At 62.5% G+C, this 57,671-nt stretch carries 45 protein-coding genes and 2 pseudogenes; 32 read left to right on the plus strand and 15 right to left on the minus strand.

What is annotated here, in order from left to right; all coding sequences use genetic code 11:
- Positions 1 to 342: 342 nt before the first annotated feature.
- Entirely contained in the window at positions 343 to 1,146 is an 804-nt protein-coding gene (locus CVV68_RS03570; RefSeq protein ID WP_110499848.1) for an IclR family transcriptional regulator, read from the plus strand.
- A 398-nt stretch (positions 1,147 to 1,544) separates the two neighbouring features.
- On the opposite strand, the gene CVV68_RS03575 is transcribed toward CVV68_RS03570, so the two are convergent.
- Together CVV68_RS03575 and CVV68_RS03580 are read right to left on the minus strand one after the other, a co-directional pair.
- Entirely contained in the window at positions 1,545 to 2,357 is an 813-nt protein-coding gene (locus tag CVV68_RS03575) for an IclR family transcriptional regulator (protein ID WP_110499652.1), read from the minus strand.
- Between the two features lie 20 nt (positions 2,358 to 2,377).
- Complete coding sequence (locus CVV68_RS03580) at positions 2,378 to 2,644, minus strand: hypothetical protein (protein WP_110499653.1); 267 nt, start codon at positions 2,642 to 2,644, stop codon at positions 2,378 to 2,380.
- A 555-nt stretch (positions 2,645 to 3,199) separates the two neighbouring features.
- On the opposite strand from CVV68_RS03580, the gene CVV68_RS03585 reads away from it, so the two are divergent.
- Both CVV68_RS03585 and CVV68_RS03590 read left to right on the plus strand, forming a co-directional pair.
- A complete protein-coding gene (locus CVV68_RS03585; RefSeq protein WP_110499654.1) occupies positions 3,200 to 7,066 on the plus strand; it encodes a hydantoinase B/oxoprolinase family protein in 3,867 nt (1,288 codons plus the stop codon).
- Between the two features lie 128 nt (positions 7,067 to 7,194).
- Positions 7,195 to 8,562, plus strand: a complete 1,368-nt coding sequence (locus CVV68_RS03590; protein ID WP_110499655.1) for an MFS transporter — start codon at positions 7,195 to 7,197, stop codon at positions 8,560 to 8,562.
- Positions 8,563 to 10,201: 1,639 nt separating this feature from the next.
- Here the strand turns inward: CVV68_RS03590 and CVV68_RS03595 are convergent.
- The 6 genes from CVV68_RS03595 to CVV68_RS03620 form a co-directional block, all read right to left on the minus strand.
- The gene (locus tag CVV68_RS03595) at positions 10,202 to 13,069 is read right to left on the minus strand and encodes an FAD-binding and (Fe-S)-binding domain-containing protein (protein ID WP_110499656.1); all 2,868 of its coding nucleotides are present in this window, start codon (positions 13,067 to 13,069) and stop codon (positions 10,202 to 10,204) included.
- A 42-nt stretch (positions 13,070 to 13,111) separates the two neighbouring features.
- A complete protein-coding gene (locus tag CVV68_RS03600) occupies positions 13,112 to 14,251 on the minus strand; it encodes a Glu/Leu/Phe/Val family dehydrogenase (protein ID WP_245933315.1) in 1,140 nt (379 codons plus the stop codon).
- Positions 14,252 to 14,356: 105 nt separating this feature from the next.
- Positions 14,357 to 15,886, minus strand: coding sequence for an L-piperidine-6-carboxylate dehydrogenase (gene amaB, locus CVV68_RS03605; RefSeq protein WP_110499657.1), 1,530 nt, complete (start codon positions 15,884 to 15,886; stop codon positions 14,357 to 14,359).
- Between the two features lie 50 nt (positions 15,887 to 15,936).
- Positions 15,937 to 17,337, minus strand: coding sequence for a 2-oxoadipate dioxygenase/decarboxylase (gene hglS, locus CVV68_RS03610; RefSeq protein ID WP_110499658.1), 1,401 nt, complete (start codon positions 17,335 to 17,337; stop codon positions 15,937 to 15,939).
- Positions 17,338 to 17,399: 62 nt separating this feature from the next.
- Complete coding sequence (locus CVV68_RS03615; RefSeq protein WP_110499659.1) at positions 17,400 to 18,590, minus strand: NAD(P)/FAD-dependent oxidoreductase; 1,191 nt, start codon at positions 18,588 to 18,590, stop codon at positions 17,400 to 17,402.
- Between the two features lie 351 nt (positions 18,591 to 18,941).
- A complete protein-coding gene (locus CVV68_RS03620; RefSeq protein WP_110499660.1) occupies positions 18,942 to 19,607 on the minus strand; it encodes a GntR family transcriptional regulator in 666 nt (221 codons plus the stop codon).
- A gap of 250 nt (positions 19,608 to 19,857) precedes the next feature.
- Between CVV68_RS03620 and CVV68_RS03625 the strand changes: the two genes are divergently transcribed.
- From CVV68_RS03625 to CVV68_RS24120, 9 genes and pseudogenes are all read left to right on the plus strand, one after another.
- Entirely contained in the window at positions 19,858 to 20,703 is an 846-nt protein-coding gene (locus CVV68_RS03625) for a substrate-binding periplasmic protein (RefSeq protein WP_110499661.1), read from the plus strand.
- Between the two features lie 52 nt (positions 20,704 to 20,755).
- The gene (locus tag CVV68_RS03630) at positions 20,756 to 21,727 is read left to right on the plus strand and encodes an ornithine cyclodeaminase family protein (RefSeq protein ID WP_110499662.1); all 972 of its coding nucleotides are present in this window, start codon (positions 20,756 to 20,758) and stop codon (positions 21,725 to 21,727) included.
- Positions 21,728 to 21,825: 98 nt separating this feature from the next.
- Complete coding sequence (locus tag CVV68_RS03635) at positions 21,826 to 22,599, plus strand: amino acid ABC transporter ATP-binding protein (protein WP_110499850.1); 774 nt, start codon at positions 21,826 to 21,828, stop codon at positions 22,597 to 22,599.
- Positions 22,600 to 22,602: 3 nt separating this feature from the next.
- Positions 22,603 to 23,241, plus strand: a complete 639-nt coding sequence (locus CVV68_RS03640; RefSeq protein WP_110499663.1) for an amino acid ABC transporter permease — start codon at positions 22,603 to 22,605, stop codon at positions 23,239 to 23,241.
- Complete coding sequence (locus CVV68_RS03645; RefSeq protein ID WP_110499664.1) at positions 23,238 to 23,894, plus strand: amino acid ABC transporter permease; 657 nt, start codon at positions 23,238 to 23,240, stop codon at positions 23,892 to 23,894. Before CVV68_RS03640 ends, CVV68_RS03645 begins: the two co-directional genes overlap by 4 nt.
- 14 nt (positions 23,895 to 23,908) lie before the next feature.
- A complete protein-coding gene (locus CVV68_RS03650; protein WP_110499665.1) occupies positions 23,909 to 25,156 on the plus strand; it encodes an NAD(P)/FAD-dependent oxidoreductase in 1,248 nt (415 codons plus the stop codon).
- 52 nt (positions 25,157 to 25,208) lie between these two features.
- The gene (locus tag CVV68_RS03655; protein ID WP_170133073.1) at positions 25,209 to 25,832 is read left to right on the plus strand and encodes a short chain dehydrogenase; all 624 of its coding nucleotides are present in this window, start codon (positions 25,209 to 25,211) and stop codon (positions 25,830 to 25,832) included.
- A gap of 1,168 nt (positions 25,833 to 27,000) precedes the next feature.
- Positions 27,001 to 28,596, plus strand: coding sequence for a fatty acyl-CoA synthetase (locus CVV68_RS03665; RefSeq protein WP_110499668.1), 1,596 nt, complete (start codon positions 27,001 to 27,003; stop codon positions 28,594 to 28,596).
- A 104-nt stretch (positions 28,597 to 28,700) separates the two neighbouring features.
- Positions 28,701 to 29,813: pseudogene (locus CVV68_RS24120) on the plus strand (glycoside hydrolase family 27 protein).
- A gap of 176 nt (positions 29,814 to 29,989) precedes the next feature.
- On the opposite strand, the gene CVV68_RS03680 reads toward CVV68_RS24120, so the two are convergent.
- A complete protein-coding gene (locus tag CVV68_RS03680) occupies positions 29,990 to 30,874 on the minus strand; it encodes a LysR family transcriptional regulator (protein ID WP_110499671.1) in 885 nt (294 codons plus the stop codon).
- A 127-nt stretch (positions 30,875 to 31,001) separates the two neighbouring features.
- Here CVV68_RS03680 and CVV68_RS03685 point away from each other — a divergent pair, with 127 nt between their 5' ends.
- The 7 genes and pseudogenes from CVV68_RS03685 to CVV68_RS03715 all read left to right on the plus strand — a co-directional run.
- A complete protein-coding gene (locus CVV68_RS03685; protein ID WP_211320709.1) occupies positions 31,002 to 32,453 on the plus strand; it encodes an aldehyde dehydrogenase family protein in 1,452 nt (483 codons plus the stop codon).
- Between the two features lie 2 nt (positions 32,454 to 32,455).
- Positions 32,456 to 34,174 (plus strand): hypothetical protein, encoded by a 1,719-nt coding sequence (locus CVV68_RS03690; RefSeq protein ID WP_211320710.1) that lies wholly within the window; start codon positions 32,456 to 32,458, stop codon positions 34,172 to 34,174.
- Entirely contained in the window at positions 34,171 to 35,178 is a 1,008-nt protein-coding gene (locus tag CVV68_RS03695; protein ID WP_110499674.1) for a dipeptidase, read from the plus strand. The genes CVV68_RS03690 and CVV68_RS03695 overlap by 4 nt, the downstream gene beginning before the upstream one ends.
- Positions 35,171 to 35,899, plus strand: coding sequence for a hypothetical protein (locus CVV68_RS03700; RefSeq protein ID WP_110499675.1), 729 nt, complete (start codon positions 35,171 to 35,173; stop codon positions 35,897 to 35,899). The genes CVV68_RS03695 and CVV68_RS03700 overlap by 8 nt, the downstream gene beginning before the upstream one ends.
- Complete coding sequence (locus CVV68_RS03705) at positions 35,896 to 36,276, plus strand: RidA family protein (protein WP_245933316.1); 381 nt, start codon at positions 35,896 to 35,898, stop codon at positions 36,274 to 36,276. The genes CVV68_RS03700 and CVV68_RS03705 overlap by 4 nt, the downstream gene beginning before the upstream one ends.
- Positions 36,277 to 36,343: 67 nt before the next feature.
- A complete protein-coding gene (locus CVV68_RS03710; protein ID WP_110499676.1) occupies positions 36,344 to 37,741 on the plus strand; it encodes an MFS transporter in 1,398 nt (465 codons plus the stop codon).
- Between the two features lie 108 nt (positions 37,742 to 37,849).
- A pseudogene (locus CVV68_RS03715) lies at positions 37,850 to 38,226 on the plus strand (thiamine pyrophosphate-binding protein); the annotation flags it as partial.
- On the opposite strand, the gene CVV68_RS23360 reads toward CVV68_RS03715, so the two are convergent.
- The 3 genes from CVV68_RS23360 to CVV68_RS03735 form a co-directional block, all read right to left on the minus strand.
- Positions 38,203 to 38,505: a hypothetical protein gene (locus CVV68_RS23360; protein ID WP_170133075.1), complete on the minus strand. Its 303-nt coding sequence runs from the start codon at positions 38,503 to 38,505 to the stop codon at positions 38,203 to 38,205. The pseudogene CVV68_RS03715 and the gene CVV68_RS23360 sit on opposite strands and share 24 nt — an antisense overlap.
- Before the next feature lie 266 nt (positions 38,506 to 38,771).
- Positions 38,772 to 39,212, minus strand: coding sequence for an SRPBCC family protein (locus CVV68_RS03725; RefSeq protein ID WP_110499678.1), 441 nt, complete (start codon positions 39,210 to 39,212; stop codon positions 38,772 to 38,774).
- A gap of 1,091 nt (positions 39,213 to 40,303) precedes the next feature.
- Positions 40,304 to 40,963, minus strand: coding sequence for an HAD-IA family hydrolase (locus CVV68_RS03735; RefSeq protein WP_110499680.1), 660 nt, complete (start codon positions 40,961 to 40,963; stop codon positions 40,304 to 40,306).
- Between the two features lie 641 nt (positions 40,964 to 41,604).
- Between CVV68_RS03735 and CVV68_RS03740 the strand changes: the two genes are divergently transcribed.
- Positions 41,605 to 41,964 carry a hypothetical protein gene (locus CVV68_RS03740; RefSeq protein WP_110499681.1) on the plus strand — a complete coding sequence of 120 codons (360 nt, stop codon included), beginning with the start codon at positions 41,605 to 41,607 and terminating at the stop codon, positions 41,962 to 41,964.
- 224 nt (positions 41,965 to 42,188) lie between these two features.
- Here the strand turns inward: CVV68_RS03740 and CVV68_RS03745 are convergent, their stop codons facing one another.
- The gene (locus tag CVV68_RS03745; RefSeq protein ID WP_281268268.1) at positions 42,189 to 43,052 is read right to left on the minus strand and encodes an aldo/keto reductase family oxidoreductase; all 864 of its coding nucleotides are present in this window, start codon (positions 43,050 to 43,052) and stop codon (positions 42,189 to 42,191) included.
- Between the two features lie 139 nt (positions 43,053 to 43,191).
- Here CVV68_RS03745 and CVV68_RS03750 point away from each other — a divergent pair, with 139 nt between their 5' ends.
- The 10 genes from CVV68_RS03750 (at position 43,192) to CVV68_RS03795 (ending at position 52,550) form a co-directional block, all read left to right on the plus strand.
- Entirely contained in the window at positions 43,192 to 43,617 is a 426-nt protein-coding gene (locus tag CVV68_RS03750) for a winged helix-turn-helix transcriptional regulator (RefSeq protein WP_110499682.1), read from the plus strand.
- Positions 43,618 to 43,785: 168 nt separating this feature from the next.
- Positions 43,786 to 44,562: a type 1 glutamine amidotransferase domain-containing protein gene (locus CVV68_RS03755; RefSeq protein WP_110499683.1), complete on the plus strand. Its 777-nt coding sequence runs from the start codon at positions 43,786 to 43,788 to the stop codon at positions 44,560 to 44,562.
- Positions 44,563 to 44,820: 258 nt separating this feature from the next.
- Positions 44,821 to 45,129 carry a PAS domain S-box protein gene (locus CVV68_RS24865; RefSeq protein WP_170133076.1) on the plus strand — a complete coding sequence of 103 codons (309 nt, stop codon included), beginning with the start codon at positions 44,821 to 44,823 and terminating at the stop codon, positions 45,127 to 45,129.
- On the plus strand, positions 45,087 to 45,503 hold the full coding sequence (locus CVV68_RS03765; protein ID WP_170133077.1) for a PAS domain-containing protein: 417 nt from the start codon (positions 45,087 to 45,089) through the stop codon (positions 45,501 to 45,503). The genes CVV68_RS24865 and CVV68_RS03765 overlap by 43 nt, the downstream gene beginning before the upstream one ends.
- A 430-nt stretch (positions 45,504 to 45,933) precedes the next feature.
- On the plus strand, positions 45,934 to 46,662 hold the full coding sequence (locus CVV68_RS03775; protein WP_211320712.1) for a sensor histidine kinase: 729 nt from the start codon (positions 45,934 to 45,936) through the stop codon (positions 46,660 to 46,662).
- Complete coding sequence (locus CVV68_RS03780) at positions 46,659 to 47,759, plus strand: response regulator (protein ID WP_245933317.1); 1,101 nt, start codon at positions 46,659 to 46,661, stop codon at positions 47,757 to 47,759. Before CVV68_RS03775 ends, CVV68_RS03780 begins: the two co-directional genes overlap by 4 nt.
- A 114-nt stretch (positions 47,760 to 47,873) precedes the next feature.
- On the plus strand, positions 47,874 to 48,341 hold the full coding sequence (locus CVV68_RS24125; protein WP_245933318.1) for an NAD(P)/FAD-dependent oxidoreductase: 468 nt from the start codon (positions 47,874 to 47,876) through the stop codon (positions 48,339 to 48,341).
- 301 nt (positions 48,342 to 48,642) lie between these two features.
- A complete protein-coding gene (locus tag CVV68_RS03785) occupies positions 48,643 to 49,863 on the plus strand; it encodes an amidohydrolase (protein ID WP_110499687.1) in 1,221 nt (406 codons plus the stop codon).
- A 314-nt stretch (positions 49,864 to 50,177) separates the two neighbouring features.
- On the plus strand, positions 50,178 to 50,891 hold the full coding sequence (locus tag CVV68_RS03790) for an SRPBCC family protein (protein WP_110499688.1): 714 nt from the start codon (positions 50,178 to 50,180) through the stop codon (positions 50,889 to 50,891).
- 168 nt (positions 50,892 to 51,059) lie between these two features.
- Positions 51,060 to 52,550 (plus strand): S10 family peptidase, encoded by a 1,491-nt coding sequence (locus tag CVV68_RS03795; protein WP_110499689.1) that lies wholly within the window; start codon positions 51,060 to 51,062, stop codon positions 52,548 to 52,550.
- A 111-nt stretch (positions 52,551 to 52,661) separates the two neighbouring features.
- On the opposite strand, the gene CVV68_RS03800 is transcribed toward CVV68_RS03795, so the two are convergent.
- A complete protein-coding gene (locus CVV68_RS03800) occupies positions 52,662 to 53,966 on the minus strand; it encodes a CAP domain-containing protein (RefSeq protein WP_110499690.1) in 1,305 nt (434 codons plus the stop codon).
- 255 nt (positions 53,967 to 54,221) lie between these two features.
- Between CVV68_RS03800 and CVV68_RS03805 the strand changes: the two genes are divergently transcribed.
- Together CVV68_RS03805 and CVV68_RS03810 are read left to right on the plus strand one after the other, a co-directional pair.
- On the plus strand, positions 54,222 to 55,613 hold the full coding sequence (locus tag CVV68_RS03805) for an MFS transporter (RefSeq protein WP_110499691.1): 1,392 nt from the start codon (positions 54,222 to 54,224) through the stop codon (positions 55,611 to 55,613).
- 3 nt (positions 55,614 to 55,616) lie between these two features.
- The gene (locus CVV68_RS03810) at positions 55,617 to 56,465 is read left to right on the plus strand and encodes a 3-hydroxybutyrate dehydrogenase (RefSeq protein WP_110499692.1); all 849 of its coding nucleotides are present in this window, start codon (positions 55,617 to 55,619) and stop codon (positions 56,463 to 56,465) included.
- A gap of 154 nt (positions 56,466 to 56,619) precedes the next feature.
- Here CVV68_RS03810 and CVV68_RS03815 read toward each other — a convergent pair whose 3' ends face one another.
- Positions 56,620 to 57,528 (minus strand): LysR family transcriptional regulator, encoded by a 909-nt coding sequence (locus tag CVV68_RS03815; protein WP_110499693.1) that lies wholly within the window; start codon positions 57,526 to 57,528, stop codon positions 56,620 to 56,622.
- Positions 57,529 to 57,671: the final 143 nt, after the last annotated feature.

The raw sequence follows: 57,671 nt of genomic DNA on the forward strand, positions 1-57,671 counted from the left end.
AAAATGAGCGAGTCACACCTGGCCGGAGTAGCACCAGTCTGCCAGCCAGCCCCGGGCCAGCCAATATCCATTAGAGAAAATGACATCTACTCTGAATCGCAGCGCTATTTGGCGTCATTCTGAGATATTCGGCCTCAGGCAAGAGCGAACATGTCGTCTTCCAGAGTTGACTGCGCACGCCGCCGTGGCAGGGGGCCGAATGCGGATGGACTCCGCCAGGGAAGGTTGCGCCGAGGAGATGGCAGGGCAGTGCTGCCATTGCGCAGCATCTTCCGTGTCTTCGCCCGGACTGCGGCATATGATGACCAAAGAGTGGCGGGATTGGTTAGGCAGCGCGAAAGGATGCAGATGGCGGGCAGGCCGAGGCAGGACAATGGGCAGGTCCAGGGAGCTGCGGCCTCGCTGCTCAACGGTCTTGCGGTATTGGAAGCCTTTTCTGTTCAAAAGCCGGTTCTTGGTGTGACTGAGGTTGCTCAGCTGGTGGGCCTCCACAAGAGCACTGTGTCACGCATTCTTGGCGGTCTGGCGGAAGCTGGATATGTCCAGAGGGATGAGGAGACGGGCCGCTATCGGCTCGGACTGGGCCTCATTGCGCTGTCCGGCCCTTTACTGGCAGACCTGGATGTCCGCCGTGCTGCAGTTCCGTATTTGGAGCAGTTGACCGAAAGCACACAAGAGACCAGCGCAATCTCGGTCTGGAATGGTCATGAGGCCATAGTCGTGGAGCAGGTTGCCAGCCCGTATCAGGTCAAACACACGGCCACCATCGGAACCCGGTACAACAAATTCGAGAGTTCCTCGGTGCGGGTCTTCCTGGCGGAGCTCGCGCCGGCCCTGGCGACCGGACTGATCGAATCCGGGCGGATACTACGCACGGCCGGAGACGGGTTGCCGTTGGACCACACGGCCCACCTGCAGGAAATCGAACGTCTGGCATACGCCATCAATGACGGTTCGACTGCCGAGGAGGAGTTTGGGGTCTCCGCTCCGGTCCGGGATTACCGAGGCAAGGTGGTTGGGTGCATTACTGCATCCGCCCCGCGTTCCCGCGTGCTCAAGCAGGCCTCAAGGGAGACTCTGGTTCAAGCCGTACAACAAGCTGCGTCGGAAATATCCATTCGCTTGGGCTGGTCGGCCGCGACCTGAGTCATGGGAAGGAATCAACCCTGACAGTCCCCGGCTCGGCGGCCAATCCGACAGGGTAAAGCGTACGGAACTTCGCTGCCCGGCCGGTTTACCCAACGCTTTGCAGGCGAATAGTCGACCTTTTTGCCAGCCGAGCACTGCTGGAACTATCAGGTTCCAGGAACTGCGCAGTTCCGGAGAAGGGCGGCCTGCCGGAGCTAGCACCTCCGCGTCTTCGGTCCCGGTGAGGCATTGGCCATGACGATCGGGCTGGTGTCGGTCCTGCGCTGGCGGACCGCCGAGGAAAGCGGCTCACAGACCAGCCGGATGCTGCCCGGGCTTCTGTCGCGGCCTTCGCCTCGCCTTGGCTGCTGGAGGTAATGGTGGGTGTTGCTTCCCTGGGGGAGCCATAGTGGCAGTCAGTGCACTGGCGTTGCTTCCCCCGGCCGGCTGCCCAGCCGTACCGAGACGCGTTCGGCGGCCTGTAGCACGGCGTCGCGCAGGATGGACTGACTCTGTTGGTGCTGCACTCGGGAGCGGGGCGCGCTGGCTGTGATGCAGCCGACGACTGCGCCCCGATAGTCCCGAACGGGTGCGGAGACACCGTATTCCTCGTAAGTGGTCTCGCCATCATTGACGGCGAAGCCGTGGTCCCGTACGCCGGCCAGCTGTCGGTGGGCAGGGTCCTCGAGTCCTCGGTAGCCTTCTTGCAGCACAATCCGGCCGGCCAGAAGGCGGTCGGTCTCCTCGGGTGGCAGTTCGGCTAGGAACACGCGGACTGAGGAGCTTGCGAACTTGTTGTACCGGGTGCCGATCGCGGCGCTGTGCTTGACCTGGTGTGGGCTGGCTACCTGTTCCACGACGATCGCGTTGGTGCCGTTCCAGACGGCGATAGCGGCCGTCTCAGCGGTGGCTTCGGTGAGTTCTTCGAGGTGGGGTAGGGCGGCACGGCGGACGCCGAGTTCGGCGAGCAATGGTCCGGCCAGGCCGATCATCCCGAGTCCGAGTCGGTATCGTCCGGTGTCGTCGTCGCGCTGGACGTATCCGGCTTCGTCCAGACCGGTGAGCATCCGGGAGACGGTGCTCTTGTGCAGGCCGACGAGCTCGGAGATCTCCGTGACGCCCAGAAGGGATCGCTTGGCGACGGAGAAGGCTTCGAGGACCGTTAGACCGTTGAGCAGCGATGCTGCCGCCCCTTGCGGTTTGTCGGTGGTGGTTTGTGGGTCCAGCATCAGTTCTCCCTCTCCAGGCGCTAGCGCAGTCGCCCGTAACAATCATCGTACGGTGTGCCCATTCGACCTCTGGCCGGAGGCTGGACCGCCACCCGCTGCGGGCACGCCACGGAGCGGCCCAAGAGATCCAGAACCGCGCCGTGGTGTGAGGATCCGATCACGCCACGGGGACAGCCGACGCGACGCTTGAATCCGCGCTTGTGGTACTCCTTCGTGTCGGCCGCGAAGACCTTCTCCAGCAGGCTCTCGAGTTCGGCCTCAAGCTGTTCGTGGTTCTTCTCCGACATGATCGTGTCTCCTTTCTACCAATAGGGGCAACGTCTATGGGATGGATCAAGCAACGGGGACCGGGGATTCCCCGTCCACTAGATTGTTGCAATGCCATCACAGTCATTGGTGTTTGCGCAATGTGCAACCCCCTCTTGGCGATTTAGCAGAATTTCCTCCCCGCCCATGCGTGGGCCGCGGGTGCCCTGGAGGAGGTCTTTCGAAGGCCAGGAACTCCCCAACAGCGCCTGCAGGGGGTTGAGCGGCGAGGGTCCTTGTCTTAACCAATGAAATGTCCGACAACAGATCGGGGCTGCGCCCTTGCGTACCCGCCGCATTCGGTCTGGATGCAGAAGGGGCACTTCAAAAAAAGACCCGTCAGGTATTGCATGTTGCTCCCATGGGAACTAGATTGCTTAGTAAGCAACCGTGTGAGCCAAGACACATCGGATTGCGGGACCGGACCCCCGGCCCAGCGGACTCGAGTTCCAATCCCCGGTCAGAGCTGACCGGCCGAGCGGCCCCGTCCTTCCCTTCAACACAGTCCTGAACCCAACTTCCGAAAGGACCCCATTATGAAGCGCATCGGAGTAGACGTCGGCGGCACCTTCACCGACTTGTATTTTTCGGACGACGACCATCGCATCGCCGTTGTGGAAAAGGTTCCCTCCACCCCGCACGACCCGTCCGAAGGGGTTATCCACGGCATCAAGAAGCTCTGTGAGAAGGCCGGGGTCTCGCTCGCTGAGGTCGACCAGCTGGTGCACGGGACCACGGTCGCCACGAATACCGCGCTGACGCACACCGGTGCGGAGGTCGGGATGATCACCACCGAGGGTTTCCGCGACATCCTGCACATCGCCCGTCACAAGAAGCCGCACAACTTCTCCCTCCAGCAGGACCTGCCCTGGCAGACCAAGCCCCTGATCAAGCGCCGCCACCGGCTCACCGTCAAGGAGCGCATCACGGCACCGAACGGCGACGTCCTGGTTCCCCTGGACGAGGACGAGGTCCGTGAGCGCGTTCGCGAGCTGAAGGCGGCCGGCGTCGAGGCCATCGCCGTATGTCTGCTGCATTCCTACCTGAACCCCGCCCACGAGCAGCGGATCGGGGAGATCGTCAACGAGGAATTCCCCGAGGCTTACCTGTCCCTCTCCAGCGATATTGTGCCCCTGTACCGGGAGTATGAGCGGTTCTCCACCACCGCGCTGAATGCCTATGTTGGGCCCCGGGTCTCGCGTTACCTCCACCGCTTGCAGGAGCAGGCCGAAGGCCTGGGTTACAAGCGGGAGATCCTGCTGATGCAGTCCTCCGGCGGCATGGTCCCGATCAAGGAGGCCGCCAAACGGCCCGTCACACTGATGATGTCCGGACCGGTCGGTGGCCTGATCGGCGGCATGTGGGCCGGTCGTCAGTCCGGCTTCGAGAACGTTGTCACCTTGGACATCGGCGGTACGTCTGCGGACATCGGTGTGGCTTACCAGGGTGAACTGCGCATGCGTCACCTGCTGGACACCAAAATCGGCGACCACCAGGCCATGGTCCCCATGGTGGACATCGACACCATCGGTGCCGGTGGCGGCTCCATCGCCTACGTCGACGCCGGCGGGGTCTTCCGCGTCGGTCCCCAGTCGGCCGGCGCCGTCCCGGGCCCGGTCTGCTACGGCCGCGGCGGTACGGAGCCGACGTCGACCGACGCCCAGATGCTGCTGGGCCGCATGCGCCCTGACCGCGTCCTGGCAGGCTCAGGTATGGATCTGGATCTCGAGGGTGCCCGAAAGGCGATGGGAGGTCTCGCAGAAAAGCTGAACATGTCGGTGGACCAGGCCGCACTCGGCGCCCTGCAGATCCAGAAGTTCGGCATGACCCAGGCGATCGAGCAGAACTCCGTACGTCGCGGCTACGACCCGCGCGACTTCACCCTCGTCGCCGCCGGCGGCGCCGGCGCACTGTTCGCCTGCGAGATCGCCGCGGAACTGGAGGTTCCGAAGGTCCTGATCCCGGCCCACCCCGGCATCATGGCCGCGACCGGTCTGCTGGCCACTGACGAGAAGTACGAGTTCGTCGCCACCAACCGGTTCACGTTCGCCAGCGCGGACCCTGCCGCCATCCAAGCCTCCTACGAGCAGCTGGAGCGCGACGCCAACGCCCAGCTCGATGCCGAGGACGTGCCAGCCGAACGCCGCAAGCTTGAATGGCTCGCCGACGCCCGCTACGAGGGCCAAGGATACGAGATCCGCTTCACTGCCCCCGAGGGGCCAGTAAACCAGGCCTGGCTGGAAAAGGCCGAGGCAGCCTTCCACGACGCCCACTTCGAGGAGTACGGGCACCGCTTCAAGAACGGCACCGTGGAAGTCATCAACATCCGTGTGGACGCCAGCGCTGTCATGGATGACCTGCCCACGCCGGAAGCGACGAAATCCGGTCCCCTCCAGGACGCCTTGGTGGAAACCCGACCGGTGACCTTCGAACAGGATGGCAAGCCGGTCACCCTTGAAACCAGCTTCTATGACCGCGACAGGATGGGCGTGGGAATCACCTTCACCGGCCCGGCCATCATCGAGCAGTACGACTCCACGACAGTTATTCCTCCGGGATTCTCCGGAGCGGTGGATTCGGCCGGCAACCTCGTCATCGACTGCCCGGCCGTCACCCAGAGCGCTGAGAAACTGGCCACCCCGATCCTGATGCGCGTGATCGGCGGCGCCCTGAACTCCGCGGCCAAGGAAATGGCCTCGGTGCTGTTCCGCATGGCCTACTCCTCGATCATCCGCGAGTCCGAGGACCTCGGCGCAGGATTGTTCGACAAGGACGGCAACGTGCTGGCCGAGTCCGACTCCACGCCAATGTTCATGGGCTCCATGCCCAAGATCGTCAAGGGCGTGATCTCGGTCCTCGGCGACGACATCCACGAGGGTGACATCATCCTGCACAACGATCCGTATCTGGGCGCAACGCACTCTCCCGACGTGGCGATCATCGAACCGATCTTCCACGACGGGGAACTCGTCGGCTTCGCCGGCGCCTCGGGCCAGCTGATCGACAACGGTGGCGCATACTCCGGACTGATGGTGGACATCCAGGACATCCAGTCCGAAGGCACCATCTTCCGGGCCGTGAAGATCTCCGAGAAGGGCGTCCGCCAGGAATCACTGATCCGCCACATCCTCAACAACACCCGGACACCCACCTCCAACGAGGGCGACTTCCAGGCTATGATCGCCGCCTGCGAGCTGGCCAAGTCCCGCTACATCGCACTCATCGAGCGCTACGGCTTCGGCGCGGTCCGCGACGCCGGCCAAAGCTGGATCGACTACTCCGAGCGGATGCTGCGCCAGGAGATCGCCAAGATCCCGGACGGCGAGTACGGGCCCGAACTGGGCTACCTGGACGACGACGGCCGCAACTACGGCAAGAAGCTGCCCATCGCGGTGAAGGTGATCGTAAAGGGCGACGAGATCACCTACGACCTCACCGGGTCCTCCGAACAGGTGCCCACCGCCTACAATTGTGCCTTTGAGGGCACGACGGTCTCGGCATTCACCTTTATCACCCGCATGATATTCCTGGACGAGGTCGCCTTCCCGGTGTTTGTGCCGCAGAACGAGGGCATGCTCAAGCCCTTGAAGGTGATCGCCCCGGAGGGCACCATTTTCAACCCTACGTACCCGGCAGCGACCTTCTCTCGGTTCTCCCAGGTACAGCGTGCCGTCGACCTGGCCCTGCGCGCCCTCGCCCCCGTTATCCCCGAGCGCGTCACCGCCGGCAACTCCGCCCACATCCACTTCATCTCTTACTCCGGATGGGACCAGAAGCAGGGCGAGTACTGGGTCTACCTCGAGGTCAACGAGGGCTCCTACGGCGCCCGCGCCACCAGCGACGGGCCGGACTCCGTGGACAACCTCATCGCCAACACCCGCAACAACCCGATCGAGGAGCTCGAGTGGCGGTTCCCGATGCGCACCGACCGTTATGAACTGCGTTCCGAGCCGGCGGCGGCCGGCGAGTTCCGCGGCGGCATCGGCATCGTCCGGGAGAACACGTTCCTGACCGACACCGCGATCACCTGCGAGGGTGAACGCCACGAGTCGGATGTACCGTGGGGCGCCTTCGGCGGCCATGAGGGCCTCAACGGCTCGCTCGTGAAGAACGTCGGCCGGGCGGGCGAGGAGCACTGGCCGTCCAAGGTCACTGGTCGTCAGCTGCTGGCCGGCGACTCCCTCCAGATCACCGTGCCCAGCGGTGGCGGCTTCGGTGACCCGCACAAGCGGGACCCGCTGAAGGTCCTCGAGGACGTGCTGGACGGCTTCACGACCGCCGAGGCGGCCACCCGAGACTACGGCGTGGTCCTCAGGGAGGTCAACGGCCAGCTCACGGTCGACCTGAAGGCCACCGCCGAACGCCGCGAGGTTTTGGTCTCCGAACTCAGCTCCGCAACCTGAGCCTGGAGCAGCAGTGAGGGGCGGGCTGGGGGCCAGCTAGCAATGCTGGCCTCCAGGCCGCCCCTTCGTTTTGTACTCATCGCATCCTCATCACATCGCCCAACCATCCCCGTGAATTAGGAACCGTTATGTCCACTGCCCCAACCTTTCAATTTGTCGAGTCTGATGTCATGCCCAAAGACGTCCGGCTGGCCACCTGGATTTGCTTCTTCGCCTGGACCTTCGCCGTCTATGACTTCGTCCTGTTCGGCAACCTCCTGCCGAAGCTGGCCGCAGACCTCGGCATGAGCACTGCCCAGTCCACAGGGATCAATACCTGGGTGACCGCCGGCACTGCACTCGTGGCCTTCGCGATCGGCCCGATCGTCGACCGGATCGGGCGCCGCAAGGGCATCCTGATCGCCGTCGCCGGTGCCGCCGTCGCCTCACTGCTGACCGCCACTGTCGGCTGGGTTGTGGGCATCGCTGCCGGCCTGGGACTTGTCTTTCTGGTCCTCGTGCGTTCACTGGCCGGCCTCGGCTACGCCGAGCAGGCCATCAACGCGGCCTACCTCAGCGAGATGTTCGCCCACAGTCACAGCGATCCCGCCAGGGCCCGCCGCCGCGGCCTGATCTACTCGCTCGTCCAATCCGGCTGGCCGGTCGGCTCCGTGCTGGCTGCCGGCTCCGTCTACCTGCTGTTCCCCATCGGCGGGTGGGCGCTCTGCTTCGCCGTGGCCGCCGTACCCGCCGTCTTCATCGTCATCGCCGGACGTTGGCTCAAGGAGAGCCCCCAGTTCGGCCACCGCCACCAAATTGACAAGATGATGAAGGACGGCCGGGTGGAAGAGGCGCGGCAACTCGGAAACAAATACGGGATCGACGTCTCGGAGAAGGCCAGCCCACTCATCTCGGTCTTCCGCGGGGAATCATTGAGGTCCACCCTGACGATCGGCGGGGCCTTCCTCCTGAACTGGCTAGGCGTCCTTGCATTCTCAATCCTCGGCACGTCGCTGCTTTCGGCACCGGACGGCAAGAACGTCCCATTCAACAACGCGCTGCTGATCCTTATTATCTCCAACGCAACGGCCTTCGCCGGCTACCTGTTCCACGGCTGGTTGGGCGACCGGATCGGGCGACGCAATGCGATCGGGATCGGCTGGATCCTGTGTGCCGTCTCCTTCTTCAGTATGCTCCAGGCACCGAACGGGAACTTCCCGCTCATCATCGGCTTATACAGCGCCGGGCTGTTCTTCCTCATCGGTCCCTTCTCCGCCCTGCTGTTCTTCACCGGCGAGAGCTTCCCCGTCCACACCCGCGCCACCGGCAGCTCCATCATCAACGCCTCAGGCCAAGTCGGGGCGATCATCGGCGGACTTTTGATCACCGCCACCCTCGCCGCCGGCGGCAGCTGGATCAACGTCGGCCTCTGGTGGGGTGTCATCCCCATACTGGCCTCCGGACTGCTCATCTTCGCCGCCCGGAACGTCGACCCCAGTAAGGTCCGCAAGGACTGACAGACCAGAAATCCCGCACCACAAACACCATCCGCCCGGCGAGAACTCCTGACCCCCAGAGAGTTCTCGCCGGGCAGATGACATATAACCCATCCAAGCACTGGACTCTGATTCGCGGATACCCCGCCCCCACGAGGTACCGGGCGCCTATTGGCCTTCACCCTCATCAGTTGGTCTGCGTCCATGCCGAGATGTGGACGTGGTTGGTGGCGAAACCGTCCTTATTCGGCGCAGAAGGGACACCCCCAGTGGAACGTCAGCGATACGCAACCCCAAGCCAACGATTGAGTTTCGACAGTCCATCGACCGACCGACCGACCGACCGACAAGACACGGCCCTTCCGGATCCAAAGAATCTTACGGGTAACTTCACAAAATGGCAGCCCGCCTGAAGGAACAAACTGGTGAGGCATCATCCAATCCGCAGCCATCCAATGGGTAGTTTCGTGGCCTAAGGGGCACTTTGGTGGCCGCCTATGGGTAGTTTTGCGTGGCCGCTTACAGGCCGGATCCACGAAAACGCACTCTGCCAGCTTGGCTCATCGCCTAAGCCGTACAGGCCCCCATCGCGGAGGCGTCCGGTCAGGGTTCCCCCTGCGGGCACGTATCGTCGGTGCACCCGACTGCTGAAATTTGTTCTGTCGGGTTCAAAGCGATTACTCCTTGGCCCTCGGCCAGTCACCGTCAACGGTCTCATAACGTCCGTGTCGCAAAACTTATGGGTTCTGCGGCACCGGGGGACAACTCTGGCTGACGAACCGTCGCGGATGCGACAAGCCAGCGACGATCGCTTCACATCAGTTTGACGTCATCGTGCCTAGGCAGCTCGACAGTGTCGTGCTTGACGGCCCTTAACGTTTGCCGCTGTGAATGACAAAGCTTACTGACAACCGACGATGGCCGGCTTCCATCGGCAGGCTGAGAGGGCTGATGTTCCTCAGGGGAGGGCGGATGACTGGGAAGCCTGGTGGGATGCAACCTGTGATCTCTCAGGAGATCGGTGACAGATTTGCCTCAGGACTTCGGTGACACTTTGCCTGCGTGACCTTATTTGTGGAAGCGCGTAGGGCCTGGCTCATCCCGACGTATTTGGGCCTGCCGGTGGCCAGGAGTACTAGGCAATGACCTTGCCTGCGGTGCCGGCGAACACGACGCCGTTACGGCCCCAGACGGCAACGACGGTTCCTCCGGCCATCCGATTGGTTACAGAGCCACAATGTCTTCCCGAACTTGAAGACGCCGTTGGAATAGACCCATAGCTTTTGGCGACCGGTGTCTGCGGGGTCGCGAGACGGATACGGGCCTTGACAGGCTCATTCTTATTCACGCGCTATTCTTGGCCAGCCCGAAAGGATGGTCAAAATACCGGAAAACCCTGGGAAGTGTCACCACCAAAACCCGCCGAAGTGTCACCGAGGTGTTGAGGTAGAACTGTCACCGATGTCCTGCGACATAACAAGGTGGGATGCAACCGACTCATTAGAAACTCATTAGATTAGGCGACAAGTGCCGACTCTTCAGTACCATGTATTGTCATGCACCTGCCGCGGAAGCGATGGTCAGGAACGGCTTTTGACAGGTCGAAATTGGCCACTGAGTCGACAGTGGGGGTCGTCGCTTCGAATCCTATGGGGACTTCTTATTCTTTGCCAGCTTTTTCGAGGGCTTCGGCGATGACCTGCACGATGTGGCGGGAGCTACGACCGGCAAGGTCGGCCACCTGCGTCCGGCAAGAGAATCCATCGGCCAAGACGGATCGATCGGGATCGTTCGACATTTTGGTAAGGATTCCTTGTTCGGCTATCGCAACGGATACCTCGTAGTGACCCTTTTCCATGCCGAAGTTTCCCGCGAGCCCGCAACAGCCGTTGGAGACATCTACATCGCAGCCCATGGATTCCAAGAGGACCCGATCCTTGTCGTACCCCATGACGGCGTGTTGGTGGCAGTGCGGCTGTGCAACTATTCGTTCATCACTTGCCGGCGGTTGCCAGTTGATGGAGGTCAGGAACTCCGACACTGTCTTCGTTGCCTTGGAAACTTGCCGGGAGCGTTCATCGTCCGGCAACAGTTCCAACAAGTCCGAGCGCAATACGGCCGTGCAGGACGGTTCAAGGCCGATGATTGTTCTGCCGTTCGTGACGTGGGGGTACAGGACGTCAAGGGTTTTTCGCAGGGACGCTTTGGCGGCTGTTAATTGCCCGGTAGAGATGAGTGTCAATCCACAACAGGCGCCGGGACCGGCGATCTCGATGTCGCATCCCGCGGCCTGGAGGACCTTGAGAGCGGCCTTCGGAACGTCGGGACTAAGGGCGTCAGAGAAAGAATCCACCCATAGCAGGACGCGGGGTGGTTCTGCTGGTGCGTCGCCAGATGTGGGGTTAGTCATTGCGGAAGCCGAGCCGTGAGAGTGGACCTTCGACGGGCCGGAGGCTTCCTTTAGCGTATGAAAAGGTGCCTTGGGGAAAGTGGGCAGGCTTCGGCGGGGATCCGCTCCCGCCAGGCGGAGCATCGTCCGGCGAAGGATCTTAATCGAGGCAACCTTGTTGAGCAATGGTCCGAATGGTCCGATCAGGCCCAGCCATGTGGGTAACCGGCCGAGGGTGTAATGGCTGATGGGACGCAGGCGTCCCTTGTAGGTTTGGTGCAGTGATTCGGATTTGTACATGGCCATGTCGATGCCGGTGGGGCAGTCATTGGCGCAGGCCTTGCAGCTGAGGCACAGGTCAAGGGCATCGTGGACCTCGGGGGAATTCCATGACATGTCCACGCTGCCGCCGTTGAGCATCTCCTGGAGCACGCGTGCACGACCCCTGGTCGAGTCCTTTTCATCCCTGGTCGCCAGGTACGACGGACACATGAATCCACCTTCCCGGCGCAGGTCGGCCCGACACTTCCCGACGCCAACGCAACGGTGCAGCGCATTGGTGATGTTGCCGCTGTCGTGGGCAAAGGCAAAGCCATCGGAAGCCAGCAGGTTATTGGCCTGCGGACGGCGCAGGTTTGCGTCGAAGGGTTCCGGGTTGATGACGACACCTGGATTAAAGATGTCCTGCAGGTCAAAGAGTGCCTTGAAACCTGCCATGGCCGCCAATGCCTTGGCCGAGTACATGGTCTTTAGCAGTTCACCCCGGGCTCGGCCGTCGCCATGTTCCCCCGACAGCGATCCACCGTATTTGGCAACGAGGTCCGCGGCCGCGGTCAGGAAGCGACGCATCACGACGGCGTCCCCGTCCAGCGGGAAATCAATCCGCACGTGAACGCAGCCGTCGCCAAAGTGGCCGTAGGCCAATCCTGAAACGTCCTCGCGGGCCATGAGAAGTTCAAGGTCGCGCAGATAGGCTCCCAAATGCTCCGGCGGGACGGCTGAATCTTCCCAACCGGGCCACGCCTGTTTCCCTGCCGCGGTCCGTCCGGCCAACCCTGCACCGTCGGCGCGAATTTGCCACAATCGTTTTGCCTCGGGTCCGGCCGGCAGGATCAGCGAGTCAAGTGCTCCCGCGTCCAGGACCATCTTTTCTGCCGCAGCCATCGCTTCTTCGGAGGTTGCTCCGCCCACTTCGACCATCAGCCAGCCGTTGCCGGCAGGCATGTGCGGGACGGAGTGCTCACCCTTGGCTGTGCGGATGACGTTCACCAGTTGGGCGTCGAGGCCTTCAAGTGCAAGTGGGTGGTGCGGGAGCAACTGGGGAACTGCGTCCGCTGCTGTGGGCATGTCCGGGTAGCCGAGCACGGCGAGGGCGGGGGCGGGTGCCTGTCTCACCAGCCGAACCTCGGCCTCGAGGATGATGCCGCATGTTCCTTCCGTGCCGGTCAGGGCGGCGGCCACATTCCGTCCATTTTCAGGGAGGAGGTGTTCAAGGCTGTACCCTGAGATTTGCCGGCCGAACCTTCCGAATTCCAGCCGGAGGACTTCCAGATTCGAGAGGATAAATTCATCAAGTCCGGGGATCTGCGCCGTGGCGTCCTTCCCGGACCCCAACCCGACAACCTGGCCGGAGCCCGTCAGCCAGCGCAGGTTGCGCACATTGTCAGCTGTCCTCCCATATGAGAGTCCATGGGCGCCACATGCGTTGTTGCCGATCATGCCGCCGATGGTGCACCGGGTGGACGTTGAAGGATCGGGTCCGAATCGCAGCCCGTGGACTGCTGCGGCCTTCTGCAAGTCACTGAGAATAACGCCAGGCTGGATGACTGCAGTCTTGCTGTCCGGATCAATGCTGATGATCCGGTTCATGAACCTGCTGAAGTCCAACACCAGCCCGGGGCCCACCGCGTTGCCGGCGCAGGACGTGCCGCCGCCGCGGCCGGTGACGGCCAGCCCGTGTTTACGGGCAATCCTGACGGCCGTGACGACGTCGTCCTCGTCTTTGGGCATGACCACCACCTGGGGCAGCACACGGTAGTTCGAGGCATCCGTTGAATACTCTGCGCGCCGTCGCGTGCTGCTGTCCACAATGCCTGCAACGGCTGCGGACAATTCGTGGACAACCTGATCGATATTCATGCGCGGTGCTTTCCTTTTCCCTGCAGTGGTATGTGGCGGTTACTAGTACTGCAGGGGCTTGCCGCGGAGCTCCATGGCCCGGCGCACGCGGCTCTGTGCCAACGACCGGGCTGCCTCATGTGTGGTCGAGTTCAGTCTGTCAGCCTCGGCCAGAACGGTGACCGTGTTGGCTCGGAGCTTCGTGGAAACGGTTGTAAAGATTTGCTCCGTTTCGGGACGGAAAGGGGAATACCTGGCCTCCATCGCAAATGCTGCACTGACGACGCCGCCGGCGTTGGCAACGAAGTCCGGTACCACTGTGACTGATGCGGCGCGCAGAGCCTGCTGTGCGGCACCATTGGTGGGAAGGTTGGCACCTTCCACGACAAGCTTGGCGGAGATCGCGCCAACGTTTGTCTCGTTGATGACGTCTTGCAGCGCGGCAGGAATCGCGATTTCGGCATCCACGAACAACTCCGAGCCGATTGGGATGGCCAGTTCCGGGAACTCCTTCACGAACCCGTCGCCTAGCCGGGAACGCATGGCCAAAAGCTTCGGAATGTCCAGGCCTGCCGGGTCGTGCAGGGCACCCTCCGCCGTGGAAATGGACACAACACTGTAGTCGAGCGCGTGAAGCCGGGCGGCGGTGGCATGGCCTACTGCACCGAAGCCTTGAATGGCGACGCGCTGGCCTTGGAGCCCGATGGTTGCTGCTGCCACATCGGCTGCTTCGGCGACCCCGTAGCCGGTGATGCCGAGCTGGTCGTAGGGCACGCCTCCTAAGTCATAGGGTGTGCCCACCGCGGCGCCGCGGTCACCGAGTTCGTCAATGATGATGGCTGCATCGTTTTCAGTCAGCCCCATGTCAAGACCAAAGACATATTCGGAAGGGACCTCGTTGCTCAGGGCGCGCACAAAGGAACGGAGGATTGCTTCTTTGTGTGGTGAATGGGGATCGGCACGGATGCCGGCTTTGGCGCCTCCGAAGAAAAGGTCGACGCCGGCCCACTTCCACGTCATGACCCGAGCCAGCCGGGAAATTTCCTCGACAGTGACGCCCGGCTGCATGCGGGTGCCGCCCTTGCCCATGCCGCGGGCGGTGTTGTCGATGACAAGAACGCCCTTCATCCCCGTTTTGGAATCGCTGACCGAGACGATTTTTTCCGGGCCCCATTCATCCATCATGTCGAACAGACTGGCCATCGTTGGGTACTCCTTATGTGTTACTGCAAAGTTTTTGGGTAGGTGTAACGAGGGTGGTTGGAGTCGGTGCCGGCAGGATATGCCGGCACCGACTCCGTGCATGGCCTAGAGGAATTTCACGCCCTGGGCCAATGGCAGCTGACCGGAGAAGTTGACGGTGTTGGTTGCCTGGCGCATGTAGGTCTTCCAGGAGTCGGCTCCGGACTCGCGGCCACCGCCGGTTTCCTTTTCACCGCCAAAGGCTCCGCCGATTTCGGCCCCGGACGTGCCGATGTTGACGTTGGCAATGCCACAGTCCGAGCCACTTGCGGACATGAAGCGTTCGGCCTCGGCATGGTCGTTGGTGAACACGGCCGATGACAGGCCCTGGGGAACGTCATTTTGCAGGGCAACGGCGTCATCGAAATCGGTGTATGTCATGACGTAGAGCAGCGGTGCGAACGTTTCGTCCTTGACGACGTCGCTCTGTGAGGGCATGCGCACGATTGCCGGCTCGACGTAGTAGGCGCCGGGCTCGCCGTCGGCGTTTACACGGCCACCACCGCACAAGACGGTGCCGCCTTGGTCCTGGGCAGATTTGATGGCGTTCTGCATTCCCTCGAAGCTGGCCTTGTTGATCAGCGGTCCGATCAGGTTCTCGTCATCCAGCGGCGTGCCGATGCGAAGCGTCGCGTAGGCGCTGACCAGTTTGGCCGTCAGGTCCTCGGCAATCGACTCGTGGACAATCAGTCGGCGCATGGAGGTGCAGCGCTGACCGGCGGTTCCGACAGCGGAAAAAACGATCCCGCGCAGGGCCAAATCCAGATCGGCCGACGGAGTCACGATGGCCGCGTTGTTGCCGCCCAGTTCCAGGAGCGCACGGCCGAAACGTTGTGCCACGCGGGGGGCGATTTCCTGGCCCATCCGAACGGACCCGGTTGCCGAGAGCAGTGCAACACGGGGGTCATCGACGATCAGTTGCCCGCCGGTATGGTCGGCCAGGACGAGCTTGTGCAGGTTCTCTGGCGCGCCAACGTCTTTCGCAGCACGGCCCAGCAGGGCATCAGCAGCAAGTGCGCTGAGCATCGTCATCCCGGACGGCTTCCACACGATGGTGTCGCCGCAGACAAGGGCCAACGCCGTATTCCAGGAGTAGACGGCCACCGGGAAATTAAAGGCCGAGATAACGCCGACAACGCCCAGCGGGTGCCAGGTCTCCATCAGGCGGTGGCCGGGACGCTCCGACGGCATGGTCTTGCCATAGAGCTGGCGGGACAGGCCGACGGCAAAGTCGCAGATGTCGATCATTTCCTGTACTTCGCCAAGGGCCTCGGACTGGATTTTGCCAGCCTCGGCTGTCACAATCCTCGCCAGGTCTTCCTTGTGCTCGGTCAGCAGCTCACCCCAGCGTTTGACCAAATTGCCGCGGACCGGTGCCGGCACATCGCGCCAGGTCTTGAACGCCTCGTGTGCCTGACCGATCATGGTGTGGATGTCCTCGGCCGAGTTGACCGGCAGGGTCATCAATACTTCACCGGTGAGAGGCGACGATGCTTCGTGGGCGCCGCCAAGGGCATCAATATTGACGCCGCAGGCTTCGAGCGAGGATCGAACCATCGTTGCAATTTCGGACGTCTGGGTCAGAGTTTCAGTCATCGTGATCTCCTGTGGTTGGTTGGTCTTGATGGTTTGTGGATGAGGGGTGGCTAATTGGTGATGGAGACATTTAGGCGTTGCGCGAGGGATGCAATCGAGTCCTCTTGTTGGCGCTGGTAAAGGTCATTGGGGTCGTGGACCTTCGTTCCGACAATGGTCGACATTCGGTGGATGTCGTAGTTGGTGCCGGCCTGCGCCTCGTCCTTTGAGCCTTCCTCGGTCAGATTCGACTGGAAGATTCCGGCGGCAGAGCGGGGGAGGAAGTCCTCGTAAACAATCGGTTCCGGCACAGCAATGCCGGCTTCGACAAGGTCGGCCAAAGTGACCGGGCCGGCCAAAGGCGTTTGACCAAGCTGCCCTTCGTCGAGCCCGTAGGTGAAGTACGCCAGGCCCTGCAGGGCCAGTTCCTTCTCCGTGCGGGGAAGATTTTCGGCCCACACCCCCGCCGCTGCCTCAACGCGCGTCGTTCCGAGCGGAGCTTCTGCGAGCCTGGCGTCAGATTCGGCAACCATGCGGTCGTAGAGGTCGCGCCCGCTCACGGTCAGGGCGATCCCCCGCGCCTCGACTTCGCCAAAGCGAACCCGTAGTTCACCTTCATTGGTGGACCCATCTGCGTAGCGGAACACCCGGTTTTCTCCCAGGGCTCTAAAGGACGTCTGGCGAAGCAGGACATCAGGTCCGTCCCAGCGCGGGGGACCCTGGATCTCGTCGATCATGGTAATTCCGCGGGCCTGCATGCGTTCGTAGAGATCATCGATGTCCAGGACACGTGGTGTGAGGTGGTTGATGTGAGTTGTCGAAACACCGCCGATGTCGGAGGCGACGGCTGAGATGGCCTCCAGCTTGTTGTACCACTCGTAGTCCACGGGGTCTCCCGAGAGTTCAAAGGCCGCCGTGGCAAGATCGAGGAGACGCTCGGCGTCGTCCTGGTCAAGCCCGGCATCGGCCGCGGCCTTGTCGGCCAGGTTCAGCAGGTCCTCACCAAACAGTTGGCGGGCTCCGATGAATTTGGCCAGCTCGGCACGTAGATCGCAGTCAAAGAACCTCGGATCTTCCGCTGCGAGCATGGACGTGAAGACGCGGAAGGGATTCCTTGCCAGCTCATTGCTGTCGATGGGACGGAACGCGGTCGAAACCACTGGCACCGAACTGGAGGATGCGTCTCGAAGGTCATAAAAGCCCACCGGGTACATGCCAAAAGCGGCAAAGATGCGGGCAACCTGGGCCATTTCTTTCGGCGATCCAACACGAATGGCACCGTGACGCTCAGCAGTGACGCGTGAAATGCTGCCCAGCCGTTCAGCCTCGGCACCCTGTTTGGCGACGTAGGCTTCATTCACTTCCGTGGAAACATCGACGAGCGTGTTGTAGGCGGGTACTTCCTGTCCGTACATGACGGAGAGCCGCCTTGCGAATTCGGCTCGAAGTTCCCACGTTTCAAGGGCGGTCATTGCATGGTTCCTTTCGATAAATGCGTTGATGATGTGAGATTGCCGGGTGCTACGGGTCCGTATCAAATGATGTGGACTTCTTGAATGCGATGCTCGGCCGTTTCGAATCGGTCCGCGGAGAACGAGGTGTGGTCCATGAAGGATTCCCGGCCCAGATAGAGGTCTCGAATGAGTTCACCGACGGCGGGTCCCTGGAGGAAGCCGTGTCCGGAGAATCCGGTGGCGTAATAGAACCCCTCGACGGAACGGGACGTGCCGATGAGCGCGTTGTGGTCGGGGGTGTTCTCATAGAGGCCGGCCCAGCCGCCTTCCAGGTCCGGGTCGGCCAATGCGGGCGCACACACCCGGGCTGCCGCCGTGAACTCAGGCAGCCATTCGTGTGTGAAGTCCCGGTCGAACCCGGGCTCCTGGTTGGAGTTGGAGATGCCGAGGAGCATGCCGTTGCCGTAGTTGTGGAAGTACATCGTGGTGGACAGATCCAACGTGAACGGTACGGTGGGCATTGGTGTGCTCATTTGGCGGGTAAGGCCAATCTGGCGCCGCACCGGTACAACCGGAAGACTGACGTCAACCATTCCGCCAATTCGCTTGGACCAGGCGCCGGCGCAACAAATGACGGCGTCCGCCTTGATGGTGCCGCGATTGGTGGTTACGGAACTTATGCGTCCGCCGGTCGTGCCGACATCCATGACTTCCGTGTGTTCAAGAATGCGCACGCCTAGGGCAGCCGCCGCATCGGCGTAGGCCCGGACGACCTTGCCGGGCTCGGCAAATCCGTCCTGGGGCGAGTAGGAAGCGCCCATGAGGGCGTCCTGGTTCAAGAAGGGGTTGATCCCGACTGCCTCGGCGGGTGAAACCATGCGGCTGTCCCCGCCCAAACTGTTTTGGATGACGGTGCTTCGCTCGCAGTCAAGCATTTCTGACTCACTGCGGCACAGGAAGAGGTATCCGACCTTGCGTAATCCAATGTCGGTGGAGAAACGCTGCTGGAAAGTGTCAAATGCGCCCAGGCTGCGCTGGCCCAGGACAATGTTTGCGGGGTCCGAAAATGTCGCCCTCACACCGCCAAGCGGCTTGGCGGATGACCCTGTGCCGAGCTCGGACCGGTCAACAAGAACGATGTTGCGAACGCCGGCTTCGGCAAGATGAAACGCGATGCTGGTCCCCATAATGCCTCCGCCGATGATGACGACATCTGCGTTCGAAGGTTGTTTGGTTCCGGGGGGAAGCTGCAGCGAGACCACATTTGACATTGATCGTCCTGTCTCAGATGCGGAAGTTGCACCCACCACTTTGTGGGTATCAACTATCGGTAACGGGTTATATATAACTATAATGGGTCAGAGTGTGACCTTCGTCAAGTTTTTCCGTCATCAATTTCAGAGCAGCTGGTTTCGGGTTGTGGAGATGCGGGATATTGTCGCAGCTGGCGGCCTCCACTTGGTGTCTCGGCCTCCGTGGCGGTCGGACGGACGTATGTGGGGCATCGTCTTTGCGCGCTTATCCGACACTGCAGGGCATGCCAAAGTCAGCCTTCACCGTGGCGGATTGGCTGGGAAGTTCGACTCTCTAAGTGGGATGGGGGTCCGGCTAAAGCTTGCCGGTTAGGGCAGCGAGTAGCTGAGGTGCTCTGTCATGAGAGACTCGACGAGGTTTCGATTGCCGCTGAGAAGGGCGGCCAGGATGGGTCCGTGTTCGGCTGCACTGGCGACGAGCAGCCCGCGCTCGGCAAGATGGTAAGAGCCGCTCACGCGACTTTGGTCCCTGAGGTTTTCAATGATTTTAGTCATTCGAGTGTTGCCCAGGAGTTGAACCATGGACAAATGGAATTCCTGGTCCCTCTCCAGATAGTCGATCATATTGTCAGGTCTGGCGGCTGCGAGGGTGGTGTCCACCATGGTCGCCAGTCGTTGGCCATCCTCAGTGGAGACGCCTTGATCCGCGACCCGGCCGACAGCTGTAACTTCAATCAGCATGCGAAGATCGTAAACCTCCCGCTGATCGTCCGGACTCAATTCCACAACGCGGAAACCCCTGTTGCGCACGACTTCGAGCAACCCTTTCTCGCTTAGCGCCATCATGGCTTCCCTGACGGGGCTGTTGGATACGCCCAGCTGGCTTGCCAAGGCATTGGCCGAGTAGATCTTGCCGGGTTGCATGTCTCCTGACATGAGGGCGCGTCGAACAATGGAGACGGCTTCGTCCTTGAGGGTCGGCCGGCTCTCTGCCAAGCCGGATATTCCCACAACCGGGTTTCGCTGTTCTGTCATTTTGTTCCTCTGTCAGTGGTCGTTATGGCTAACCCTAAGTCAAACGTGGGTGACAATCGGGTGGATTTCGCCAGCCGCTGGCCGATGTCGATTTTGTCCTCGCGGGTTCGCTACTTGACATCCGCGGGGAATCAATAGAGATTGGTTATCGACAATCGATTGTGTGTCATACATCACCATAGTAATCGTTGGATGTGTCCCGAATCGTCCGGCATCGACAAAATATCAGCACTGATCAAAGGGGATCACCATGAATGCTCGAAAGCTCCTGGTAGGCGGCACATCCATTGCGCTGCTGGCACTCTCACTGTCCGCGTGCGGCGGTGCGGCAACAAGTAGCGTTGCGAAGGGGTGCCAGCCGGAATCAACATTCAAGACAATAAGTGCCGGGTTTCTGACCGTCGCTGCCCCGGAATTTCCCCCGTTTTCTTCCAACAAGGATGGCAAGCTTACCGGCGTTGACGCCGACGTCATCAAGGAATTCGCGACCAAGAACTGTCTCGACATCAAGGTCGAGTCGACGGCCTATGCGGGAACCATCCCGGCCGTCCAGAGCGGGCGTGCAGATGTGGCGATTGGCTGCTACTACCGAACCGCGATCAGGGCGGACATCGTCAACTTGTCCGACCCCATCTACACGGACCAGATGGGGATCATTTCCGAATCCGGCGTCAAAAACATTAAGGACCTCGAGAGCCTCAAGGTAGGCACCGTTGACGGATACCTCTGGGTGCAGGACATGAAGAAGGTGATGGGATCGAATTTGACCATCTACCCCAGCGCCGTCGAAATGCAGGCTGACCTCAAGGCCGGGCGCATACAAGCCGGTCTCGACGGCTTCGGATCCGCCGTCGAAATGTACAAGACTGACTCCAAATACAAGGTCGAAGGTGCCGCGCCCGACGCTCGGGTCATTGCTTCCAAAGAACCTGCCCAAATCGGATTCCCCATCGGTAAAAACAACACTGACATGACCAAGGCCGTCGACTTGTCCATCGCCGCCATGAAGTCCAGCGGCAAGATTGCGGAGATCGTGAAGACCTATGGTCTGCCGCAGTCCGCAGCCGATACGGGTGCACCCCGCCTGGTGAAATAGATCCGGCTCCGCGCAGCGCCCTTCGGCAAAGTAACCAATAGGAGAGAATTCCATGGATTCAAGCCTCAGCTTCCTTGAGCGACAACGGTCGGGCCCCGTCTACCTCGATGACGCCGTGATTGCCGGTTCACTGACAGTGCGCGCGGCCGTCGGGTCCATGAAATCGGTTCTTGCTTCCGGATTCGATCCCGAATCCGGCGCACCCAGGACCCGTCTTGAGACTGAGGGCGGCACCTTCATGCAGATGCCTGCCGCCAGCGGCAAATTCGTCGGGACAAAACTCCTAACGATCACACCGGGCAATTCGGCAACGGCGTCACCTGTAATCCAGGGACTCTACGCGCTCTTCGGTGGAGGCGACCAGCGACCGCTGGCGGTATTTGATGGAGTTGCATTGACCAACTTGCGAACGTCTTCGGTTTCGGCGATGGGGGCGACTTTGCTGACGTCCCCAGGAGCCAAGCGACTTGTTGTTTTCGGCACCGGCGTCCAGGCCTGGGCTCACATCGTCGCATTTGCTGAACTTTTTGACCTGACCAGCGTGGAAATCGTTGGCCGCAATTCGGATACGGCGAATGACCTGGCGAGGGACGCCCAAGGGATCGGAGTGCACGCCACGGCGGCGGGCCCCGATGCCGTGAAGCATGCCGATCTCGTCGTCTGCGCCACAGCGTCGTCAACGCCACTCTTTGACGGCACCATGGTGAAACCAACCGCCGTCGTGGTGGCCATAGGATCACATGACGGTGACCACCGCGAGATTGATGACGCCCTTTTGTCAAGGGCCACAGTCTGTGTTGAGTCGCGTGACTCGGCAACCCGGGAGGCTGGTGACGTCATTCAGGCACTGGAGTCCGGCGCCATAGCGGACGAGGCCCAGCTGGTCACCCTGGCTGATTTGGTCATGGGGCGCACGGAAGTTCCCATCAACAGGCCGGCCGTCTTCAAGACCACAGGCATGCCGTGGGAAGACCTGGCGGTGGCAACGGCCGTCTATGAAGCATTCTCTTCAAAAGTTGCCTAGCACTGGATTGTTGCGAATCCGATTTACCCAGTGGGCATGGCTTGGGCCAGTCTGCCGCAGTGATCGACACGGAAGGACTACTAGAAATGGAACAACTGATGATTGAACTCAATCCCCAGACCACACAGCCGGTTGTTCAGGTAAAGAATCTTGCCAAGGCCTACGGTTCAAACGTAGTGCTTCGCGATGTATCACTGTCCGTGGCCGAGGGATCCGTGACGGCCATGATCGGGCCAAGCGGCGCCGGCAAGAGCACTGTTTTGCGCTGTATGAACCTGCTGGAGCAACCAGACAGCGGTGAAATTGTCATTGACGGGCACTGCATTAATGCTGGCAAAAAGACCAGTCCGAAGAGCCTGGCGGCTCTGAGACGCAGCGCGGGCATGGTTTTCCAACACTTCAATCTCTTCCCCCACATGACGGTTCTTCGCAATGTCAGTCTCCCCCAGGAGCGGGTCCTTGGATGCAGCCGTGAGCAGGCCAATGAGAAGTCCATGGAGTTGCTCAAGCGCATGGGGTTGGCAGATAAGGCCGACCAATACCCCTCGCGCTGCTCCGGCGGGCAGCAACAGCGCATTGCCATTGCGCGGGCACTGGCCCTTGGCCCCCGAGTCATGCTGTTTGACGAACCAACCTCTGCGTTGGATCCAGAAGTGGGGGTCGAAGTTCTGGAAGTTATGAAGGAGCTTGCCTCCACTGGCATGACGATGGTCGTGGTGACTCATGAGATGGCGTTCGCAGAAAACGTAGCAGACGAACTCGTTGTGATGGCTGATGGAGGAATCATCGAAAAGGGCCATCCCGGACAGATCCTGAAGGATCCCCAGCATGAACGTACCCGCCGCTTCCTCCGCGCTGTGCTGGAGCGCTGAGCCATGGAAATGCTCAAGGCCATTGCCATTGGCTTGCCGCTCACTGTTCTGGTGACAATCTTGGCCCTGATGATTGGCACGGTCGTGGCGTTGCCGATCGTAGCCGGACTGAGAAGCAGGAATCGGCTCATTTGGCTGATGTCCCGCGGACTCGTTGACCTGCTCCGCGGCATCCCGCCTGTGGTGTGGCTCTTCATCCTTTACTACGGCATTTCCATCGGGGCTGTGAGGCTCTCGGCATTGCAGGCTGGAGTCCTGGGGTTGGGGGTGGTTGCCGCCGCCTACCTGGCGGAAATCTTCCGGGGCGCCATTTCTGCGGTCCCCAAAGGGCAATGGGAAGCCAGCTCTGCCCTCGGCTTTCACCGGGCCACGGTCTGGACCAGAATCGTCGGTCCGCAAACCGCACGGGCAGCAATCCCTGCGTACACAACGTTTGCCATTGGGCTGCTCAAAGACTCATCGATTGCCTCCACGATCGGCGTTTCCGAGATCGTGTTCATGTCCAGTCAATATGCACGGCAATCAGGATCCGGGATCTTGGTGTTTTTCGTCGCGGCGGGTATTTACATACTTTTGAGCGTTCCGCTGGGGCTGCTCTCGAGGCATCTTGACATCAAGATGCGGAAGGCGGTCGCCCGATGAACAATCTCGTAGATGTCGCGATCGAATACGGTCCAACACTGCTTGGCGGGCTTAAAGTCAGCCTCACGCTAACGATCCTCAGCCTGGCCCTTGGTCTGCCGATTGGCCTTCTCTTCTCGTTCGGTGTCACGGCGAAAAACAAGGCATTCCGCTATATTTCAGTGTTCTTCGTCGAGGTTGGCCGTGGTGCGCCAGCACTGGTCCTCCTTCAACTCATGTACTACGGCTTGCCAAATGCCAACATCACGCTGAGCTCCATGGCGTCGGCATGCCTGGCACTAACGTGGACGACAGCTGCCTACAGCGCCGAACTAATCCGGGGCGGAATGCAGTCCGTACCTTCGGGCGAAATCGAAGGCTCCCACGCACTTGGCATGAGTTACCGAGACTGCCTTCGATTCGTTGTCATCCCGCAGGGGCTGCGCATCGCACTTCCATCACTGATGGGATTTGCGGTCCTCCTCTTCCAAGCCACGTCGCTTGCGTATTCGGTGGCGGTACCGGAACTTATGAGCCAGGCCTACTCCATCGGCTCGTCCACGTTCCAATATTTGCCCGTCTTCATCGTCGCCGGACTACTTTATGCCGCCATTTCGATCCCCGCAACGTGGCTGTCCGTCGGCGCGGAACGCCTGCTGAGCCGGCACCTCTAGGAGATGCTGAATTGATGACCAGCCAGCTGGAAACTCCACGCACCGCCCTGGTCGTGGGTGCAGGAATAATCGGGCTTTCCACTGCCTGGCATCTTCAGAAGCGTGGGGTATCGGTCACCGTCATCGACAAAGAGGGGCCGGCCGCGGGAGCAAGTTGGGGAAACGCAGGATGGGTGACACCGGGTCTGGTCATGCCGCTGGCTGAACCAGGCGCCTGGAAGTATGCCCTTCAAAGCATCACGGATCCGAATGCGCCCCTGCACGTCCCGCTCAGGTTCGATCCACAGCTTTGGAAGTTTTTGGTGCGCTTTGCGGCGAATATGAACGCGAAGCGGTGGCAAAAGACCATGGCTTCGCTGGGGCCCATCACCAGGATGGTCGACGAATCCTTTGCGTTCATGCAGGCCAACGGCATCGCCTCACCAGTCTTGGCCGCCCCCTATGTTGCCGGCTTCACCAACGCCAAAGCGGCGGAGGCATTTCTGGCCGAACTTGAACACCTGCAGGAGATGGGCCAAAACATCGGCGTGAGCCGGATCAATACCGAGCGCCGCCCGGCAATACTCTCGAGCACTGTGGTTCAAGGCGTGGAAATGACCGGGCAGAGCTACCTGGACCCTGGGGAATTTGTAGGCGACGTTGCCAGAGACTTTGAGTCGCGCGGGGGTCAAATCCTTGAAGGCATCTGCGCTTCCGCGATTGATGTCGGCTTGGCGTCGGCAGAAGTGACCACCGACGACGGACGAACCATTCAAGCCGATGTCGTTATCGTCGCCACCGGATCTTGGCTACACGGCCTCGCAAAAAAGTGGGGCCTGAAAATTGGAGTTCAGGCCGGCCGCGGCTATTCATTCACCGTCGACGGTGACCGCCTGCCGGCAGGGCCGCTCTACTTCCCGGAACAACGAGTCGTTTGCACCCCCTATCAAGGTGCTCTCCGAATTGCCGGCACGATGGAGTTTCTTCGCCCGGATGAGCCTATAAACACTTCCCGACTCGACTCTGTGGTGCGGGCCGTCCGTCCTCTCCTGCAAGGCATCGACTGGTCGTCACGACGAAATGAGTGGGTAGGCTCGCGGCCCGTTACACCCGACGGACTACCAGTCGTCGGGCGCCTGGCCTCGCCCAGAATCTATGCGGCTGGGGGACACGGCATGTGGGGAATCGTACTCGGACCGGCAACGGGAAAACTTCTGGCGGATCAGATTATGACCGGAACGATCCCACCCGAAATTAGGGATTTCGACCCCTTGCGTCCATAAGACCAAGGGAGCAATTCAATCATCTTGACAGCTGACAATGGAGGACATAATCATGCGAATACTCGTCATCGGTGCCACAGGCACCTTAGGGAAGAACGTCGTGAACGCACTGCAGGCGCACCATGCCAAGTACAGCGAGGGAACCCTTGAAATTCTAAGTGCCTCACGTTCATCTTCGGCGTACCCCGTTGATTGCCACGACGACCTGAGCGTCCGATCTCTCTTCGAAAAAGTCGGCATCGTGGATGCAGTGGTCAGCATCATTGGCGGTGCCAAATGGGCATCCGCTTCGGAGGCTGACCTTGATACGTACAAGTCGACGCTCGAGGGCAAATTGTTGTGCCAGCTTCGCCTTGCCCTGGCGGCTCGCAGCCACGTTACTACCGGCGGGTCGATAACGCTCACGAGTGGCATCGTGGGCCATCACGTCTTCCACGGAGGGTCACCCAGTGCCATCGTCAACATCGGACTAGACGCCTTCGTCAAGAGCGCATCCGCCGAACTACCGAAATTGCGGCTGAACACTGTCAGCGCCACAGTGCTGGAAGAGTCAGCCGACGCATATGCATCAGTCTTCCCAGGTTTTCCGCCCGTCCCCGGCGCCGTAGCAGCGGCGGCCTTTGTGCGCAGCGTCTATGGCGCTGAAACTGGTCAGACCATTATGGCTTGGACGTAGGAAGCACTTGCCGACGCTGGGCACTCGGCGTTTCACTCGGACCGAGTTCTCTGAAGTTGCCACGAAGTGGATGACAAAGGCGATTGGCTCTGTGCTTGTGGGTGCGTAAGCCTCGCCTAAAGTTCCACCCCACGTTTACCCCACGGATACGATCGAGTACGAACACACGGAAACCACACGCTTTGAAACAATTTGGACCAAAGGTGTCGAGTGCTTTTGGCGCCTTTGGGTGCATGCGCGCTAGACCGCAAGCGCCGCCATTGAGTTCCTGTTTCTGTAACAGTGGGCTTGATTAGCCCAGCTGGAGACCAATCAAAGGAAATTTGCCCCGTGAGTCGGTCCGCTCAATACTGGTGTGCCACTTCCGACCGAGTCACCTGAAACCTACCGGTTTGAAGGAAAAACAACAGCAACGTAGTAGCTATCATTGTTGCAGCTGTACCACTGGAACAAGGCCTAAAACCCACAGATGGCAAGTGTGAACCGACCCTAGAGCCTACAAGCGTGTGTTGTCGGTTCGAATCCGACAGGGCCTAGCAAGCCCGGAATGACGGGGATTTCGATAGTTTGAATGGCCCCGAAAGGGGCCATTCGTCCTTAACGCTCCACAAACTCTCCAGATTGACTCTCCATTTTCATTATTTACCGCTAGTTTCCGCTGTTTTTTTAAGGGTCCTCAGGCGGCTCGGTTCCTCCGAAAATGGAGACTCGTCAGTCTCCGGCGGTGCGATGGGTGCTACCGACTCTCCAGCTGTGGCTCCTTGTGTGGAGGCTCTCAATCCCTTGTTAGGGACTGTTCATCATGCTTGGCTCTGACCAAGGTTTGATTGACATCCGACTTGTGAGTCTTGGCGCCGAGTCGGCGTATAGACGGTGCGCTGATTTAGTTTTGGCTCGACGTACGACTATAGATCTCGTCGGTCAGGTGGTCGTGGCGGAATCGGCCATACATGGACGGATCCTTGTGCATGAGGTGCAGCGATAGCGTCTTGGCAGGAGCGCTCCGCACATGGATCTGCTGGATTTCACTCCATCGCAGGTGTTGCATTGATTTGTCGGGAGTATATGGCAGGTTGAAGGTATCAGATTGTTCACCAACTCTGTGCCAGCCACTATCGAACGTCTCTAGGCCGTGGTCCATCGCATTTTCGAAAGGAACAGGAACACCATGAACGCATCCTCCGCGACGCCCGACGCCCCCGTCACTGGCTCGCCCAGCGCAGGCCGTGCTGACACGGTCGGCGCGCTCTTACGCCGGACCGTCTCACGCAACGGTCCCATGAACGCCGTGCTGTTCGAAGACCGCCGCTGGACCTATGCCCAGCTCGAGAAAGGCGTCGATCGAATCGCACGCCGCCTCATGGGCCTTGGCCTTTCCCAAGGGACTCGGATCGCTGCGTATGGCGCAAATTCCGACGCCTATCTACTACTCTTCCTTGCCTGCGCCAAGACCGGACTGGTCCACGTACCTGTGAACTTTGCCTTGAAAGGCGGCGAACTCAGCTACCTGCTCAACGACTCGGGCGCCAGCCTGGTGGTGGCTGATCCCGAGCTGCTGCCGCTCGTGGACGAGTTGCGGTCTTCAGCTCAGGCCCCAGCGGTCGAGCAGTTGTGGTCCATGTTCCCCGGAAGTGACTCAAGCGAACCTTCACTCTTGGAAACCGCCCTGAACGACGACGACGACGCCGGCCCTGTCGAGATCGCCGTGGGCGAGCACGCTCTCCTCCAGCTTCTCTATACGTCTGGCACCACCTCGGCACCCAAGGGTGCGATGATGACCCACGCAGCATTGATTGCGGAATACATATCTTCCATCATCGCGCTGGATCTCACAGCCGATGACCGACCGCTCGTCGCCATGCCGCTGTACCACTCGGCCGGAATGCATGTCTTCATGCTGCCCTACCTTTCACTCGGCGCCACCGTTCGATTGATCGCCCGCCCCGACGTCGGAAAGATTCTGAGCCTGGTCGAAAAGGAACGCATCGGCTCACTTTTCTTGGCACCTACGGTCTGGGTGCCCTTGAGCAACCATCCGGATCTCGCCGCACGGGACTTGTCCTCGCTGACCAAAGCCCAATACGGCGCCTCCATCATGCCCGTCACGGTGCTGCAGCGGCTGCGTTCTCGATACCCCCAGATTGGCTTCTACAACTGCTTTGGCCAGTCCGAGCTGGGCCCACTGTGCACAGTACTTCGCCCCGAGGAACACGAAACCCGTCCAGCTTCCTGCGGCCGTCCGGTCTTCTTCGTTGAAGCACGCGTGGTGACCACGGAGGGCATAATAGCTTCCCCCGGGGAGTCCGGGGAGATTCAGTACCGATCCCCTCAGCTGCTGGCCGGATACTGGAACAAGCCCGAGGCCACCGCCGAGGCCTTTGCCGATGGATGGTTCCGCTCGGGAGATCAAGTCACCCAGGATTCGCAGGGCTACATCCAAGTCGTAGACCGGATCAAGGACGTGATCAATACCGGGGGAGTGAACGTTGCACCCCGAGAGGTCGAGGACTGCATTTACGAACTGTCCGAGGTCGCAGAAGTAGCCGTGGTCGGAATCGCTGACGATTTGTGGATCGAGGCCATCACCGCCGTTGTCGTCCTGAAGGAAGGCACCTCCTTGACCGCAGAAGCCGTGCGGGCCCATGTCAAGAGCCGGCTCGCAGACTACAAGGCGCCCAAACGCGTGGACTTCGTCGCGGAACTTCCCCGCAATCAGTCGGGCAAGCTCCTCAAGCGGCAACTACGCGCAGAACGCGCAGAGTAAACTCGCTCTTCGAAAAATAACAAGGACCTCACCATCGAGACGGCAACGCTGCAACAGCGTCCCTTGCAGCCCAGGAAAAGCCCCTCATTGCCCCGGTTCCGCCCATGGGCTGGAACAGCTGGAATTCCTTCCGGTGTTATGACATCAGCGAGCAAAAGCTCCTCGACGTCGCCGATGTCCTCGTTACCAGCGGCATGCAAGCGGCCGGTTACGACACGTTCGTCATCGACGACTGCTGGCAAGCACACAGCCGAGGCGCCGACGGGCGCCTGCGCTCCCATCCACAACGCTTTCCCTCCGGGATGGCAGCCTTGGGAGCCGAACTCAAAGCCCGAGGCTTTAAGTTCGGCTTGTACGCCTCACCGGGTCGCAAAACCTGTGCCATGCTCTACGACCGCTACCCCGGCCGTGGCCTGGGCTCTTTTGGCCGAGAAGAACTAGACACCCAAACGTTCGCCGACTGGGGTGTGGATTTCCTCACGTACGTCTGGTGCGAAGCCGACGAGGACAACGCCGGCCTGCGCTACCCTGAAGCCTTTGACCGCATGGCTTTGGCGTTGGAAAGTACCGGCTGGCCGATCGTCTATTCCATCTCTGAATATGGCCGCACACAGCCCTGGACGTGTGCAGGCGACTAGGGGCACATGTGGCGTACCACCGTGGACATTGAACGGAACTGGGCCTCGGTCATGGCGATCGCCGACACCCAGGCGCACCTTGCCCAATTCTCAAGACCACACAACTGGAATGACCCTGACATGCTCCAAGCCGGCAACCCCGGCCTGACTGCGGAAGAAGAAGCAACCCACTTCGCACTGTGGTGTTTCTTCGCTGCGCCGTTGATGGCCGGTCATGACCCCCGCACCATGACCGAATCTGTCCAGAAACTAATCACCAACGAGCCCCTGCTCGCCATTGACCAGGACGTCCTTGGCCAAGCCGCGGTCCGGACACAACCGATGCCCGAGGTAGATGTGTGGTCCAGGCCCTTGAATAACGGCGAAGCCTGGCTGATCGTGAATAAAACCGAGCAAGCGCTCCAGGTTATTCATCACAATGGCCAACGGCGCCTGAACAACACCGCCCTCGCCACAATCCCCACGGCGGCCCGTGTGCTTCCGCTGCGCGGTGGTGAGAAAATCGCACTGGCGCCAGAAAGCACGCGGGAAATCCCCGCCCATGGTTGCCTGCCGATCATCCATCAAATTCAGGAATAAGCCCAGGTACGTGACGAGCTGACGATGATCGGCCGCGGATGTCTCCTTTCTGTCCACTAAGGAGACATCCACTGCCGGGCAAGTCCGTGACCGCCGTCGTACGTCAACGCTCGCTCTGCGATCGAAGTGGCTCTACGTTCTAAGTGGCTCTGCGATCGAAGCGCCATGGCCCCCGCTCACGAGCCCATGGCGTCGAACGCCTCCTTGATCCTTGCCACCAGCAGGGAGCTTGAGGTGTCCGTGGCGTAGATCAAGCTAATCGTTGAAGTGGCGTTGGCGTCCTCGATGTTCAGATACACCAGTCCGGGGATGGCAAATGCACGCATCGACTCCGGGACCACCGCGATGCCCAGGTGGGCAGCGACCAGGCCGAGGATGGTGGGGAACTGGACAGCTTCCTGGGCGATGTCAAAGTCCACGCCCACCGCATGCAGGAGGGAGGAAATGTGGTCGAAAAGGGACGAAATGCGGCTTCGCGGGAAGGCAATGAAGGCCTCGCCGTGCAGATCCTTCAGCGAGACGGTGGCGCGCGCGGCCAGCCGGTGGTCTGCGGCGACCGCGACCACCAGGGGTTCGTGCATGATCACAGTGGCGCTGATGCCGTGGACTGTTCGCACTTCCCGGGCGATCCCTGCGTCGAGGGTGCCGGCTGCAATGAGCTCCAGCTGCACATCCGTGGTCTCCTCGCGCAGTTGAAGATCGATGCCTGGCCACGTTGAGTGCATGTGTCGGACCAGGCCTGGCACCAGGTGAATGGCTGCTGAGGAGACAAAGCCGAGCCGTAGGCGGCCCAGCTCGCCGTTCCTGGCATGTAACAGAGCAGACTCCATGACGGCGTATTGGGCCAGAACCTTGCGTGCGTGTTCCAGCAGCACCTCCCCCTCGGAGGTCAGTTCAACGTTGCGCGAATTGCGCACGAACAAGGCCACCTTGCACTCCTCCTCCAGCTTGCGGATCTGCTGGCTTAACGGCGGTTGGGCCATGTGGAGGCGCTGGGCGGCCCGGCTAAAGTGCAGTTCCTCGGCCACGGCCACAAAGAGTTCAAGGCGTCTCAGGTTCATACCATCAAGACTAAATGGATATTGAACCGCGTCCAATAGATATTTCCTTACACTGAGCAAAACATCTAGCGTTACAGGTGAGAGAAATCACAGCAGTGAACGTAACAGAGGATTGACAATGACCGTAATGACCAAGCCCGTAAGCAGCTACATCGATGGATCCTGGGTTGAGGGGTCGGGGGATTTTGTCTCCCGGTACAACCCCGCAGCGCCGGACCAGGTCGTGACCAGCTATCACCAGGCCAGCGCAGCGGAACTGGAGCAGGCGATTGGCGCTGCTTCCGCTGCCTCCGCAGCCTGGGACGGGCTGGGAATTCTTGCCCGCGGCCGGGTCCTGGTTGCCGCCGCGGCCGCCATCCGGGACCGCGCCGAGGACATCGCCGCCGTCATGACCGCCGAACACGGCAAGACGCTCGCAGAATCCCGGATGGAGGTGGACGCCTCCGCGGATACCTTCGACTACCACGGCGCCTCAGCCCGCAACCCCATCGGCACTGAATTCCCCTCCAGCCACCCGGAGGAGCGGATCCTGACCGTTCGCCGACCCCTTGGTGTGGTTGGGGTGATCACCCCGTGGAACTTCCCCTTGCAAATTCCGGCATGGAAGATCGCCCCGGCCATCCTGCACGGAAATACTGTGGTGTGGAAATCGGCAAGCAACACCCCCGGCGTTTCCGTCCTCCTCATGGAGGCCCTGGCGGCAGTCGGCGTTCCTGCAGGTGTGGTGAACTTGATCCTCGGCCCAGGCGCCCTCGGTTCCGAGCTGGTCGCCAACCCCCTGGTGGGCGGGGTGACTTTCACCGGTTCCGTCCCCGTTGGCCACCACATCCGCGGGATTGTTTGCGGCCGTGGCGCCAAGCTGCAGCTTGAACTTGGTGGACACAATGCCACGCTGGTCCTTCCCGACGCTGATCCCGAACTCGCCGCAACCGCCGTGGTCAACGCCGCCATGGGCTCAACCGGTCAGAAGTGCACCGCCACCCGCCGCGTGATCCTGGTCGGCGACGGCCACGAAGACTTCCTCGCACGAGTCAAGGACAAGGTGTCAGCGCTGATCGTGGGCCCAGGCATGGATGCCTCGGTCCAGATCGGCCCGGTCGTCTCGCCGTCGGCCCGTGCGGAAATCAACGCCGCCATCGATCAGGCACTGGCCGACGGCGGCGAAATCCTGGCCCAGGCTGTCCTGCCGGACGGCGAGGGCAGCTACGTAGCCCCCACCGTGCTGACCGGGCCCCGCTCCATGGCCATCTGCCAGGAAGAAGTCTTTGGACCGGTCACCACCGTCCTGTACGCAGACACCCTGGAAGAAGGCATCGAGCTGGCCAACAACACGGCGTTTGGACTCACCGCAGCGGTCTTCAGCAGCGACGAACGTTCCATCCGCCGCTGCGTGGCCCAGCTGCAGGCTGGCCTGGTCAAGGTCAACGCACCCACCACCGGCTCCGAACTCCACGCGCCGTTCGGTGGCATGAAGGACTCCACCTTCGCCGGCCCCCGCGAACAAAACAGCGCAGCCGCGGCCACCTTCTTCACTCACGAGAAGACCGCTTACCTGCGCCTGGCACCGAAGAAGGCATGATCATGAGCCTCATTGACGAAAAAACCCGTTTTGAGCTGCGCAGTCCCAGCGCAGTGCTTTGCGGCTCCGACATGAACGGCGCGTGGGGCACACGCCACAGCTTTGCCCGTACCTTGCTCCGCCGCGCGGCCTCCCACCACTGGACGGTGTCCAAGAACCGCTTGGAGCTGGATGAGCTGGGCCGTGGAACAGTGGTCTTCACCGTTGACGTGGAAGGCCACGAACTGAAGTTCATCGCTTTCTGCCAGGCGCTGGAAGAAAGCGAACGCACTGACCGGGTCATTGCGAGCGCCTGGGACGTCACCGCAGCCCTCCTCGAAGGTGAACTGACCCCTGAGCGGGAGACGGAACTGCGGCGCAACGTCACCGTCCAGGAGCAAGGCCGCACGGACCCGGAAACGGTCATCATGACCCGGGCCAACCGCAGCGCCCGCTTTTTTGACTACGTCAGTGACTGCCTGGCTGCCGGCACCCAGCCTGACGTTGCCACGATCGGCCCCAGCCCCTACCTGATTCGCAGCACCGCGTTTTACGGCAATGGCAAGTTTGGACTCAAGGAACTCTCCGCCTTCCCGGCCGGCCACCCCTTGGCCGTTCCCTACCGTTCACAAATGCTGACCGCCTGGCTGATGCGCGAACTCAGCATGGACCTGGTGGAGCACGTGGCCCGGGCCAAAGCCCACGCCGCCGGAACCGTGGCAGTTCCGCTGGACGCCGCTTGGGGCCGCTACTTTGGGTTGGGCAACGCGACCGGGCTGGGCATGGTCCCGTTCCTGGTCAACCACCCCGGCTACCTGGACGCATGGTGCAGGCTCCGCGAACTCCCGCTGGCAGCAGGGCTCGCCGCCGATTACGCGCCGGAGCACCCCGACTTGGCCCGCATTGCCGAGCTGCTGGAACGGGCGGACCAGCACCTGGCCGAGAAGGCTGATCTCAAGACGGTGCCATTCCTGTCTACCAGCTCCATCCGGCCCCAACTTGGCCAACTACTGCGCGAACTGCAGGACTTCCGCACCTCCGGCGGAACAGCCGAACCCGTGCTGGCCCGCCTACACGAACACGCGGCCGGACTGAGCCCGGAAGCCCGGGGTCTTTTCGCTTCCATCGTCATTGAACTGCGGAGCGATTTCGACGCCGAAGCTGACGCCCTGCTCACCGTCGCAGCCCCGACGGCGTTCAACCCCGCCATGCGCTGTGACGAATTGAGCGCCCTGCTGACGCAAAACTATGCCTGGACGCAAAGTTACGATTTCACTGCTGCTGACTGCTCCAGCTACTACTGGTACACCTCAGCGGACAGCGAGGAACCACGCCGCGAACAACGCTCCAAGCTGGCCCAGGGCACGGTGGAACACTGCACTGACGTGGCACGCCGGGTCAACGCACTGGCCGGGGATTTGGGCGGTTTCAGTGCCGAGGCAAGCGTGGCTGAATTCCTGTTGGCCCATCCCAACCACCGATTCGCTGCCGAAAGGATCCAGCAAACCCGGGGTTACCAGTACGGGGATCTGCAGGACAACCTGGTGGACGGAAAATTCCTGCCGCTGAGCACCCAGCGTTTCCAATTGGCCACCTACGGGATGAACAATTTCAGTCCGCAGTCCACAGACTGGGTGCGCGTCACCTTGTTCAGCGGAGCCCCACGGGTTGCCGAGGTCATGAGCGGACAAGACGATGACGACTGGCTGTTTCCGCTGGCGCCTGAAGGAGAGAGCAAATGAACGTGCACAATGAAGCCACGTTGGTTGACGGGCTGCAGATCAGCAACTGGAGCCGTCCGGTCCTTGAAGAACTGCGCACCGGCGGCGTGAGCGCCGTCAACGCCACCTGTGCGGTGTGGGAGAACGCAGCGGAAACCATCCGTTCCATCGCCCAATGGCTTGAACTGGCCAACCGCAACCAGGACCTCTTCTTCCTAGCCAGCAGCGGCGACGACATTGCCCGGGCGAAGGCGGAAAACAAGATCGCCGTTTTCCTCGGCTTCCAAAACACCAGCCCCTTCGAGGACGACTACCGCTACGTGGAACTCTTTCACCGCCTGGGCGTGCGGATCGCCCAACTGACCTACAACAACCAGAACCTGCTCGGCGGGGGCTGCTTTGAAGCCGAGGACTCCGGACTTACCCGGTACGGGCGAGTGGTGGTCTCGGAAATGAACCGCGTGGGGATGTTGATCGACCTTTCCCATGTTGGCTACCGGACCAGCCGCGATGCCATCGAAGCCTCCACGGTCCCGGTGTCAATCACGCATTCAAACCCGCTGTGGTTCTTTGACACACCCCGCAACAAGCCGCACGACGTCATCCAACCCCTCGTGGACCGCGGGGGAGTGATTGGCTGCTGCCTCTACCCCACCGTCAGCGGCGGTGAACACGTCACGGTGGAGAGCTTCGCCGCCATGGTATTACGCATGGTGGACCTCTACGGCCCCTCCCATGTGGGGCTGGGCAGCGACTGCACCCGCGGGTGGGACCACGAGTTTGTCGGCTGGCTTCGCAACGGACGGTGGCAGCCCACCGCCCCGGAAGATTCCCCACGCTGGCCCGCCTGGCCGAACTGGTTCACCGGGCCCGAAGATTTCCCCCAGCTTACCGACGGGCTGGTCTCTGCCGGCCTCCCCGATGACACCATCGCCGCGGTGCTGGGCGGCAATTTCAGCCGCCTGTTCGCCGAGGTCATGGATAACAGCGTCATGGACAACACCAAGGAGAACGCGCATGTCTGAGAACATCACCACCGCCACCGGTGCCTCTGACAGCGGCACGACGATCGCCGTCGTCGACGTCCAGCCGCGGGAAATAACCGAATCAGCCTTCCGTGCCTTGTGCGCGGCGGGGGCCGACCCGGCCGAGGCACGCGAGGGCGGACTGGCCGTACTGCGCGCAGAAGTCGAAGCGCACAAGGGCCTGGAGCTCTTGGAACAGCTCCTCGCGGCGGACTGGGCGCAGCCCGCGCGGGCCGCCGCCACCCGATCCACAACGTGGGAAGGCGTCACCGTCCACGAACTCGACTGTCCGGACCAGCCGGCTCTGCGTTCGGCACTGGAACTGATCGATCTCGCTGTGAGCGGGGGAGTCGACGACGTCCGACTCAGCCGCACCACCGTTGCCGGCATTCCCCGGGAACTGTGGAATGACCTCATCCTCCGGCGCAGTGCAAACCTGCACCGCACCATCATCGTCGCCGTGACCACCGCAGCCGGAACGGACTACCTCAGCATCCACAACGGTGCCGTCACCGCATCGAACCAGCCTCCCAGCGCGGCCATGGCTGCCTCGCTGCTCCCGCACTCCAAGGGCGAGAACACGGTGGTTGTGGTCCTTCCAGGCACCGCCGTACTGGAGCAGCTGAATCCGAACATCGCCCAAAATCCCCTGAAAGTAAGTGGACCAGAGTGGCTTCGCATGTACCAACTCTCCCGGAACTACCTGATGGCGGACCAGTGAACCAGATCCAGCGCACCCAGTTCATGGACGGAAAACCCCGCCCCTACTCTGCCACGGCCACCGTCAACAACATCATCTTTCTCTGCGGCCAGGTGCCCACCCGTGCTGACGGTTCAACCCCGACAGATATTGCCGGACAGGTGGACCAGGCCTTCGATAACCTGGAAAAAGCCCTGCTGGCAGCACGTTCAGACCTTTCCAGCCTCCTCAAACTCACCGTCTTCCTCGCAGACCTGGACGAGTTCGAGGACTACAACGCCGCCTATCTCACAAGGCTCAGCGGCCATCCATTGCCTCCCAGGACCACGGTGCAGGTTGCCCGCTTCCGCGGAGAAAAGCGCATCGAAATCGATGCCGTCGCAGCCTCAACAGCCTAACCGACCTACGGTCGCGGATCTGTTGGGCAACCACCGTCGCTTTCCCTTAGCCCAGATCGGAGCCACCATGATCTCCCATGCCCATGCCCATGCCCATGCCCATGCCCCTACCCCTACCCCTGTTCCAGCGCCTACCGCCCAACTCACCATCGATACGGCACCGCTGAACTCCTTCCACAAGCGCCTGACACTCTTCAGCTCAGGCGGGCCGTTCCTGGACGGCTACATCCTGGCCATTATCGGCATCGCCTTGGTCCAGATCATTCCCCAATGGCAAATGAATGAGTGGTGGAACGGGCTCATTGGCGCCTCGGCTCTGATCGGTGTCTTCATCGGCGGTCTGGTCTTTGGCAACATCACCGACAAAATCGGTCGCAAGCTCATGTACACGATCGACCTGATCGCGATCATCGTGTTCTCGGTTGCCCAGTTCTGGGTCAACGAGCCCTGGCAGTTGTTCACCCTGCGCCTGCTCATCGGCATCGCCGTCGGGGCCGATTACCCGATCGCCACCGCCCTGGTTGCCGAATTCGTGCCGGCAAATTGGCGGGCCCGCCTGCTCGGCGGCTTGAACGCCATGTGGTTCGTCGGGGCCACCGTGGCCGCCTTTGTCGGCTACTGGCTGCTGTCACTGCCCGATGGCTGGCGCTGGATGCTCCTCTCCTCCGCCGTACCGGCCGTCCTGATCCTCATCGCCAGGGCCACGATCCCGGAATCCCCGCACTGGCTCGTCGGGAAAGGCCGCCACGAGGAGGCCCTTGTCATCTTGAAGAAGACCATCGGTGAAGGGGCAACCCTGGAAGGGATCACCGCCCACGACCCCAACGCCGTGAAGCTCAGCACTAAACAGGCATTCAAGATGGTCCTCACCGGCGGCTACCTCAACCGTGTCATCTTCATCTCCATCTTTTGGACCTGCACCATCGTGACCCTGTTCTCGATCTACGCCTTCGGCCCCCAAATCCTGGCACTGTTCCATCTAGAGTCCGGCGACGCAGCCAACATTGGCTACGGATTGATCAACTTGTTCTTCCTGGTCGGCAACGTTGCCGCGCTCCTTGTCGTCGACAAGCTTGGGCGCCGCCCCGTCCTCATCTGGGGGTTCGTCCTCTCCGGCGTGGGGCTGCTCTTCCTGGCCCTCTTCCCCACCGCGCCGTTAGGCTTGATTGCCCTGGCCTTCGCTTTCTACGCCATCTTCAACGGCGGCCCGTCGATCCTGGAATGGATCTACCCCAACGAATTGTTCCCCACGAAGGTCCGGGCCACCGCCGTCGGGCTCTGCACCGGAACCAGCCGCATCGGTGCAGCCATCGGCACCTTCGCCACCCCTTTGGCGCTCACCCATCTGGGGCTCTCCGGAACCATGTGGATCGCCGCAGGCATCGCCCTGATCGGTGCAGGTGCCAGCTACTTCATGGCACCGGAAACCAAGGGCAAAAATCTCGAAGACGCAGCCGCGCTCTAGGCCCGAAAACGCCGAATGCATCCACGCGTCCGATAACTCGTAGAAATGGAAACACCATGGCGTCACTGAGCGTCGCCGCCACCGCCGCGGGCGCAAAAAAGGAAATCGCTGAAAAGAGCCGCCCGCGACACGCCTTCCGCCAACACCAGTGCGCCCGCCGTACCCTCCGCCGGCCACGTCATCGTGGATTCACTCGTAGCCCCGGAGAACAACGGGTCCACGTGGTCCCCGGGGAAAGCTAGCTGGAGGTGCTGGAGGTGCTGGACGGCCTGCACGGTTCATCGAGTGAAACCACCTTCTGCCGTCAGGAAGGCGGTGCCAGCCACGTGGCCGGGGCGGACGGGAAGATGAACCAGCTCCCGCGCATTGCGATAGTGACCCGGGGCCCCGGGGCGGCAAACGCGCACGATGGCCTGCCCATGGCCTGGCAGGATTCCACACCCATGTTCCTCTTCGTCGGGTTATTCAAGCGATGTCGCAGTGATCTGGTGGCCCAGAATCAGGTGGGCGAATTCGTGGAGGACGATTTGTTGCAGGTGCCATGTTGAGCGGACAGGGGCATGCAGGACAACGTTGATTCCTTCATGGAGAACCCACCATCCGCAGAGGTCGTCTCCGCGCAGAGTAGCCTGTTCGATGATGACGATGGGGCGGCCATGTTTGGCTTCGATCCAGGACTGGATGGCGTGCAGGTCCGGGTGTGCGCCGAGAACCAGCTGGCGATTTGCAGCCCGGGCGTCGTGGCGGATCTTCCGGTTATTCACTGCAGGGGCCGTAACCCGAGCTATGGCACGGCTGCTTTCTTGCTCATGGGGGCACTTAGCTGGTGGGCCGCCGGCATTGGGGCATGCGCCAGTGAGTTCTGCGTGGTGGCCGCCAGGGTGCTTGCTTTGGCGACGGACTTCACTTTGTGGTGCTGGCAGAGATTCATACGTGAGAACCATCGACTTGCCTTCAGCGGTTGTCGAGAACCGCTGTGTAATTCATGCTAAGTCGACTCGATGCGGCTGACCAGAGTTTTTGGGCAACTCTACTGGTTTTTGCTTGCGTTCCGCCGGGCCAAGGCGTCGCGGAGTCCTGACTCTCCGCGGCGCATCGGGGCGGCGTGGGCATAGGTGAATGCTGGTGCCGCCACCGGGCTGAGGAAGTTTATCCAACGACTGGTCGGCCGAACGCGCCACTCAATATCCATCCGGGTGTGGCCGTTGTCGATGGATGTGAGGACCACGCGGCCCTCGCCGGCCAGGTCGCCACCGGCGTCAAAGATGACTTCTCGCGGGTTTTCAACGTGGGTCGGGTGGTGGGAAACCGCAAGGGTGTAGCCCAGCGATGCCTTGAATTTGAGGTTGGCGGTCGTTGCCAGAAGCAGTTCGTCCTTTGACGTGCCGGCCTGTGGCGATCGCTCCAGCGGCTTGGCATAGGTGCACCCCGGCCACCAAACCGGCCACGCCATGTCCGGATCGGCAATCACGCCCCCAAACTTCTTGCCGGCGGCTGCGAAATGTCCATGAAGAGGAGAGATTGTAGAGGCGCGCTGTCATGCAGAAATTGTTGCATGGGCCTTTGGAAGGTGACCAGCTTTGCACGAGAGTGAAGCAGTTTACCTTGGTGCTCGCTGACGTTTGTGGCGGGGTGCCACGCGGCCGTTGCCGGAGGGTGCACGTAGATTTGAAGTATCGAAAGCAAGTCCGACTTACGATTCCAGTGAGATGGAATCTGCGGGTTTTTCGTCAGAGTCAATTTGCAGCCTGAGTTGGGGTGCCGGGACCAGAGGCTGTTTTAGGTGCTCCCGTCTTCACGGCTCTGGTGGTCAGAGATTTCACGGTAGCTAATCTTCGGGTGACCATTGTGTTGGATGACGTGTGTGCGGATGGCGGTTGCGTAAAACGGTGGGTGCTGCGGCTCTATGACTGGGTCGAGCTGCGCAGTGCCGTCATGGTTGCTTGCGCGGAGGTACTCATCGTTCTGCTCGCCCGTCCGCACCGGTGCGATCCACCTGCAGGACGGGAGCCGAAAAGGCGCACTACCCGACCGGTGGTAGGCGTTCCGGCGTGACCAGGATGAGAAGGGGCCGCTAGATCGCACCCAGAACGAGTGGCACGGGTGAAGCGATGGGCGAGCACATCCGCACGGTAAGCGATGTGGCGCACCTGAGCAACGGGAGGCTAGGCCGGGAAGTGGTTCGGGGAGCCGATGAGTGAAGTCGTTTCGCTGTTTGTCGGCCGTCTCGAAGCCGGTTGTCAAGCAGCATAGACAGACTGGTTTCCTTGTTGAGCTACTGGGGTCTTCTTAGTGTGGGGCCGAATCGCGTCGCTGCGAACGTGAACAACCCCTTGGCTCTGCTCGGCAATATAGGTGGGTGCCATCTTATGGGTCAAGGTCAGGGTCTGGCGCGAGCCGTGCAAGCGAAGGTCGCCTGTTTTGGCGGCTCGAATCCTTGAAAATCACGGGTGGGCACGCGAGCGTGGCACTGTCCCCGGTGTTGCCCGGTCGCTACCTACTTTGAACGGAATCGCTGGCATCAGCCTTGCAATGCTGCTCGGATTCGACGAGTAGACCTGATCAGCACCCCAACGCATCGGCCAGCTCGAGTAGACTGGCCACCTCCTGCGACGGTTTCGGTCCGTTGGGATCCAGGTGATGCCCGGGGCGCAGCAGGCGCACGACTTCGATCCCCGCCTCTAAGGCGCCGCGTACATCGCGTGCCGACGTCGCGACGTGTAGGAGGTCGCCGCCACACGCCTCCTTGGCACGTTCGTAGATTTTTGGATCGGGTTTATAGGCTCCAAGTCGCTGTGACGTGAGCATGAGATCAGGGGAAAACAGCGCGGCAGCGCGCGTACGGACCGCGAGAGTGTCATCGACGTTCGATAGGATTCCGACTCGCTTCCGCGCAGAGATCCTCTTTATCCCACTTTCAGTGTCGGGCCACAGCGGCCAATTGGCCTGCGAATCCAGTAACGTACTGGTATCCGTCGCCACGTTTCCACAAAGGTCGAGCTTGAGGTAGGTGCTTTTCAGTGCTTGTTGGGCAAGGGTGGCGTATGAGACCCAGCCGACGACCTCGGCTTGGGCCGACTTGTTGAACTGGTCCCAAGCGTCGTAGACCTGCCTTCCGGTGACTGGCCAAGAGCGTTGTCGCGCCCAAATACCGAACATTTCGGCTCCGCCCGTACGAGCATCCGTTAGCGCACTGAACAGATCGAACGTGATGGCTTGCACGGCAAAAGCCTCCAGGGCGACGAATTTGTTGATCTAGTACAACAGGCTGGGCAGTCACGTGATGATCTCTGGGAAGATCGAGACGAGCACAAAGACAGGATACTGCACCCGTCAGGACATCCACGAGCGGGAGGTGGCCCCTGACGGACTCGACGCAGTCTTGTTCCACGGGCTCAGCGAACGAGGGGGCCCGTCGACCGACTGAGTCGAGCCGACGCGGCCATCGCGGCAGTTCGCAAGCCAACTGTCGCCTTGGTCTGGGGTATCTGCATGGAGGGGGTGGCAGATTGCGGCAGCCTGCGACTTGGTGTTGGCCGCGGGTGATGCGCAATCGAGAAAACGCCCTCGAAGTTAGGGAATATCTATCCTCGGATAGGGCTAGAAAGGCTGGTCCGCAGGGTTGGTGAAGACCGAGCCAAGTACTTGATCGTTACTGCTGCTGAAGTCACCCCGTCTCAAGCTCTCTCGTGGAGGTTGGTCACGGATTTGGTGGCGGCGGGAGCTGCGTGAGAGCCAGTCCGTGCTGCTTGCTGGAGACGGGCGCCCCCATGAATGGTCGAGGGCAGGCAGGAACGGGGCACGCTGAACTGGTTTCAGCGCGGCCAGCGCCGGCGGTGAGGAGCCTCAATCAAAGGAATTTCGTGGGCCTCCAGTGGACGTTGAGGAACGGGGCGGATGTTGTATGCGGTGACACGCTCTTCCTCGTGCTCATTCTCAATGTCTGCAGCCGCGCACTCGTTGAACAGGCGGAGATTGTCCACCGACCGGGTCAGCAGGACGCCCAAGCGATTGACTTCGGCCGCTGCGGCGAGCAGCCGCTCATGAGTGGTTACAGGGCGATACCCGCACTACTGGAGGAGAAGTTCGTGTACGGGCTCATCAAGGCAGAGGTAGCAAGTGTATTCGAACTGGGGCGAAGTATCTACGGTTTTCCTGGATTGCCAGTCCGAAATAGGTTCAATGTCGACCCTCACCTTGGGCGCCGTTTTGCAGCCCCGTAAGGCTGGTGAATTGTCGGCTGTTTCGGTGCTGTTTCGGTGCTGTTTGACCTGGAGCGCCTGCAGTGACAATCTCTATGTCCCGACTCGGTGGGCCACTTCGGGGGACAGCGCCATCCACTCTGGCTTGCAGTCTTGATCCCACTCGGTGGATGGCACCGGGTCACGACGCCGCATTCGGATACTGCCTTCACCCGAACGCACGTCCTGTACAAGTATCTGGTCAGTTAGCGGCCGATCTTGTCTAGTTCGGCGACGTCCCCTGTCGAGAGCGAGAGCCCGGCCCCTGCAGCGTTCTCGCGCAGGTGCGCGGCCGACGATGTGCCGGGAATCAGCAAGATGTTGGGCGAGCGCTGCAACAGCCATGCCAGGGCGACCGACATCGGCGTCGCGTCCAAACGCGAGGCAATGGCGGAGAGCGCATCGGACTGCAGCGGGCTGAAGCCGCCGAGCGGGAAGAAGGGTACGTAGGCGATCCCCTCCCGCGCGAGCATGTCGATCAGTTCGTCGTCATGACGGAAGGCGAGGTTGTACATGTTCTGCACGCACACGATCGGTGCAATTGTGATGGCCTCCGCGACCTGTTCCGCCGTCGCGTTGCTCACGCCGAGGTGCTGGACCAGGCCCTCCTTCTGGAGTTCGACGAGGGCCTCGAACGACTCGGTGATCGGGCCGGGCACGGGCCCGTCGGCGTTGCCGAGCCGAAGGTTGACCAGGTCAAGCCTCTCGAGGCCGAGGGCTTGGAGGTTCTCCTGGACTTGGCGGCGCAGGTCTTCAGGCCGGCGGGCCGTGGGCCAGCCGCCCTGCGCGTCACGGTTCGCCCCAACCTTGGTGACGATGTGCAGAGATTTGGGATACGGGTGCAGCGCTTCGCGGATGATGCTGTTGGTGATGCGCGGCCCGTAGGCGTCGCTCGTGTCGATGTGCGTGATTCCGAGTTCGACGGCTTCGCGGAGCACTGCAATTGCAGCGTCCCGGTCCGCCGGTGGGCCCATGACCCAGGGGCCGGCAAGTTGCATGGCGCCGTAGCCGAAACGTGAGACGGCGAGGTCGCCGAGTTTCCCGGTCCCGCCGGGAAGCGGGGTGGTGATTGTCGTCAAGAGTCTGCCTTTCATACGGAATTGAGGGTGGTGCCTACCGGCTCCTTGCTTTACTCTAAGGAGGTAACTTCCCGCTGGGAAGTATGCACCTTCAGGTGCGTTAGTCACCCACGGGTGGGAGGAGCCATCGATGGCAACCATGACGGCAGCTCAGAAGAAGGCCGAGAGCAAGGCGAAATACGATGCCTTCCTGGCGGTGTGCCCCAGCCAAAAACTGCTCGATCGAATCTCCGATAAATGGGTGACGCTGATACTGGCCGCGCTCGGGAGCGGCCCTGCATGCGTGGCTGAGCCAGGGGCGATGCGCTATTCAGAGCTTGCCCGCACCTTGGCCGGCATCAGCCCGAAAATGCTCACCCAGACTCTGCGTGCCTTGGAACACGACGGACTCGTCACCCGCACCGCAACTCCGACGGTCCCCGTCACGGTCACCTATGAACTGACCAACCTCGGCCTCTCGCTGCAGCAAATGATCCGCGGCCTTAAGTCATGGGCGGAGACCCACATGGATGAGGTACTCGCCAACCGCGAGAACCACGACAGCCAGGTCGCCTGAACTACAACGCCAAGGTCAGTCGCCCACACGGGGCATCGTTAACGGCGGCGGTGGATTTCACCCATTCAGGGGCAATGCTCCTGGCAGCACTGAGGCGATCTTCGGGTCATGGCTAGGCAGCTTGTCAGGCATTCGCCTAGGGTGGGCATTGGACGAAAGGAGCATTTCATGAAGAAAATCCTCATGGTATTGACCAGCGTTTCCGAGATCGGCGATACGGGCGAGAAGACCGGCTACAACGTGGCCGAGGCCGCACATCCCTGGAAGGTTTTCAAGGATTCCGGACATTTCGTCGATTTCGCTTCCATCCAGGGCGGCCAACCCCCGCGCGACGACGTGGACTCGGAAGATCCCATCCAGGTTGCCTTCACGCAGGACGAGGCCACGCGCGCCGGCCTCTACAACACGGCCCGGGTTGACGTCGTTGATCCCGAACAGTACGACGCCGTCTACCTCGTGGGAGGCCACGGCGCCATGTGGGACTTCCCGGACAGCGAAGGCCTGCAGAAACTGGTGGCCAGCGTCTACAACGCCGGCGGCGTGGTGGGCGCAGTCTGCCACGGACCGGCCGGCTTGGTGAACGTCGAATTGGCCAATGGCATCCACCTCGTCAATGGCCGGACGGTGGCGGCCTTCACCAACGACGAGGAGGTTGCCGCGGGGAAGGACAAAGTCATCCCGTTCTTCCTGGCGGACCGGCTTGAGGAACAGGGCGCCACCCACGTGTCCGCTGACGTCTTCGAGGAGAAAGTCGTCGTTGACGAACGACTGGTGACGGGCCAAAACCCCGCCTCCGCGGCCGGCGTGGCCAAGGAAATGGAGAAGCTCCTGGCGGAGGTCATCCACCACGAGAAGGCCGAGGAACAACACGAGGCCGAGGCCCTGCGTGCCCAAAAGGACGCCGAAAAGGCCGCCAAGAAGGCCGACAACGACGCCCAGCACTAACGTCAAGCGCACGAAAACTGCCGGCCTCCCCCGACGACGGGACGGCCGGCAGTCGTCGTTTCCAGCAGGCCGGGGTTGTTTCCCACCGGCGAGAAGATTCGCTCAGTTTGGGGCTCAGGCCCAGTCACTGACAAACGGGTGTACATTGCAGAAAACTCCCCTGCCCTCCGCCGGGCGGAGGTTCCGTGAAGGAGCGCCCCCAGGCCTCAAGATGGGCTTGGCATCGATTCGTGGCCGCACGCGGTCCCGGCACGCCTCTTGGATCTGAGCGCCGATCTTGCCTGTGTGGCCGGAATCGGCGGCCTTTTCCGGGAGATTTCCGGCGACTGGGCGGCGCTGCTCGGCTGGACCGAGACGGAATTGCTCTCGCGGACGTTCATCGAGTTGGTCCACGCAGAGGACGCCGACGCAACCCAAGCGCAACTTGACGCCGCCCGCGAAGGGGGTGCCGCGTCGTCCGTTTCCAGAACAGGTTCCTGGCCGCGGACGGGTCAATCAGGTGGCTGCAGTGGACGGCGGTCGGAGTGCCTGAGGAACGGGCCTTCCGCGCCGTCGCGAGCGACCTGACGCCCCGGCACGAAGCCGAGGCCCATGTGCGTGAGAGCGAGCAGCGCTACCTGGACCTCATCGAATCCGCCCACGACATTGTGCAGAGCATTCTCCCTGACGGTCACTTCGAGTTCGTCAACCGCGCCTGGCACGAACTCCTCGGCTACACGCCCGAGGAGTTGCCCGCGCTGACCCTTTTCGACATCGTCGACGACGTTGACCACGACCATTGCACACTTCTCATCGCCCAGATCATGAGCGGGAAGTCTTTCGACCGCGTCGAGGTTACCTTCGTCGCCAAGGACGGTCACACGTTCCCGGTTGACGGGAACGCGACGGGCAGGTTCAGTGAAGGACGCTACGTTGCCACCCACACGTTCTTCCGGACGTGAGCGACCGCAAGCAGGCGGAAGCGCTGCAGGCCGCCTACCATAGGCAGCTCGAGGATGAGGTGGCAGAGCGCTCTGCTGCCCTCATCCAGAGTGAGAAGCTGGCCACGCTCGGGCGTCTGAGCGCCGGCATGGCGCACGAGTTGAACAATTCCGCCGCGGCTGCGCGGCGCGGTGCGGCACTCCTTGAGGACACTTTTCCAAGACCTGCACGGCCCTGCTCACCCTGGCCCGCACAGCACAGAGCTCCGCCGAGGCTGACCGGCTGGCCGAGCTCATCGACCGCGCCGCGACGCAGGCGAAGGACGCCGACCGGCTCGACCCCCTCAGCCGTGGCGACCGCGAGGAGGATGTCGAAGCCTGGCTCGCCGCGCACGGGCTCGGCGACTCATGGGAGGCCGCGGGCTCCCTCGTCGACCTGGGCATGGAGGCGGTGGACCTGGACGCGCTCGCCGGGACCTTCGAGCCGGGCCATCTCGGCACCGCGATCACGGCGTTGTCCCAGGCGCGCACCGCGTACGGGCTCATTGCGCAGATCGGGCACGGTTCGGCGCGGATCTCGCAGATCGTGGCTGCGCTCAAGGACTACAGCTACATGGACCGGGCAGCCGTCCAGGACGTGGACATCCACGAGGGCCTCAACGGCACCCTTGTCATGCTTCAATCCAAGCTCAAGCTCGGCATTGAGGTGCTCCGCGACTACGGCCCCGGCGTGCCGCACATCGAGACCCTGGGCAGCGAACTGAACCAGGTCTGGACCAGCCTCATCGACAACGCGGCCGATGCAATGAACGGATCGGGCCACCTGAGAATCCGGACACGGGCAGCAGAGGGCGGGGTCGCCGTCGAGATAGAGGATGACGGCAACGGAATCCCACCGGAGGTGCTGGGCAAGGTGTTCGACCCGTTCTTCACGACCAAGCCTCCCGGGCAGGGGACGGGGCTGGGTCTGAACATCGTCTTCAACATGATCCGCGGCACAGGCGGACGCATCGACGTGCAGTCGGCCCCCGGGCGCACCGTGTTCCGGGTATGGCTGCCGCCGAGACGGCCGGATGCCGGCCGCGCCCAGGATGAAGCGCAGGGTGAAGTGCAGGGTGAAGCGCAGGATGAGGCGCAGGACCGCGCGCAGGATGAGGCGCAGCCCGGGAGCCACCCGTGATCGAGAACGCACCCACCGCGCCACGCCCGGTCATCCTCGCCGCCGACGCCGACCCTGCCGTGCTCAGCGCCGTGCGGGGGGACCTGCGCAGCCGGTATGGGCGCCACTACCGCGTGCTGACGGCCTCCGGCGGTGCCGAGGCGGTCGAGACGCTGAACCAGTTGAAGCTGCGCGGTGACCCGGTCGCCGTCGTCGTTTCCGACCAGCGGATGCCCGAGGTCACCGGCACCGAGGTGCTCGCCACGGCCCTGGAGCTGTTCCCGGACGCACGCACCGTGCTGCTGACGGCATACGCAGACACGGAGGTCGCCATCGGCGCGATCAACGAGCTGCACCTGGACTACTACATCCTCAAACCGTGGGATCGGTCGGAGGAACGACTGTTCCCGGTCATCGACGACCTCCTCGGGGACTGGCACGCCCACAACCAGCCGGGCTACGCCGTGACCCGGGTGGTCGGCAGCCGGTGGTCGGCGGGCACCCACGAGATCCGCGACTTCCTGCAGCGCAACCAGATCCCCATGCAGTGGTTCGACGTCGACGCCAGCGAGGAGGGCCGGCAGCTGTTGGCGGCGGCCGGCGACGAAGGCCTTCCACTCGTCATCACCCCGAACGGCAGCGCCCTGCACGCCACTGGCGTCGCCACCCTGGCTGCCGCGCTGGGCCACAAGACCCATGCCGACGCCGAGCCATTCGACCTGGCGATCGTCGGGGCCGGTCCCGCCGGCCTTGCGGCCGCCGTCTACGGGGCCAGCGCGGGGCTGCGAACCGTCTGTGTTGAACAGCTCGTCCCCGGCGGCCAGGCCGGCCAGTCCTCACGCATTGAGAACTACCTGGGCTTCCCGGCCGGCATCTCCGGGTCCGATTTGGCCCGCCGGGCCGTGACCCAGGCGCGGCGGTTTCAGGTCGACGTGCTGGCGCCGACCGCCACGGTGGGCCGTGACCTGAGTGGTCCCTACCCCCGCATGGAACTGGCGGACGGTTCCGCGATCAGCTGCGGCGCCATCATCCTTGGCCTGCGGCGTCGCCTACCGCAGCCTCGACGTGCCCGGCAGTGCCCCTGGAGGGCCGGGGCGTTTTCTACGGCGCCTCGCTAAGTGAACGTGACACGGTCAGCGGTGAGGACATCGTCGTCGTGGGTGGGGCGAACCCGGCCGGCCAGGCGGCCGTGTACTTCTCCGAGTACGCCCGCTCCGTGACGATCCTGTGCCGTGACGATCCTGTGCCGTGCCGGGGAACTCGGTGCGAAGATGTCCGCCTACCTCGTGGACCAGATCGCCGCGCGCCCCAACATCACTGTGCGCACCGGCGTGTCCATCCGTTCGGTCGGCGGTGCGAACGGGCTCGAGACCGTGACGGTCCAGGACGCCGGAACCGGCAGCGCCGAGGAACTCGCCGCGTCTGCGTTGTTCGTGTTCATCGGCGCATCCCCGCGCACCGACTGGCTGCCGCCGCAAATCGCCCGCGACGCCCGGGGATTCATCCTCACAGGCCCCGCGCTCGGCGGCCAGCGCCACCGCACGGCAGACGGCGACAGGGACCCGTTTCTGTATGAGACGAGCGCACCAGGCGTGTTCGCCGTCGGCGACGTGCGGGCGGGCTCGATGAAACGGGTTGCCTCGGCTGTCGGAGAGGGCTCGGTCGCGGTCCAGTTTGTGCATCAGGTCCTGCGCAGCTGAGGGGACGACGGCGGGGCCCGCAGACCGCACTGACGGTACCCAGCTGTGGGTCGCGAACGATTTTTGGGCGTGGCGTGTGCTCGAGGCTGGGTGGTTTCACTGCGCAGCCGTCAAACGTCCGAGGACGAATTGCGGGGCTGGCGAACAGAAACGGCAACGTGAGCGGATGTGCCGGGCGGAGCCGCATTGGCCACGGCGCGTACGCCTGCCGGTGGGTTTTTCGCAGCCACATCACCGGCGTGGGGAAATTACAGATCCTCGGACCGGGCGCATTCAGCCGCCGCTACTCTAGGCTTTGGGCATGAGCATTGATATCGAAGCCCTCTATCGAGACCTGCATGCACACCCTGAACTTTCGTTTCAGGAACACCGAACCGCTAAAATCGTGACCGATCACCTCCAGGCACTTGGCCTGACCGTGCACGAAGGAATCGGCCGCACGGGTGTGGTGGGTGTCCTGTCAAATGGTGATGGCCCCACCGTCCTTCTCCGGGCGGACATGGATGGCCTGCCGGTGGAAGAAGCCACCGGCCTGGAGTATTCAAGCCACGTTCGAGTCCTGGACGATGAGGGCAATGACGTCCCCGTCATGCATGCGTGCGGTCACGACGTCCATGTCACGTGCCTGATCGGTGCCTTGGAATTGCTTGCAGGGGAACAGTCCAGTTGGTCCGGGACGGTTGTTGCCGTTTTTCAGCCGGCGGAGGAATGGGGCGGCGGGGCGGCCGCCATGATCGAGGACGGAATCTTTGAACGCGTCCCTGCCCCCATTGTGGTTCTGGGCCAACATGTGGCACCGTTTCCTGCCGGCTGGATCGGGCTTCACGCCGGGGTCGCCATGGCGTCGGCGGACTCAATCAACATCACCCTTCACGGCACCGGCGGCCACGGCTCAAGACCGGAGACCACCATTGATCCCGTGCTCATGGCGGCGGCAGCCACGCTGCGGTTGAACACGATTGTTTCGCGAGAAATTGCGGCAACCGACTCAGCCGTGCTCACCGTCGGCCAACTGCACGCAGGATCCAAGAACAACATCATTCCCGCGGAAGCAACGCTGGGCCTCAGCCTTCGCACCTTCGACAACCAGGTCCGCGAAAAGCTCCTGGCAGCCATGGAGCGCGTCGTCCGGGGAGAGTCGTCCGCTTCCGGAGCCGCCAAGGAACCAACCATCACCTATGCCGAACATTTTCCGCTCACGGTCAACGACGAGAGCGCCACACACCGGACAGCCGAGGCGTTTCGAGTGGCCTTTGGCGCCAATAAAGTGATTGACCCCGGTCCCGTCTCAGGGAGCGAGGATGTCGGCCTGCTGGCCACGGCCGCCGGCGTGCCGCTGGTTTTTTGGTTCCTTGGCGGCACAGACCCGGCTGCCTTCCAAAGCTGGGAGTCGACGGGCCGCATGCCCGAAAACATCCCCTCCAACCACTCACCGCATTTCGCCCCCCTCATTCAACCGACGCTGGACGTTGGCATTAACGCACTTGTCACGGCGGCGCGTGAGTGGCTGGCTTCTGCGTAGCGGAGGGCGGATTCCCTGCATTGCTTGGGCAGCCGGCCGCCCGTTGGATGCCGGCCACGGTCGCCCGCGACGCGGAGCTGACGTTTGCCAGCGCCGCGGACCGGGCGGCCTTCACCGGTGAGCTGGCCTCGAATATGGCCCAGCTCGGGAAAAAAATACCACAGCGCCAACGCGAGCGGCGGGCGCAACCGCCGCCACGTCGTCGTACTTCATCCCAGCGCCAAATCTGATTCCAGCGTCACGCCGGGACCCGGTGCCACGGCGCCGGAAACCCACAAATTGCCGGAATCCCCGGCCGGATCGAGGAGTGAAAGATGCCCAAGGAATTCAAGATTGTCCATGATTCGGAGATTGACGGCACGCCGCAGCAGGTGTTTGACGCGGCAACGCTGGGCAATTCGGGCTGGCTGTGGCCCATGGAGATTGAGCCGAAGCTTGGCGGTGCCGGCCCGTTCGGCAGCACCGTCACTGCCTGGGAGCCGCCGCACCGCTTCGGCAACCACATGGAGGGCGAGGGCGGCTTCTTCAACACGCTCGAATACGATATTTCCGAGCGCCCCGGTGGCAAATCGTGGCTGCGGTACGTGCACAGCGGCGTCTTCTTTGAGGACTGGGACAACCAGTACGACGGCGCCGCCAAGCACACAGCGTTCTACCAGCACACGCTGGGCCAGTACGTGAAGTACTTCGCTGGCCGGCAGGCAGCGTTTGCCGACGTCCAGGGCCCGGAGGCATCCAAGTCGCCCGATGCCTTTGAGGCCGTCAAGGCCGCGCTGGGAATTCACGACGCCGGAGCCGGCGGACACGTCAGTGTCACCATTGCCGGGGTTGGCACGGTGGATGCCGTGGTGGACTACCAGGACGCGAATTTCGTGGGGCTGCGCACGCACGATGCCATGTACCGCTTCTTCGGCCGCAACGCCTTTGGCGCCGTGGTGGGCATGACCATCCACCTCTTTGCCGAGGGCGCCGACGCCGAAAGCGCAGGGGCTGCCTGGGGCGCGTGGCTGAACGGGCTGTACGCGTAGCCTGGCGCTCGAAACCCCCACCGCTCGCACCAAGAACGGGTCCAGCCGACGAACGCGCCGACAGGATACGCCGTCCTCGCGAGTCGGCCCCGTTCACGCGGATTTTCCGGCAAGACGCGGGGCTGCGGCCTACCGGAAGTGCGATTCCCAGGGCGATAGGCTCTGGACATGGCTGAAAATTCCGCAAACCCCGCCCGTGTTGAGACCACCCCTGCCGACGCTCCGGAGCCCGACACGAAGCCCGAGGCCACGGACGACTTTGCCACCCGATCCCACATGCTGGCCTCGGGGCGGACCTACAGCAGCACGGCCGGGCGCCTGGTGTTGCGCCAGGAAGCCAACGAGGACGGGACGGCGAAGGGCTTCAAACCCAAGGCGGAGATCTTTGTGGTCAGCTACGTGCTGGATATGGACGCTGAATCCCCGGAGCGCCCCGTCGTGTTTGCATTCAATGGCGGCCCCGGGTCATCCAGCGTCTGGCTGCACATGGGCCTGCTGGGGCCGCGCCGCGTGGACAGCGGCGATGTCGGCGCGCTGACCCCGGCGCCATTCGCGCTGGTGGATAACCCGAACACAATCCTGGAGCACGCCGACCTGGTGCTGATTGACCCCGTCAACACAGGATTCTCCCGGGTGGTGGACGGTGGCAAAGCCGACGAATTCCATGCGTTCATCGAGGACCGCGACCTCGTGGCCGAGGTCATCCGCCTCTGGACCACCCGCAACAACCGCTGGCTCAGCCCGAAGTACCTGGTGGGGGAGTCGTACGGCACGCTGCGCGCCGTGGCCGTTGCCGCCCGCCTCTTTGACGCGTACGGCATGGCCATCAACGGCCTGGGCTTGATCTCCACGGTGCTAAACCTCTCCACCCTGGATTTTCAGCCCGGCAACGACACCCCGTACGCCCTGCACCTGCCCACCTACGCCGCCATCGCCCATTTTCACGGGCGCCACCCGGGCCGTGAACTGGCGGACGTGGTGGCCGAGGCCGAAGACTTTGCCGGGCACGAGTATGGCCATGCCCTCACCCAAGGTGCGCGGTTGGGCGGGACCGAGCTGGCCGGCGTTGTGCACCGTCTCAGCGAGCTGACCACACTCAGCGAGGACTTCATCCGCCAGGCGAACCTGCGCTGGGACTACTCGGAGTTTTCCGCCGAATTGCTCCGGGCGCAGGGGCTGACGGTGGGCCGGATCGACGGGCGGTTCACGCAGCGGCACCTGCGCGGGCATGCCTCGGTGAATTGGGACGACCCGTCCATGGCAGCCATCACCGGACCGTTCGCGGCCGCCATCAACCACTATGTTCGCGCCGAATTGGGCTATGAGAACGATCTGCCCTACGAAGTGCTCACCGGCCGCGTCCATCCCTGGAGCTACAAGACGTTTGAGGGTGCGCCGGTGGACGTGACCGGGGATTTGGAGCGGCTGCTGAACTACAACCCGGCCCTGCGCGTGCACGTGGACTACGGCTACCACGACGGCGCCACGCCCCACTTCGCCGCCGAATATGTGTGGGCGCACCTGAATATTTCAGACGATGCCCGGGCCCGCTTCACCCACCACTACCACCACGCCGGACACATGATGTACCTCAAGGACGAGTGCCGCGAGGACCAGCTGGCGGCGCTTGCCGAATTCGTGACGCCACGGGCCTCCTGACGGCATGTCGGGCAGGCTGCCTGCCGGGCACGACGCCGGACGGCCGGGCTGGGTGCCGTGTCAGCCGGCGTCGCCGGGGGTGGTGTTGCGTGGGGTGCAGACTGTCGCGGCTCAGCTGCCCAGCAGCAGCGGGGCCCAGCCGCCGGAGCCAATTTGTGACCGGGCGCCCCAGCGGCCCTTGAGGATCGGGTAGTGCAGGAGGTTGCCGGCGCCGTCGCGGGCCAGAACGCCCCAGGCGTTGGTCCCGAGATGGTTGGAAATGCCGGAGAGGTGGGTCATGGAACCCCAGCCTGTGCCGATGACCCTGCGTGTCTCGTAGATGAACCCTCCGCCGCCATTGCCCCGGTAGAGCAGGAGCTGGCCGGTGCGGTTGCGCGCGGCGATGTCGGGGCGGCCGTCGCCGTCGAAGTCGACGCCCAGGATGGTCAGTGGCCCCCATCCGGTGCCGATCTTGGTGCGTGCGGAGAAGCCTGTGCCGTTGGGGGAGGGGTAGTAGAAGAGTTCGCCGGTGACCCGCTGCTTGGCCACCAGCCCCGGGAACTTGTCGGCGCTGCGCCATTTGGTGGCGATGATGTCATAGGCGCCCCATCCGGTGCCGATGCGCAGTGCCGCCTTGAGGGTCCCGTTGGCCTGCCCATAACTGACGGTGAGGAGGCCGTCCTTCCATTTGGCGATGATGTCCTGGCGGCCGTCCGAGTTGAAGTCCACAATTTCCAGCTGCTGCGTCCCGGCCCACCCGGCGGAAACAAACTTGCGCTGCCACAGGTCCCCACCGCGGGCCGAGCCGTAAATGAACAGATTTCCTGCCGGGTCGACGGCGGCCACGTCGCCATTGTTGGCCACGGGGACGGGCGGCGGCTGTGGCTGCTTGGCGCGCGACGCGGCGTAGCCGGCCAAATTGGCCACCACCACGGTCATCCCGTTCCAGCCCGCCTTGGTGGTCTTGACCTGACCGAAGCCGATGTCGGTTGCTTGCTTGTCCAGCAAGGCGGCACGGTGGCCGGGGGAGCCCATCCACCAGTCAACGATTTGCTGGGCGTTGTTGTTGATGCCAATGATCTCCGAGGACATGTCGGCACCCTTGGGCAGGATGGAGCGCCCGTAGTCCGTGCGGTGCAGCTTGTTCATGTCCACGGTGCCGTTGTTGATCCGTCCGTTCACCGTGGCGGCCCACTGCTGGGAACCGGTGGAAATGGCAGCATTCCAGACCACGGGGCCGGCACCGTTGGCGGCACGGTAGCTGTTCGCCACTGCCAAGACCTTGGCCAGGAACGGATCGCTCACGGTGGGCGCCGCCGGGACTGCGGCCCGGGATGCGGCTTCCGGGGCTGGTGCCGCCCACGACGGAGCCACCCCGGAAGTCATGATGGCGGCCGTGAGTGCCAGGGCACTGAGGACCCCGAAGAATTTTCGCATGTACTATGTCTCGCCTTGAACGCTGAGCCGTTGGTGTCAGGTGGAACACACCCATACTAGCTGCCGGTGGGCCCGGCAGCAGCGCGTGTGCATTCCTGCGCACTGCCTCTGCGCTAATGGTCATTGTTGAACGGATGTGGACGCTGCCATACTCAGGGGATGCCGGACCGTGGGCTGTGTCACACTGCGTGGGTGTTCGGATCGGGCTACATTTCAACGACGGCACGCGCCAACGGCGGCGCGGAGGAGAAACGAATGAGTGAACAAACTGGTCCCGACCGCTCGGTCAAGGAATCGGGACTGCGCAAGGTGGTGGCGGCCTCGATGGCCGGCACCGTGGTGGAGTGGTACGAATTCTTCCTGTACGCCACGGCGGTGAGCCTGGTGTTCGGCCACATGTTCTTCCCGAATGCCGGCTCCGTGCTGGACGGGATCATGGCAGGGTTCCTGACCTACGCCGTCGGCTTCGTGGCACGGCCCATCGGCGGCATTGTCTTTGGCCACTTTGGCGACAAGTTTGGCCGCAAGAAGCTGCTGCAGCTGAGCATCATCCTGGTCGGGATCTCCACCTTCCTCATGGGCTGCCTGCCCGGCTTTGACCAGGTGGGCTACTGGGCCCCGGCGCTGCTGGTGGGCCTGCGCTTCATCCAGGGCTTTGCCGTCGGCGGCGAATGGGGAGGCGCCGTCCTCCTGGTGGCAGAGCACAGCCCGGACAAATCCCGCGGCTTCTGGGCGTCGTGGCCGCAGTCGGCCGTGCCGATGGGCAACCTGCTGGCCACCGGTGTCCTGCTGTTCCTGTCCTCCACGCTCAGTGAGGCCGCGTTCCTTGGCTGGGGCTGGCGTGTGGCCTTCTGGCTCTCCGCGGTGATCGTGCTGATCGGCTACTACATCCGCACCAAGGTCAGCGACGCCCCCATCTTCCTGAAGGCGCATGAGGAAATCCAGAACAACCCAAACGCCGGCTACGGCGTGGTGGAGGTCTTCCGCCGCTATCCGCGGGGCGTCTTTACGGCCATGGGCCTGCGCTTCGCCGAGAACATCCTGTACTACCTGGTGGTGACGTTCTCGATCACCTACCTGAAGGTCATCGTGGACATCAACACCGCCCGCATCCTGCTGCTGCTCCTGGTGGCCCACGGCATCCATTTCTGCGTGGTCCCGCTGGTCGGCAAGCTCTCCGACAGGATTGGCCGCAAGCCAACGTACATGCTCGGTGCCCTGACCGGCGCCACCTGGGGCTTTTTTGCCTTCCCCATGATGGACACGAAGGACGACTTCATGATCCTGGCCTCCGTCACCATCGGCCTGGTCTTCCACGCCCTCATGTACGCGGGGCAGCCATCCATCATGGCGGAGATGTTCCCCACCCGCATGCGCTACTCCGGTGTTTCCCTGGGCTACCAGGTCACCTCCATCGTGGCCGGATCCATTGCACCCTTCATTGCCACCGGCCTGGTGGAGCACTACCATTCCTCCGTCCCCGTGGCCATCTACCTGCTCGGCGCCTGCATGGTGACCGCCGTGGCCGTGCTGTTCCTGAAGGAAACCAAGGGCGTCTCGCTGCAGGACATCGACGACGCCGATGCCGCCGGCACGCTGGCCCTGGGCCGTGCCGCGGCGGCCAAGTCGGCAGCAAGGGTGGGCTAGGACATGAACGCGAATGAAACAGTGCCGCCGGCCGGACCGGGCGCCGCGCGTGTGACGGGCATCGGGAGTGTGACGGGCGAGGTGCGTGGGGCTGGCGGGCGGCCGGCCGACGGCGGACTGGCAGGGAAGCGTGCGCTCGTCACCGGCGGTGCCGGCGGCCTGGGTGCCGCTACCGCGCGCGCGCTCGCGGCCCAGGGCGCCTACGTGATTGTGGCCGACCGGGACGGGGCCGGGGCCGCTGCGGTGGCCGCGGAGGTGGGTGGCGAGGCCTGGGAGGTTGACCTGCTGGACACCGCCGCGCTGGAAACGCTCAAGCTCGACGTGGACATCCTGGTCAACAACGCCGGCATCCAGTCCATCAGCCCGATCGAGGACTTTGACCCGGCCGCGTTCCGCCGCATCCTCACCATCATGCTGGAGGCGCCCTTCCTGCTGATCCGGGCCGCGCTGCCGCACATGTACGAACAGAACTACGGGCGCATCATCAACATGTCTTCCATCCACGGCCTGCGCGCATCCTCCTTCAAGTCCGCCTACGTGGCCGCCAAGCACGGGCTCGAGGGACTGTCCAAGGTCACTGCCCGAGAAGGCGGCGGGCACGGCGTGACGAGCAACTGCGTCAACCCCGGCTATGTGCGCACACCCCTGGTGGAGGGGCAGGTGGCCGACCAGGCGAGGACCCACGGCATCCCCGAGGAGCAGGTGGTGGCCGAGGTCATGCTCGCCAACAGCGCCATCAAGCGGCTGATCGAGCCGGAGGAAATTGCCGCCCTGGTGGCCTGGCTGGCCTCCGACCAGGCCGCCATGGTGACGGGAAGTTCCTACGTCATGGACGGCGGCTGGACAGCCTAGCCCTTCCCTCGCAAAGCACGACGACGGGAGGCCACCTTCACAGCGAAGGCGGCCTCCCGTCGTCGTGCTTGAACCGACCCTCCCTGACGTCCCTTTGGCAATGAAAAGGGAGGGAGTGTTGGGGAAAAGGCCGCCAAGGGTGATCGGGCGTTGGTCAGGCGGGGACGAGCTGTCGGCGGCGGCGGTGGGTTTCCTGCAGGAAGGCCGCCACCACTGCCTGGACGGCCGGGGACCGCAGCGACTCCGGCCTCGCGGCGGCCCAAAACTGCACCTTTTGGGCAATCCCGCCGGGCAGGACGCGGACCAGGCCGTCCTGTCCGTCCGCCATGAACGCGGGCAGCATGGCGATCCCGGCGTTCGCCCGGACTGCCTCGATCTGGGCAAACACGCTGGTGCACTGGAACTCGGCCGGTTCGCTGGTCAGCCGGTGGTGCTGTTCGGACAGCTCCGCCACCTGCAGCGTCGACTCCACATAGGAGATGAAGCGGTGGCCCTTCAGGGCCGCCTCGGTCTCCGGAAGTCCGTGGGCCTGCGCATATCCGGTCCCCGCATACAGCCGCAGCGTGTAGTCGGAAAGGAAAATGACCTCCGCCCGGCCTGCGTCGACACTGCCGGGCACCACTTCCAGGTCCACGCCGGAACGGTTCCTGCTCAGCCGCCGCGTGGCGCTGAGCAGTTCCACCCGCAGCATCGGATGCCTGCGCTGCAGCCGGACCAGCGCCGGTGTGGCGATGAGCGCGCCAAAGCCGTCGGAGGTGCTGACCCGCACCACGCCGGAGACAACGTCCACGCCGCCTTCGATTCCCGTGGCCAGCGAGTTCAGGCTCGTTTCAATTCCCTCGGCCGCGGCAACCGCCGCGCGCCCCAGCTCCGTCAACTCCCATCCCTGCGGCGTGCGCTCCAGCGTCCGCCCGCCCAACTGCCGCTCCAGCGCCAATATTCGCCGCGATACGGTGGTGTGCGTGGTCCCCAGGGCGTCGGCGACGGCGGTGAAACGCCCCAGCCGGGCCACAGTTAGCAGGACCAGCAGGTCATCCGGACTGGGAAACCTCTTGAAATCCATAAAATGACCCTCCTTCACCCTTCATCAAGTGCAAATGTGCACATGCACTCTGCCTTTTTCGGTCTTGTTTGCACTCTAACAGGCTGTGATGCTGGTCATGTCCGGGAATTAAATCCAGTCCGGGGCATAATGGGTTGAGTAGG

This window comes from Arthrobacter livingstonensis (genome assembly GCF_003219815.1).
In the GTDB taxonomy this organism is placed as follows: domain Bacteria; phylum Actinomycetota; class Actinomycetes; order Actinomycetales; family Micrococcaceae; genus Specibacter; species Specibacter livingstonensis.

Bases quoted from the DNA above. Each gene is read 5' to 3' on its own strand.
- CVV68_RS03620 (WP_110499660.1), bottom strand. From the start codon at position 19,607: ATGACAGAACAGCGAAACCCGGTTGTGGGAATATCCGGCTTGGCAGAG.
- CVV68_RS03795 (WP_110499689.1), top strand. From the start codon at position 51,060: ATGGCTGAAAATTCCGCAAACCCCGCCCGTGTTGAGACCACCCCTGCC.
- CVV68_RS03815 (WP_110499693.1), bottom strand. From the start codon at position 57,528: ATGGATTTCAAGAGGTTTCCCAGTCCGGATGACCTGCTGGTCCTGCTA.
- CVV68_RS03655 (WP_170133073.1), top strand. From the start codon at position 25,209: ATGCGAATACTCGTCATCGGTGCCACAGGCACCTTAGGGAAGAACGTC.
- CVV68_RS03575 (WP_110499652.1), bottom strand. From the start codon at position 2,357: ATGCTGGACCCACAAACCACCACCGACAAACCGCAAGGGGCGGCAGCA.
- hglS (WP_110499658.1), bottom strand. From the start codon at position 17,337: ATGACCGCCCTTGAAACGTGGGAACTTCGAGCCGAATTCGCAAGGCGG.
- CVV68_RS03630 (WP_110499662.1), top strand. From the start codon at position 20,756: ATGGATTCAAGCCTCAGCTTCCTTGAGCGACAACGGTCGGGCCCCGTC.
- CVV68_RS03580 (WP_110499653.1), bottom strand. From the start codon at position 2,644: ATGTCGGAGAAGAACCACGAACAGCTTGAGGCCGAACTCGAGAGCCTG.
- CVV68_RS03570 (WP_110499848.1), top strand. From the start codon at position 343: ATGCAGATGGCGGGCAGGCCGAGGCAGGACAATGGGCAGGTCCAGGGA.
- CVV68_RS03810 (WP_110499692.1), top strand. From the start codon at position 55,617: ATGAACGCGAATGAAACAGTGCCGCCGGCCGGACCGGGCGCCGCGCGT.
- CVV68_RS03585 (WP_110499654.1), top strand. From the start codon at position 3,200: ATGAAGCGCATCGGAGTAGACGTCGGCGGCACCTTCACCGACTTGTAT.
- CVV68_RS03665 (WP_110499668.1), top strand. From the start codon at position 27,001: ATGAACGCATCCTCCGCGACGCCCGACGCCCCCGTCACTGGCTCGCCC.
- CVV68_RS03800 (WP_110499690.1), bottom strand. From the start codon at position 53,966: ATGCGAAAATTCTTCGGGGTCCTCAGTGCCCTGGCACTCACGGCCGCC.
- CVV68_RS03710 (WP_110499676.1), top strand. From the start codon at position 36,344: ATGATCTCCCATGCCCATGCCCATGCCCATGCCCATGCCCCTACCCCT.
- CVV68_RS03755 (WP_110499683.1), top strand. From the start codon at position 43,786: ATGAAGAAAATCCTCATGGTATTGACCAGCGTTTCCGAGATCGGCGAT.
- CVV68_RS03650 (WP_110499665.1), top strand. From the start codon at position 23,909: ATGACCAGCCAGCTGGAAACTCCACGCACCGCCCTGGTCGTGGGTGCA.
- CVV68_RS03700 (WP_110499675.1), top strand. From the start codon at position 35,171: ATGTCTGAGAACATCACCACCGCCACCGGTGCCTCTGACAGCGGCACG.
- CVV68_RS03645 (WP_110499664.1), top strand. From the start codon at position 23,238: ATGAACAATCTCGTAGATGTCGCGATCGAATACGGTCCAACACTGCTT.
- amaB (WP_110499657.1), bottom strand. From the start codon at position 15,886: ATGACTGAAACTCTGACCCAGACGTCCGAAATTGCAACGATGGTTCGA.
- CVV68_RS03590 (WP_110499655.1), top strand. From the start codon at position 7,195: ATGTCCACTGCCCCAACCTTTCAATTTGTCGAGTCTGATGTCATGCCC.
- CVV68_RS03785 (WP_110499687.1), top strand. From the start codon at position 48,643: ATGAGCATTGATATCGAAGCCCTCTATCGAGACCTGCATGCACACCCT.
- CVV68_RS03790 (WP_110499688.1), top strand. From the start codon at position 50,178: ATGCCCAAGGAATTCAAGATTGTCCATGATTCGGAGATTGACGGCACG.
- CVV68_RS03625 (WP_110499661.1), top strand. From the start codon at position 19,858: ATGAATGCTCGAAAGCTCCTGGTAGGCGGCACATCCATTGCGCTGCTG.
- CVV68_RS03640 (WP_110499663.1), top strand. From the start codon at position 22,603: ATGGAAATGCTCAAGGCCATTGCCATTGGCTTGCCGCTCACTGTTCTG.
- CVV68_RS03750 (WP_110499682.1), top strand. From the start codon at position 43,192: ATGGCAACCATGACGGCAGCTCAGAAGAAGGCCGAGAGCAAGGCGAAA.
- CVV68_RS03685 (WP_211320709.1), top strand. From the start codon at position 31,002: ATGACCAAGCCCGTAAGCAGCTACATCGATGGATCCTGGGTTGAGGGG.
- CVV68_RS03680 (WP_110499671.1), bottom strand. From the start codon at position 30,874: ATGAACCTGAGACGCCTTGAACTCTTTGTGGCCGTGGCCGAGGAACTG.
- CVV68_RS03695 (WP_110499674.1), top strand. From the start codon at position 34,171: ATGAACGTGCACAATGAAGCCACGTTGGTTGACGGGCTGCAGATCAGC.
- CVV68_RS03805 (WP_110499691.1), top strand. From the start codon at position 54,222: ATGAGTGAACAAACTGGTCCCGACCGCTCGGTCAAGGAATCGGGACTG.
- CVV68_RS03690 (WP_211320710.1), top strand. From the start codon at position 32,456: ATGAGCCTCATTGACGAAAAAACCCGTTTTGAGCTGCGCAGTCCCAGC.
- CVV68_RS03595 (WP_110499656.1), bottom strand. From the start codon at position 13,069: ATGAATATCGATCAGGTTGTCCACGAATTGTCCGCAGCCGTTGCAGGC.
- CVV68_RS03600 (WP_245933315.1), bottom strand. From the start codon at position 14,251: ATGGCCAGTCTGTTCGACATGATGGATGAATGGGGCCCGGAAAAAATC.
- CVV68_RS03635 (WP_110499850.1), top strand. From the start codon at position 21,826: ATGATTGAACTCAATCCCCAGACCACACAGCCGGTTGTTCAGGTAAAG.
- CVV68_RS03615 (WP_110499659.1), bottom strand. From the start codon at position 18,590: ATGTCAAATGTGGTCTCGCTGCAGCTTCCCCCCGGAACCAAACAACCT.